Source organism: Nocardia seriolae NBRC 15557 (assembly GCF_007990715.1).
Lineage (GTDB): Bacteria > Actinomycetota > Actinomycetes > Mycobacteriales > Mycobacteriaceae > Nocardia > Nocardia seriolae.
Genome location: NZ_BJWY01000046.1, coordinates 1 through 47222, shown reverse-complemented (window position 1 = coordinate 47222; position 47222 = coordinate 1). Strand labels below are relative to the sequence as shown.

Here is a 47222-nt window from a genome sequence, read left to right as displayed (position 1 = left end):
GGACACTAGGTGTGCGTTTCGACGACAGCTATCGCGAAGTGATGGCCGCGGTCAATGGTTGGCCGAAATTCGCGGGATTCTTAGAGATCTTCGCGGTTGACGATCTAGGCACCGAGGACGGGCCCTGGGCACATGCCAACTACCTTGCCAACATCTTCATCGACAACACCCCTGAGCCCGACGAATTCCTCCCGCCACCGATAGGTACAACCCGTGTGCTGCTGGCTGCGGCCCGTGACATGCCGCTGCACCTGGTCGCGATGATCTCCCAAACCCAGACACAGGCGGCCAGTCTCTGCATCGAATTCGACAGCGGCGGCAATTACGAGTTCCCTGACTTCCAGGCGTGGCTCGACTACGCCGAGAAAGCCACACGCGACTTCATCGCCGAAACCCTCGACCTGCGCTAACACATCGAACCCGCCACACCTCACTCCAAGGACCAACCGCCCGCGTATCCATCGCCGACAAACTCGGGGCGTCGCAAGCTCGCTCATCGCCAATAGCGCGCACTTGAGTCCACTGAAGCCAGTCGTAGCTTGCCGGGCACGGATCACGTCGGGTACCGGCGGTAAATCCGCCGGGTTGTGGCGTATCGGCGGAAGTCCGCAGCTCACGGCAGGTTCGCCGTGTTGTAGATGCCGTACGTGCCATCTCGGGGACACCTGGAAAACCGCTGGCAGATCGTCGTTTTCGCCGCCGCCACCGCATCACCGCCACGCATCGGTGCACCCGATCGGCGATGACGCTAACCGGCCCAGAAGCCGATGAGATCCTTCTTCTCGGTGACGGATCGGCGGAACCAGGTGGCGAGGGGGGCGGCGTAGCCGCTGTGGTCGTCGGGGCCTGCGGCGTTGGCTTCCCATTCGGGTAGCAGTTCGGCGCAGCTTTCCTTGCCGATATGGCCCCAGCCGGTCGAGTCGGTGAAGGGGAACAGGTCGCCGTCCATATCGCTGGCCAGGCTGAGGATCTCCTCGGGAAGTCCCTTGTAGCCGAACCAAAAACTGGCGTCGCCGATGTAGGGGCCGAGATCCTCGCAGATCAGTTCCAGCGCCGAGATGTAGGCATCGGCGTGGTCCTCTTCGAAAGGCCCACCGGCGAAGATCGCCCGGAGTGCTTGCGGATGCTGCGCGTCCTCACAGCGGTAGCACTCCTCGCAGTCGGCGCCTTCGCAGTCCGCGGCATCGCACGGTTCGCAACAGCCGTCGCCGGGATCGTGCTTCGGTAGTTCGGCCAGCAGCCGCCCGAGAAACTCCTCGTCCTTGGACCCGATAACCGCCTCGACCGCCGCGAGATCGACCAGATAGACGTGCAAAATATGTGACACGCCCGAATCCTATTCAGCCCCACCGACAGCCCGGCCTGGTTGAATTCTCCACGTGGGGTGCGGCTTTGGGGAATGAGACGGGGCCGTCTTCAGGTGCGGTGTCCAGGCCGACCTCCTACCCGCTCCTATCTGTCGGCGCGAACGCGTGGCGATGACTGAATCGAGGGCGCACCAGAATGCATTGGTGCAGGCGCTTTCTCGACGATTGCCTGCCCCGTCGTATCCACCAGCGCGGCCGGTCAGAGTGAGCGGGGGCCCGGTTCGCGGTCGGCGCCCAGGCCCAGGCCTTCGGGGGCGTGGAGGCGGACGAAGATTCGGGCGATTTCGGGGGTGGGCTGGGACCGGGTCAGGCGGCTGAGGGCGATCATGGTGAGGAAGGACAAGGGGACGCTTACGGCTGCGGGGTAGCTCAGGATGGCTGCGGGCCAACCATCGGCCAGGTGGTCGGGTATGCCGCCCGCGACTGAGACCGCTGTTGCCGCACCGGAAGTCAGGCCGCCGGTGATCAGGCCTGCTGCTGCGCCGGTGGCGGTGAGGCCGCGCCACCAGATGCCGAGGGTGAGCAGGGGGCAGAGGGTCGAGGCCGCTACCGAGAAGGCCAGGCCCACGGTGCGGGAGAGGTCCAGGGAGACTACGACCAGGGAGAGGGCCAGTGGGACGGCACCGGCGATGAGCGCTGCCACGCGGAAGTCGCGGATTCGGCCGCGTAGTAGGTCGGTGCTGACAACGCCTGCGATGCTGACCAGTAGGCCGGATGAGGTGGAGAGGAAGGCGGCCAGGGCGCTGGCGGCGACCAGTGCGCCCAGTAGTTGGCCCGCCAATCCGCCGAGCACCGATTCGGGCAGGAGCAGTACGGCGGCATCCGAGGCGTCCGAGCCCAGCACCTGGGGTGTGAACACCCTGGCGAATGCGCCCAGCAGGGTGGGGAACAGGTAGAAGAAGCCGACCATGCCGATTACGGTCGCGGCTGTTGCCCGGGCGGCGCGGCCGTCGGGATTCGTATAGAAGCGGACCAGCACGTGCGGTAAACCCATGGTGCCCAAGAAAGTTGCGACGATCAGGGAGTAGACCGCGTAGAGGGGGTGGGGTCCGCCGAGTCCGCCGCCGGGGCGCAGCCAGGGGCCGAGATCGGTGGTCGTGGGGCGGTTGCCGAGGAAGTGGGCGGCCAGCACCAGGGCGGGCAGCGCGACGGCGGTCAGCTTCAACCAGTACTGGAAGGCCTGGACGAAGGTGATCGAGCGCATTCCTCCTCCGGCGACGGTGGCGATGACGATGGCGGCGACCGCGACGGCTCCGACCCAGCCGGGCACGCCCAGCAGGATTCGCACCGTCAGACCCGCGCCCTGGAACTGCGGGATCAGATACACCGCGCATACGAGCACCACGACCAGTGCCGCCAAACGTCGCAAACGCAAAGAGCCCAGCCGGAATTCGGTGAAGTCCGGGACCGTGTACGCACCGGACCGCCGCAGTGGCGCGGCGACGAACAACAACAGCCCCAGATAGCCCGCTGTGAAACCCACCGGGTACCACAGCGCGTCCGCCCCATACTTGGCGATCAGCCCGGCGACACCGAGAAACGAGGCGGCGGAGAGGTATTCACCCGAAATGGCCGCCGCGTTCCATCCGGGCGCCACGCTTCGAGAGGCGACCAGGAAGTCGGAGGTCGTCCGCGCCAGCCGCACCCCGTACACGGCGATCGCCACCGTCGCCACGGCCGCGGCCAGCAGGGCGATCAGCGTGAGCGGCGACGCGTGCGAATCCATCTCAATCCCCGGTCAATTCGTCGAAGTCGCGTTCATTGCGCTCGGCCAGCCGGGTGTAGATCCTGCCCACGCCGTACAACAGCGGCTATGCCGCCACCCCCAACAACAGCCACGGCAGCCGGATTCCGAACACCGCCGCCGTCCCGAGCGGGCCCAGGAAAACCAGCGGCAGCGCGCCCAATACGACCACGGTCACCAAACCCAGCCGCACCGCCAGCCCGAATTGCGCCCGGATCAAGCCGCCGATGAGCACCGCGCCCACCTCGGTCTGCTCGGCCACCTCCACCCGCGCCCGCACCACCCGCGCCCCGCGCCGCTCGGCCAGTACTACCCGCTCCCGCACCGGCTTTCGCTGCTCAGCGCTCATCGGCCGCCCCGGGTGCGGTGTGCCGCGGGGATGAGGCGTTGCTTGAGTTCGCGGACCTGGCGGCGGGCTACCGGCAGTTCGACGGCAGGGGAGGAGCCCGCGACGCGCAGGCACACCACCGTGCCGGTGCCCGCGGTGCGCAGGCCGGTGACTTCGCGGAGGGCGACCAGGTAGGAGCGGTGGACGCGGACGAATCCCGCTTCGCGCCAGCGGTTCTCCAATTCCGCGAGGGGGATTCTGACCAGGTGGGAGCCGGTTTCGGTGTGCAGGCGCGCGTAGTCTCCGTCCGCCTCGACCCAATTCACGCGCTCGCGTGGGACCAGGGTGGTGACGCCGCCGAGTTCGACCGGGATCACGGCGTGGGGGTCGGCCGGTTCGTGCTGCGAGATCGGCCGCTCGTTCGTGCGGGCAGTTGTCGGCTGCTCCGCGGCGATCCGCCGGACCGATTCGGCCAGCCGGGCTTCGCGGATCGGTTTCAGCAGATAGTCGACGGCCCCCAGGTCGAAGGCGGCCACCGCCCTGTCGTCGTGCGCCGTCACGAACACCACGGCGGGCGGCGTCGCGAATTCCGAGAGGATTCCGGCCAATTCCATGCCGTCCAGTCCCGGCATATTGATGTCGAGGAAGACCGCGTCGACCGGATGGGCCCGCAGGACCCGCAGGGCCGAGGTCGCGTCCCCGGCCTGGTGGATCTCGCCAACCTCCGGTCGCGTGCGCAGCAGATACACCAACTCGTCCAGAGCAGGCTTCTCATCGTCGACGGCCAGCACGCGCAACGCGCCGCCAGGGGTGGTCCGAGTCACAACCGCCTCATCGTACGGGGCGGTATGTCCGGTTGCGGAGGGGTGGGCGGGCAGAGGTCAGGGATGAATACCGGCGCGGAATTTCGGAATGCGCATGATGACCTTGGTGCCCGCGCGCGGCGCGGTTTCGACGACGAGGCCGTAGTCGTCGCCGAAGGCGGCGCGCAGGCGGTCGTCGACATTGGCCAGGCCGACATGGGCGGACTCGCCGGAAGGCGCGTCGGCCGAATCCTTTTCGACGGCGTCCAGCGCACCGGAGCGCAGCAGGTCGGGATCCATGCCGACGCCATCGTCCTCGATGGTGATGACGCAGTCCGTGCCCTCGTCGGCCGCGATCAGGGTCAGGGTGCCGCCGGCGGGCTGCGGGGCCAAGCCGTGCCGGACCGCGTTCTCCACCAAGGGTTGCAGCGCCAGGAACGGCAGGACCACGCCCAGCCCCTCCGGGGCAACCTGGAGCCGGACCCGCAGCGAGTCGCCGAAGCGGGCCCGCTCCAGCACCAGATAGCGGTCGATATTGCGCAGTTCGTCGGCCAGCACGGTGAATTCGCCCGTGGTACGGAAGGAATAGCGGGTGAAGTCGGCGAAATCGAGGATGAGCTCCCGCGCACGGGCCGGATCGGTGCGCACGAACGACGCGATCGTATTGAGGGCGTTGTAGATGAAATGCGGGCTGATCTGCGCGCGCAGCGTCCGCACCTCGGCCCGGTCGAGGCGGGCCCGGGAGGCGTCGAGTTCGGCCAATTCGATGTGCCCGCAGGCGTATCGGGCCACCTCGGCGACCGCGCCCAGCATGCCGGGATCGGGCTGCCCGGTCACGACCGCGCCGAGAGCGCCTGCCATGCCGCCGTATTCGGTGGACAGCGGCTGCGCGATGACGGTGTGCGCGCCCGCGCCCGGACCGGAGACCAGCAGCGGGCGGGCGGTGGCCACGGCCCGGCGGGCGGCGTCGGTGAAGATCGCGGCCAGTTCCCGATGCGGTCCGTCCCACGCCAGCAGCGTGCCACCGGCATCGGCGATGCCCAGCGCCGCGGCCCCGGTCAGGGCGCGCAGATGCGGGGCGGCCTCGGCGGCGGAGTCGGCGGTCAGCCCCCGGCGCAGCGGGCGGGCCGCCTCGGCGGCGGTGTGCAGGACGGTGTGGACGGCGCGCTCGGCGGGCGTGGTCACCGTGCGCCGGGTGCGAGGCCAGGCCAGCAGCGCACCGGCGATCAGCACGCCCGAGACCAGGATCGCGGCGGCCGTCGCGCTCATGCCGCCCCGTCCGCGCGAACGCGTCGCAACCTGTCCACGGCCTGATTATCACCGAGCCCATGCCACAGTGATTTTCGCCATCGCCGGCCGGGGATTTTCGCCATCGCCGACCCGGCCGAACTCGCGACACGCAAGGGCGGCGCGCCGGAAGATCGAGTCGCCCCCGCGTGCCTTCGGAACTAGTCGGTGGCGGCGCTTAGTATGTCGGGGTGTCAGCCTCGTCGGGATCATTCGTCCATCTCCACAACCACACCGAGTACTCGATGCTCGACGGCGCGGCGAAGATCACGCCCTTGTTCAAAGAGGCGACCAGGCTGGGGATGACCGCCGTCGGCATGTCCGACCACGGCAATATGTACGGCGCGTCGGAGTTCTACAACTCCGCCAAGAAGCAGGGCATCAAGCCGATCATCGGCATCGAGGCCTACATCGCGCCGGAGTCCCGGTTCAACACCAAGCGCGTGCTGTGGGGCGACCCGTCGCAGAAGAGCGATGACGTCTCCGGTTCGGGTTCCTACACCCACATGACCATGGTCGCGGAGAACGCGACCGGTCTGCGCAACCTGTTCAAGCTGTCGTCGCTGGCGTCGATCGAGGGTCAGCTCGGCAAGTGGGCGCGCATGGACGCCGACATCATCGCCGAGCACGCCGAGGGCATCATCGCCACCACCGGCTGCCCCTCGGGCGAGGTGCAGACCCGGCTGCGCCTGGGCCACGAGCGCGAGGCCCTCGAGGCCGCGGCCAAGTGGCAGGAGATCTTCGGGCCCGAGAACTTCTTCCTGGAGCTCATGGACCACGGCCTGTCCATCGAGACCCGGGTGCGCCAGGGCCTCCTCGAAGTCGGCAAGAAGCTGGGCATCCCGCCGCTGGCCACCAACGACTGCCACTACGTGCACGAGCACGACTCGGGCAATCACGAAGCGCTGCTGTGCATTCAGACCGGCAAGACGCTCTCCGACCCCACCCGCTTCAAGTTCGACGGCTCCGGCTACTACCTCAAGTCCGCCGAGGAGATGCGCGCCATCTGGGACGCGGAAGTGCCCGGCGCGTGCGACAACACGGTCCTCATCGGCGAGCGCGTCCAGTCCTACGACGACGTCTGGACCCACCGCGACCGGATGCCGATCTTCCCGGTCCCCGAGGGCGAGACGCAGGGCAGCTGGCTGCGCAAGGAGGTCCTGCGCGGCCTGGATCGGCGTTTCCCCAAGGGGGTTCCGCCCGAGTACATCACGCGCGCCGACTATGAGATCGGCGTCATCAACGAGATGGGCTTCCCGGCCTACTTCCTGATCGTCGCCGACCTCATCACCTACGCCCGCTCGGTCGGCATCAATGTCGGCCCGGGCCGTGGTTCGGCGGCCGGTTCGCTGGTCGCCTACGCCATGGGCATCACGAACATCGACCCGATTCCGCACGGTCTGCTGTTCGAGCGCTTCCTCAACCCCGAGCGCGTGTCCATGCCCGATATCGACATCGACTTCGACGATCGCCGCCGCGGTGAAATGGTCCGCTACGCCACCGAGAAGTGGGGCACCGACCGCGTCGCCCAGGTGATCACCTTCGGTACGATTAAAACCAAAGCGGCGCTGAAGGACTCGGCCCGCGTGCAGTTCGGCCAGCCCGGATTCGCCATCGCCGACCAGATCTCCAAGGCGCTGCCGCCGCCGATCATGGCCAAGGACATTCCGCTCTCGGGCATCATGGACCCGGAGCACGAGCGGTACAAGGAAGCCGCCGAGGTCCGCGAGCTCATCAACACCAACCCGGACGTCAACAAGATCTACGAGACCGCGCGCGGCCTGGAAGGTCTGATCCGCAACGCCGGTGTGCACGCCTGTGCCGTGATCATGTCGTCCGAGCCGTTGACGGACGCGATCCCGGTCTGGAAGCGCGCGCAGGACGGCGCGATCATCACCGGCTGGGACTACCCGTCGTGCGAGGCCATCGGCCTGTTGAAGATGGACTTCCTGGGTCTGCGCAACCTGACGGTCATCGGCGACTGCCTGGTGAACATGAAGGCCAACCGCGGCATCGACCTGGACCTCGACACCCTGCCGCTGGAAGACGCCGCCACCTACGAATTGCTCGCCCGCGGTGACACTCTCGGCGTGTTCCAGCTCGACGGTGGCGCCATGCGCGACCTGCTGCGCCGCATGCAGCCCACCGGCTTCGAGGACATCGTCGCCGTGCTCGCGCTCTACCGCCCGGGTCCCATGGGCATGAACGCGCACAACGACTACGCCGACCGCAAGAACGGGCGGCAAGAGGTCAAGCCGATTCACCCCGAATTGGAAGAGCCGCTCAAGGAAATCCTGCGTGATACCTACGGCCTGATCGTGTATCAGGAGCAGATCATGCAGATCGCGCAGAAGGTGGCCGGGTACTCCCTCGGTCGAGCAGACATTCTGCGCCGCGCCATGGGTAAGAAGAAGGCCTCGGTCCTGGAAGCCGAATTCGAGGGCTTCGAAGAGGGCATGCTGGCCAATGGCTTCACCAAGCCCGCCATCAAGGCGCTGTGGGACACGATCCTCCCGTTCGCCGGTTACGCGTTCAACAAATCGCACGCCGCCGGCTACGGCCTGGTGTCGTTCTGGACCGCGTATCTGAAGGCCAATTATCCCGCCGAGTACATGGCCGGTCTGCTCACCTCCGTCGGTGACGACAAGGACAAGGCCGCCGTCTATCTCGCCGACTGCCGCCGCCTGGGCATCCAGGTGCTGCCGCCCGACGTCAACGAGTCCGAGATCGAATTCGCCTCCGTGGGCAATGACATTCGCTTCGGCATGGGCGCGGTGCGCAATGTCGGCGCGAACGTGGTCGCCTCGATCATCGCCGCGCGCAAGGAGAAATCGAAGTTCACCGACTTCTCCGACTACCTCAACAAGATCGACGCCGTCGCCTGCACCAAGAAGGTCACCGAATCCCTCATCAAGGCCGGTGCTTTCGACTCGCTCGACCACCCGCGCAAGGGCCTGCTGCTGGTGCACTCCGACGCCATCGACGCGGTCATGTCCACCAAGAAGGCCGAGGCCATCGGCCAGTTCGACCTCTTCGGCGGGCTCGACGAGGCCGACGAGTCCATCGCCAGCGTCTTCAATGTGAAGGTCCCCGACGAGGAATGGGAGACCAAGCACAAGCTCGCCCTGGAGCGGGAGATGCTGGGCCTGTACGTGTCCGGGCATCCGCTCAACGGCGTCGAGCACGTCCTCGCAGCCCAATCCGACACCCAGATCCCGGCCATCCTCGAAGGCGATATCAAGGACGGCGCGCAGGTCACCATCGGCGGCATCTTCGCCAATGTCACCCGGCGCGTGAACAAGAACGGCCTGCCCTGGGCCTCGGCGCAATTGGAAGACCTCACCGGTGGCATCGAGGTGCTGTTCTTCCCGCAGTCCTACTCGGTCTACGGCATGGACGTCGCCGAGGACGCCATCGTGCTGGTCAAGGCCCGCGTCAGCGCCCGCGACGACCGCGTCTCGCTGATCGCCAACGACCTGGTGGTGCCGGACCTTTCGTCGGTCGGTGTGGACAAGCCCCTGGCCGTGGTCATCCCCACCCGGCTGTGCACCCCCGACAAGATCGGCGAACTCAAGCGCGTCCTCAACCGCCACCCCGGCACCGCCGACGTCCACATCAAGCACGTCGGTGCCCGCGAACGCACCACCCTGCTCAAGGTCGCCGACAACCTACGGGTATCGCCGTCCTCGGCCTTGATGGGCGACCTCAAGGCCCTGCTCGGCCCGGGCTGCCTGGCGAGCTGATCGAACGGTGAGCCGCGCCGTCCGATATACCGGGATTCCCTACCGGCATCGGTAGGGTCCCGAATATGGTGGCTGCCGCACGTCTTCGCCGACTGGCCGCGCTGATCGCCACCGGCTCGCTGGCTGTTTCGGGCTGCGGCCAGAGTCAGCCCCACCATGTGACCGCCACGTCACTGCCGCAGCCGCCCCCGGCCGCCCCCGCAGTGGTCTCCGCGAGCGCGGACGGACTCCTGTTGCGCGGACGGCCCTGGTGGCCTTCGGGATTCAACGGCCCGCAGCTGGCCACCGACTACGCCGTCAACTTCGGGTGCGGCGCGGAAGTGGACCTGGACGCCTTCTTCAGCAAGGTGCCGGAGAACTCCCTGACCCGGTTCGCCATGTTCCAAGCCCTCGCGGTCAACAAGAACACCGGCAAGCTCGACTTCACCGCGGCGGACGCGGTGTTCGCCGCGGCCGAGAAGCACGGCCGCATCGTGCTGCCGGTACTGGGCACCCAGACCGGGGACTGCGGGAGCGAGACCTTCACGCAGCGCCAGTGGTACGTCGACGGCTGGAAGCAGTTCGATCCGGTGCCCGGACGGATGGTCATGAGATTCCAGGATTGGCTGCGCACCGCCATCGGCCGGTGGCGTGGCAAGCCGGTGCTGGCCGGTTGGGAACTGATGGGTGAGCCGGAGACCAGCGTATGCCGCGACGGGCAGTGCAGTCTGCGGTCACGGACCTGCCCCAAGGACGCGGCGCGAGTGTTGCGCGCCTTCATGGACGAGGCCGGGAAGATCGTGCGCGAACTCGACCCCCAGCGCTTGATCTTCGCGGGGTATGTCGGCGGGAGCCAATGCGGCACGGCGGGTGAGGATTTCCGCACCGTCAGCGAATCACCGAACGTGGATGTCGTCGAGTACCACGACTACAGCGAGGCCGACAGCCCGCTGATCGGCGGACCCTCGGGACTGGGGCATCGCCTGGTGCAGGCTCGGGCCATGCGAAAGCCCTTGCTGGTGGGCGAGATCGGGGAGAACGCCGGTTCGTGCGAGTCCCTCGATGAACGGCGCGACCGCATGGCCCAGCGGATCTCCGGCCAGCGCGACGGCGGCACCGCCGGGGCGGTGATCTGGGCGTACGTCCCCGATCCCCGATCGGACGAATGCACCTACGATGTCGGCCCCGACGATCCGCTCTGGGGCCTGGTCGCCGAGCGCTCCACCCTGGGCTGAGCGGCGCGCTCAGCTCCCGATGATCCGGTACAGCCGCCAGTTCGGCTGCCCGGCAACGTCATTGGGGACCTCCAGCACCAAAGTGGCGATCTGCGCGCCGTTCTCGTACATGGTCGGGTAGCGGCGGTTCACCGCGTCGGAGGTGCCGCGGCCGGAATTCGGGACGGCCAGAATGTATTTCACGCCGCGATCCAGGGGACGGTTGAGGGTGCGCACGAAATCGCGGTCGGAGGGGATGACGAAGCGCTCGGGGTGCTCCGACGCGATCTGCACCGCGAACCCGTACACGGTATCCATGATGATGGAGCCCGGGGCCAGCTGCTGCGCGTCCAGGTAGTTGGCCAGCCGGCGCTCGGTGGAGAAGGTCGCCGCGATCCGCACCTCGTCGTTGTACTTGGGCGTCACATTGTCCGGGTTCGGGAAGAGCACCGCGCCGAGCGCGTATTCCTGCACCGCCATCAGCTGGCTGTTCATGCCCCACGCCGTCACCGGCAGTGAGGCGATCAGCAGCAGCGCCGCCAGCGCCGCGCTGAGGACCGGGGCCGCCCGGCCCGGCCCGGCCGGGGGTTCGACCCGGGCGTCGGCGTGCGCGCCGAGCCTGCGACTGGGTGCGGCCCCGCGCGCGGGCATCAGCAGCAGCGCGAGAATCGCCGTGAGCGGGATGGCGGCCGCATAGAAGCGCAGGAACGCGAAGGTGGAACCGCTTGCGTAACTGAGTGTCTGGAAGGCCAGCACGGCCCCGCACAGCAGCATGGGAACCAGCGGCGCCAGCTCGCGGCGGCGGATGGCCAGCGCCCCCGCGATCGGCAGCAACAGCGGGAGTGTCGGCGCGAGAATCAGGGTCGCGCCGATCGAGTAGGACATGGCCGCGAACGGGTGATGCGGCGCCTCCGCGCCCGACTGCGCCAGAATCGCGGAATTGCCGTACTGCGAGGTGAACTGCTGGAACGCCTGCCCGGTGATGAGCCAGCTGGTGGCCGCCCAGACCACGAACGACAGCGCGACCGGCGCACCCACCAGCACCAGATCCATGGCCGCACCGCTGAATCGGTGCTCGGACCCGCGCCCCCGTAGATAGCTCAGCGCGCACACGAACACTCCCGCGGCCGCCGCCGGAGCCAGCGCGTCGTACCGGGTCAGATAGCCCAGTCCCAGCGCGATGCCGCAGGCCACCAGATCGTGCACGCCGTCGGTGCGCACCCAGCGCATGAGTCGCCGCACCGCCCAGCACAGGCAGAACAGGAACAGCGCCTCGCTCATCCCGTTGCCGCCGTAGACCACCACCATCGGATGCAGCGCGCACGCGGCGGTGACCAGCCAGCACAGCCATTGCGGCGCACCGCGATCGGTGGCGATGCCCCAGATCATCACCACCGCGCCCGCCATGAACAGCGCGGTCATCAGCACCCCCGACAGCCCCCAGCGGGTGATGCCCGGGAACCAGGGCGCGAACGCCACGAACGGCAGCTGCGCCAGCGAGGTCAGCGGCGTGAACACGAAACCGATGGCCGACAGATGCGGATCCCGGCTGAACAGCGCCGATTCCGTCGCCGACACCCGGCTCAGCGCATCGCCCGCCAGATAGCCGCGGCCCGCGGTCAGGAAGGTGCCGGTGGCCAGGTACAGCAGCGCGGAGACCAGGAACAGATAGCGCGGGATCCGCGTGCCGGGTGCTCGCCCACCCGCCGCGGTGTGCTCCGCCGCGCCGCCGGACAGGTCCACCGGGACATCGGTCGCGATGCTCATTCGGCCGCCTTCGTCGAGGTGCCCAGACCGTGGAAGGTCTTCTCCCAGTAGGACGGATTGCGCAGCAGCTGCCAGCAGCCCTTGGTGGCGGCCACGGCCATCAGCACCCAGTACAGCGGCGAGGTCAGGCAGGCCACCAGCAGATCGGGGCGGCCGTTCTCGCGGCAGGCGACCAGGTTCATGTACACCGTCGCCGCATTGCCCAGCACCAGAGCGATGAGCGCGGGGAAGTAGACCGCGGCCGGGAACATCTCCTCGATCACCCCGGGCTGCCCGAACACCCAGGCCAGCGTGATGAACCAGAACACCAGATTGAGGCAGGCGATGATCGGGGTCCCGGCCAGGATCAGCGTGAACCGCAGGAAGCTCACCGGCCCGATCTTGCGCCACAGCCGCACGGGCCGCCGCGTGTGCACCAGCCAGCTCTGCAGATAGCCCTTGTACCAGCGGGATCGCTGCCGGACCCAGTTGATGGCGTCCGGGTTCGCCTCCTCGAGGGTGACGGAATCGATGACGGCCGTGGAGTATCCGCGCGCCGCGATGCGCACCCCGAGGTCGGCGTCCTCGGTGACGTTGTACGGGTCCCACGCGCCGATCGCCACCAGCACACTGCGCCGGAAATGATTCGAGGTGCCGCCCAGGGGAATCGGCGCGCTCGAGCGCATGAGGCCCGGCAGCAGGAAGCTGAACCACAGGCCGTAGTCCATGGTGAACCAGGCGGTGAGCAGATTCTGCCGGACATTGTGGAAGGCCAGCTTGGCCTGGATGCACACCACCGAGCGCGGCAAGGTGCGGAAGGCCGCCACCACCCGGCGCAATTGCAGCGGATCCGGGATGTCCTCGGCATCGTAGATGGTGACGATATCGCCGGTGGCCGCGTGCAATCCGTAGTTGCATGCCTTGGGCTTGGTGCGCGGATTGGCGGCGGGCACCAGCACGATGGCGATGTGTTCGCTTCCCGCGGAGCCGATTCCGGCGCGGTGGGCGGCCTCGATGGTGGGCGCGTCGTCCTCCTCGAGCAGCAGCAGCGCCTGCATCCTGTCGCGCGGATAGTCCAGGCCGTTGAGGGCGGCGATCAGATCACCGACCACCTCGGGCTCGCCGTAGGCGGGGACCAGGATGGTGTAGGGCGGCAGTTCGGATTCCGGCAGCGCGCGGGCGGTGGCGTCGTCGACGGTGAGGATGGCGTCGCGGGACATCCCGCGCGCGAAGACGACCACCCGGTCCAGCATGACCGCGGTGTAGCCGAGGGTGCACGCCGCCACCACCACGATCAGCGTCGGCAGCGGGAAGAACACCGCGCACACCACCACGACCGCCAGCGCCGCCAGCGCCGAATTGCGCTGCCACGGCAGGAAAGCCACCGACGCCGAGGCCATCGGATCGTCCTCGCGCAACCCGTGCACCGCCGCGTGCAGGGCGTGCGCGCGTTCGTCCGGCGTGGCCAGACCGGGGAGTTCGCCCGTCATTCGCCCGCTCCCATCGCGACCAGCGCGCGGGCCACCGCGGTCAGCATGTCCTGGTCCTTGTGCTCGGAGTCCTGATCGCCGAGCACGGACTCCGGATCCACGTTCACCGCGTTGCCGCGCAGGATCTCGTGCATCAGGTTCACGAAATTGCCGCGCACCGAAGGCTCCGGCTGCGGGAACGACGCATCGGGCAGGTGGTTGTCCGCGGAGATCAGGCTGATCCGTTCGACCCCGTCGCGTCCCTGCCAGGTCCATGTCAGCCAGGTCCAGCTGAGCAGATTGCGGTCGTCGAGCACCGAATTGAGCCGGGCGGTGACCCCGTGGCCCAGATCGATCCGCACCGGCGGACTGACCCGTGGCTGGTCGAGCCGATACAGGGTGAACTCCGGGTAGCGGTCGATGGTGTGCGCGCTGTCGGAGCGGACGATATCGACCATGATGCGGCGGCGGCGGGATTCCTTGTCCCACTGCGGATTACCGCGCTGCGCTCGCCACTGCTGCCGCACCCAGGTGGTCTTGGGACCGAAATACCTGGGCGCCCACGGGTACTGCCGTTCGGCGAGCAACTGCCAGCCCGGCGCGACGGCGGGCGCGTCCGCCACCACCAGATCCACGAAACGCTGGGGAGAGGTCTGGTAGTCGGTCGGATTGGGAATCGGCGCGATGAGCGCCGTCGCCACGATGATCGTCCACTCGGCCGCGCGGGACGGCTTGGCGGTGAACGGCAGCATCGGCCGGTCCAGCGCCCGCACGGTGGACCAGTCGCGGTGGTAGAAGTACATGATCGTGGTGGCCGTGTAGAGCCCGCCGATGGACGGGATCAACTGGAACGCGATGATCGGCCAGTCCGGGAACCGGAACTCCAGCGCCGCGAGCACGATGCCGCCCGCCGCCAGCGCGCCCGCGGCGCCGGCCAGCGCCCGCCGGCGGGTGCGGCCCGCCGCGATCGCCGCCGCGACGGCCGCCGGAACCAGCATGGCCGCGCCGTCCGCGACCGTGGTGCCGCCCAGCGTGATGACCACCTCGCGGTACAGCGTGGGCACGGCGGTGACCAGGGCCAGCACCCAGACCGGCCAGAACCGCATGGCTGGTCGCAGACCGAACGCCAGGATGCTCACGCTCAGCGCGAACAGCACCACCGCGGGCACGTCGAGGTGCAGCACCTCGTGCTCGTACGGATAGCGCAGCACCAGCAGCCCCACCAGCGCGGCCGTCACCGCCAAGCCGAGCAGACCGACGATGATGTCGGTCTGCCGGTCGTAGATGGGCAGTTCCGGACGCCGCCGCAGCGCGATGCCGATCGCGGCCAGCGTGCACAGCACCGGAATGGCGAAAATGTAGCCGATGTCCGAGCCCTGCTGGACGTCCTCGATCAACTCCAGCCACGTGTTCCAGAACGCGACCGCCGTGCTCCCGATCACGAAGGCGAACCGCACCAGCGTGCGCGGTTGCACCCGTTGCCGGGATTGCGGTGCGGGGGCCATATCGGTGACGGTCATGGCCTGCCTCAGCGATCGCGCCTGCGCTGCAACAGGATCGCGCCCGCGCCCAGCAGACCCGCCAGCAGCGCCACCCCGCCGCCGAGCGCGAGTCGGCGGCCGAGGGTGATGGGTGAGTCGCCGGAATCCGCGGCGGCGATCCGTTCGGCGACACCGGCCGCCGGGTCGAAGAACTCCGGATCCCGGTCACCCGCCTGCAACAGCACGGGCCCGGTCAGCCGGAAGGACCGATCCGGGTCGGCGAGCAGCCAATCCAGCAGGTGATCGAGGTGTTCCGGGGCCTGCGTGGAAGTGCCGACCACGACCTTGCGCTTGCCGGTCCAGATGGCTTGCAGCGAGCCGAATTGCAGCGGCGGCCGCAGGTCGATCTTGGTTTCCAGTTCGGCGTCGTCGCCGTAGACGACCAGGGTCTCGCCGTTGCGCGCCAGCGGCAGCGTAGGGATCTCCGGTCCCGGGCCGTCGGCCGCCACCAGGACCGCGGGCAGCTCGCTGTTCACCGCCGTGTCGAAGGACACCAGCCGCGGCCGCAGCGGCACCGCGGTCAGCCGCTGCACGGCCACCAGGATCTGCGCGGCCCGGACGGTGTCGGCGAATCCCGGTGCGCCCAAGCCCACCTGCACGTCCGGCAGCAGGGCCTGCGGCAGTGCGCCCAGCCCGCCGGGCACCGGCGGCTGCGCGAGCTCGCCGCGCACCTCGCCGGCGGGATCGATGGTGAGGGTGACCGGCTGTTCCAGGCCGCAGCCGTGGGTCAGGCCCGCCTGCTGCAAGGTCACGGTCACCGTGGTGAATCGGGTCAGCAGCTCGTTGGGGATCGTGACCCACCCGTCGAAGCGGCCGGACGGCTCCACCGGCCAGGCCGCGAGCTGCCGGTCTCCGACGGTGACGGCCAGCTGGCCGTTCAGGGTGTCGGGCAGGGGAGTGTGATTGCCGCGCAGATGGATGCGCACGTCCTTGGCCGGGCGGCCCAGCCGCGTCATGTCGATGGTGAAGTCCACCCGGACGTAGCCGATGGCGGTCGCGCTCAGCTGGGTCTGGCCCAGCGCCCCGAGGGTGGTGGACTCCGGCGCGAGCTGTGGTGCGACCGGCACGGTCAACGCCGCGACCGACCCGGCCATGGCCGCGCGCGCGAGATCGCCGGTGATCAACTGGATCTGGGTGCGCAGCGAGTCCTTGTCGCCCGAAATCGTCAGGATCGGTTCCGCGCCGCCGGTGACGCGCAGCCCGGCCTCGCCCTCCCGGATCACGATCTGGCGCTCCAGGAACGCGGGCGGATGGTCCGGTGCGGCCGCCGCGGCATCCAGGCGCCGGATGTCCAAGGCGACCGGCTGATTCGCGTAGCGTGCGGCGGCGGTCGTGCTCAGCGTCAGCGCCGCGGCGCTCTCGATATCGGAGGGATTCGCGGGCAGGTACATGGTGAGCCGGTTCAGTACCGGCGGCAGGAAGTCCGCGACGGTGGTCGGCTGCTGCTCCTCGCCGGAATACACGACCGCCACATCGGAGAGCGTGAACGGCTGGCCCATCCAGTCGTCGGGGCAGATGCCCGGCTCCGGCAGCAGCGAAGAGGTGAGCGACACGCTGACCGCCCGGCCCTCGACCGGCGCGCCCGCCAGCGAGATCCGAACGGGCGCACGCGGATCCAGCGGCACGTTGATCCGGTCCAGCAGGCGCTGCTTGGATCGGGTCTCCAGGGTGCCGTGCGCCAGCGTGGGCGGCAACTGCACGGTTCCGGTGATCGCGACGGGCGGTAGTCCGGGCAGCAGCGGCAGGGTCAGGGCCGTCTCGTGCTCACGTCCGGGAAACGCGAGCGTCTTGCCCAGGCCCAGATTCTGCAGGGGAATCGGGTGATCGCCCGGTTCGGCACCGGCGGAGGGCATACCGAGGGACCCGATCGCGGCGGGCGCCGACAGCGCCGTCATGGCGAGCAGGACCGCTGCCGCACAGCGGCCGAGCCGCGTGCGGGAGGTGAGCGATAGCGAGATCATCAAACAGCTCCCTGGGGACGGGGTGTCAGGGGACGGCGACGATTGCGGGAAGGTCCGATGCCGGATCAGAGCCAGATGGGATCGCCGAAAACCGCTCCGCTGTCGTCGGTTTCGGCGGATTTGGCGTAGATGTAGGTGTACTGACGGATCGAGACCGGTCCGGCGCACTGGTTCACGGCGATGTGGAAGTCGCGGATGATGATCTGCACGGTCTTGCCCGGGATGAGGTCCTTGTCGGCCACAGCGAGGTCCTTGACCTCGCCCGGTGCGAGGTTGATGCTCATCGGCACCTGGATATTGGGTCCGATGATGGTCAGTGACGGGGTGGGAAGTTGCGCGCTGGGCACATAGACCTGGGGGATGATGCCGACATTGCCGTTGGGGATGGTGACCGAGCAGCCGACGTGGTATCCGGTTTTGAGCTGGCCACCGGCGATGCCGTCGACCCGGGCGTAGGCCATGTTCCTGACCATGGCCTCACGGGTGGTGCCGACCTGGTTCAACGGTGCGATGCGGTTGATGAATTCGTCGCGGTTGCCGACGGTGAAGCTGCCGAAGGTGGATTGGTAGGTCCGCTCGTGCGGGGCCAGCGTGACGATGTCGGCCTGGGCGGGCCGCGCGCAGCAGAGGGCGGCACCGACGGAGAGCAGGAGAACGCCCGGAGTGGACAGCCGCATGCGGATCAAGCTAATAGAGGAACCGCATAATTCGCCCGAAAGACACGGACTGATTGGTCCCTTTTGGTGGAAAAGTGACTCTGGCCGGTCGAAACGGGACCTCAGCCCCGGGCCGCGCCGAGCAGCCAGCGCAGGGCGGTGACGGTGGCCGCCCCCAGCACCGCGACCTGGACCGAACCGGTGATCAGGGCGAGCATCAGGCAGACCACGACACCGGCGAACAAGGCTTCGAGCTTGTAGACCGGCCACGCCGTCCCAGCGATATCCACGGTGGCGCGCGCGGGGACCCGCTCGGTATCCGTAGGGTGAACCACTGCCATACGGTCAGGGTAGACGGCGACCCAAAGTTCGGACAACCGAACTTGCTGTCGGGAACAACACATGGACGACGGTGGTTGAGCACGTCATGCCACTAATCGGAGAGTACGAACCCAGTACCTCGGGCTGGGCCCGCGAACAGGCGGATCAGATTCAGGAATCCGGCGGCACCGCGGGGCTGACCCTGCGCGGCAAACCGGTCATCCTGCTGACCACTCTCGGCGCCAAGACCGGCAAGCTCCGCCGGACCCCGCTCATGCGGGTCGAGCACGAGGGCGAGTACGCCGTCGTGGCCTCGCTGGGCGGCGCACCCAAACATCCGGTCTGGTACCACAACATCGTCGCCAACCCCCACGTCGAGCTGCGCGACGGCGAGGTCCTGCGGGACTACGACGCCCGCGAGGTCTTCGGCGAGGAGAAGGAACTGTGGTGGAAGCGCTCGGTCGAGGCCTGGCCCGACTACGCCGAGTATCAGAAGAAGACCACCCGTCAGATCCCGGTGTTCGTCCTCACCCCGCGCCCCTGACCGTCGCCCGCCGCGACACCGGGAAGCGCGGCGGTCGATAGAAAATGCCCCGGTCACCTTGTGGCCGGGGCATTTTCGCGGCCGTGAACCCACCGGCGAAACGGACGATCCGTGCGTAAATCGGCGGTGCCTCCGACCCGGCGGGTGCGCCCAGCTAGCATGTTCGGGTGTCTGATCCGCTTGTTGTAGCAGAGAAAGTGTCCGGTCCGCTGCCTGAGTTGAGCGCGGACGAGATCGATGCGGCTGCCAAGCGAATTTCCGACATTATCGAGCCGACGCCGCTGCAACTGATTCCGCGGCTGTCGGCGCTCACCGGGGCCGAGGTCTACCTCAAGCGCGAGGACCTCACCGCCGTGCGCAGCTACAAGCTGCGCGGCGCCTACAACCTCATGGTGCAGCTGACCGAGGCCGAGAAGGCCGCGGGCGTGGTCACCGCCAGCGCCGGAAACCACGCGCAGGGCGTGGCTTTCGCGTGCAAGGCGATGGGCGTGCGCGGGCGGATCTACGTGCCGACCACCACCCCCAAGCAGAAGCGCGACCGAATCCGCGTGCACGGCGGCGAATTCGTGGAACTCATCGCCGTCGGCGACACCTACGACGCGGCCGCCGCGGCCGCCGCCGACGATGTGGCCCGCACCGGGGCCACCATGGTCCCGCCCTTCGACGATCCGCGCACCGCGGCCGGGCAGGGCACCATCGCCGCCGAATTCCTCGAACAGCTGGGCCGTCAGCCCGATCTGGTGATCGTCCCGGTCGGCGGTGGCGGCTGCCTCGCGGGCATCGCCACCTACCTGCGCGAGCGCGCGCCGCGGACCGCGATCCTGGCCGCCGAGCCCACGGGCGCGGCTTCCATGACCGCCGCGCTGGTGGCCGGTGGCCCGGTGACCCTGCCCGACATCGACCCCTTCGTGGACGGCGCGGCGGTGCGCCGGGTCGGCGCGGTCGGGTACCAGGCGGTGGTGCGCTTCGGCGGCGCGGTCCGCTCGCACGCCTCGCTGCCCCTGCTGACCAGCACCGAAACCCGCACGGGCGCGGGCTCTTTCCGCATGATGCACGTGGACGAGGGCGCGATCTGCACGGCCATGCTGGAGCTGTACCAGAACGAGGGCATCGTCGCCGAGCCCGCGGGCGCGCTGGCCACCGCGGCCCTGCACGAGGTCGAGATCGAGCCGGGTTCGACCGTGGTGGTGCTGCTCTCGGGCGGCAACAACGACGTCTCCCGCTACGGCGAGGTCATCGAGCGCTCGCTGGTGCACCAGGGGCTGAAACACTACTTCCTGGTGGACTTTCCGCAGGAGCCCGGCGCGCTGCGCCGCTTCCTGGACGAGGTCCTGGGCCCCGACGACGACATCACCGTGTTCGAGTACGTCAAGCGCAACAACCGGGAGACCGGGGCCGCGCTGGTCGGCATCGAACTCGGCACGCCGGAGGGACTCGAGGCGCTGCTCAAGCGGATGGACGAGTCGCCCATCCAGTGCGAGCGCCTGGACCCGAACTCGCCCGCCTACCGGTATCTGACCTGATCCGGTTGTCCCCGTAGGGGATTCAGGCGTGCAGCTGTGATTCAGGCGTGCAGCAGGTAGCCCGCGGCCGAGCTGTGGATGATCTGCGGCTCGCCCAGCTTGCGGTCCAGCCGGGTGATCACCTCGTCGACCACGGTGGTCGAAGCGCCGGGATCGCTGCAGAACGCGGCGATCTCGGCCGGGGTGACCAGGGTGCCGGCGCGCGCGGCCAGCATTTCCAGGGCGCAGAATTCGCGGGTGGTCATGGTCAGCAGCACACCGCTGCGCCGGACCCGGCGGCGTAATCGGTCCACCACCAGATCGCCGACGGTGAGCACCGGTGTCGGCGCCGGTTTGCGCAGCGTGCACAGCGTCCGCACTCGGGCGGCGAGTTCGGCCAGCGAGAAGGGCTTGGCCAGGTAGTCGTCCGCGCCCCCGGCGTAGCTCTCGTTGCGGTCGGCGGGGCTCTCGCGGGCGGTGATGAGCAGTGCGGGTGTGCGATCACCCGATCGGCGTTGGCGCCGAACCAGATCCAGGCCGTCGCCGTCGGGTAGCCCGCGGTCCACGATGAGGCAGTCGTAGAGCCGCTCCCCGCACTGCGCGCCCGCCTCGGCGAGATTGCGGGTCAGATCGACGATGAATCCGGCGCGGCGCAGCCCGTCCGCGACCCGCTCGCCCAGCTGCTCGTCGTCCTCGCACACCAGGACCCATGCGCTGCGGGGGCTCACTCCATCGTCGGACATGGGACCACGGTGCCACAGGGATCGTGAACGAATCATGAGCGATCGCGCAGCGACCGCGCGCCGTTAACAGCGCGCGGGCCGGTACTTGCGGGGGCGCGCGCCGGGTTAACGGGCGCGTGGCGGGGCGAGGATAAATCGGGTAGTTCACTACGCGTGAAACCGAACGGTCAGGACGGGAGGCTGACGTTCATGAAAAGGCTTGTGGTGTGCTGTGACGGCACCTGGAAGGCCGAGTCCAGTACGACGGTGTCGAACATCGTCAAGATCGCGGAGACGGTGCAGCTGACCGGTGCGGACAGGGAGGGGAAGTCCGTCGGTCAGCGCATCTGCTACGTGTCGGGCCCCGGCTCGCGCGGATTCCTGTCGGATCGGATCATGGGCGGGGCCTTCGGGCTCGGGCTCGAGGCCAATCTGTCGGCGGCCTACTGGCAGCTGGCGCTGAACTGGGAACCGGGCGACGAGATTTTCATCTTCGGGTTCAGCCGGGGTGCGTACACCGCGCGCAGCCTGGCGGGGTTGATCAACCGGCTCGGAATCCTGAAGTACGACGCCATCATTCACGGCAAGTACCCCCGGGCGCTCGAGATCTACCGGACCCGCAGGGCGCACCCGGACGACCCGGATCCCTTGGAGTGGGCCGAATTCCGGGCCGAGTACTGCCACCGCGAAACCCCGACCATCAACTTCCTGGACGTGTTCGACACGGTCGGGGCGATGGGCGTGCCGGGGCTGACCGCCCGGCGGCACCGCTTCCACGACCTGCGCCTGTCGCGCATCGTGCACTGCGCGCGGCAGGCGCTGGCCATCGACGAGCGGCGGCGCGAATTCGCGCCCTGCCTGTGGGAGATCCCCGCCGATCAGCGCGAGCTCTACGACCGCCCCGACCGGGTCAAGCAGGTCTGGTTCGAGGGCGTGCACAGCGATATCGGCGGCGGCTACTCCGACTGCGGGCTGTCCGACATCACCCTGCGCTGGATGATCGCCGAGGCCGAGGCCGAGGGTCTGGCCTTCGACCGCGACCGCCGCGACACCCTGCTGAGCGGCTGCCCGTTCGACGTCGCCCACCGGCACGATTCGCTGAGCCCCGCCTTCCAGGTGCTGAATTACCTACGCCTGGCGACGAGTTGGGGCAGTCGGCGCTTCTACTGGGATTCCTGGCGCAAGCTGCTGCAGGACGAGGATCAGGACAGCTTCCTGGCCTCGACCGTCCCGGACCGGAAGGGCTACCGCCCGGCCAATATCGAGCGCTGGAGCGCGGCGGGGCGCGGTCCGGTGCCGCCGGATCTGATCGAGCCCGTCGACCTGGTTCCGCTGCCGCGCAAGGTCGCTCACGCGAGTTGACGGCCATGCTGATTTCCTCCTACCGGACCGTCGCCGCGGCGTTATCCTCGCATCGGCGGACTCCGGGAGGAGGTGCGCGGACGGTGGGCGCTACCGAGCTGGTCGCGGGGGCGGTTTTCGCGGGGTATGTGATCGAACGCCGGTTGGGCGCGGGCGGCATGGGGACCGTGTACCTGGCCAGGCATCCCGAACTGGAGATGCCGGTGGCGCTCAAGGTGCTCGAGCCGGTGGTGGCAGATGCCGCCGGGGCCGCGCAGTTCCGGCGCGAGGCCCAGCTGGTGGCGAATCTCCAGCATCCGAATATTGTCGATATCAAGGGTTTCGGCGACGATCACGGCGTGCTGTGGATGGCCATGCGATACGTGCCCGGCGGGGATCTGGCCGACCTGATCGACGAGAACCCGTGCGGCATCGATCCGGCGCGGGCGGTGCGCATGGTGGCCGCGGTGGCCGATGCCCTCGACTACGCGCACGCGAATCAGGTGGTACACCGGGATGTCAAGCCCGCCAATATCTTCCGCACCACCGGGACCGGGGGTGCGGATTGGGTGCTGATCGGCGATTTCGGCATCGCGCGCAGTCTCGCGGCGGGGGAGACGCAGACGGCCAGCGGGCGGTGGGCCTTCTCGCAGCCGTACGCGCCGCCCGAGCAGCGGGTCGGCCGCCCGGCGGGGCCGCGCGCGGACGTGCATGCGCTCGCGGTCACGCTGTACCAGTTGGTAACCGGCGAGCTACCCAGCGAATTGCCGATACCCGAACGGGATTCCCGGCTCCCGGGCACGCTCGGCGCGGTGCTGGCCAAGGCCACCGCGTGGAATCCGGCCGACCGGCAAGCCAGTTGCGGCGAGCTGGCCGCGGCCGCCGCGCTCGCCCTGCACCGGACCGCGCGGCGCGGCATACCGGCCGTGCTGGCCCGGCGCGCGGCCGAGCGGCGGCACCGGGCGGCCACCGAAGCGTGGCGGCAGCTCGGGCTGGGGGAGCGACTGCCGACGGCACCGGAGGACAAGGGGACCCCCGCGGACGGCTCGGTCCGGCCGCGCGGGACCCGACGGCGCACCGTGACCATCGCCGCGGTGACGGCCGCCGTGGTGGTCGGCGCGGCGGTCATAGTCGGTGTCCTGCACTGGAATTCCGCGCCCGCCCGGGTCGCCGCCGGATCCGCCCCGTCGGCACCGATCAGCGCCCGCTGCGTCTACACCGCCACGGTGCCGGTGGCTCCGGGTCTGCACGCCGTCGTACCCGTGACCGGCGACGGTGGTCGCCGCTGCCTGCTGTCGGGCAAGGACGCCGCCCAGGGGCCCCTCGAGGGCGTCAAGACCCTCCAGTCGGCCCTGCGCACCTGCTACAGCGTCGAAATCGCCGATGTGGACGGCATTTTCGGTGCGGATACCAAACGTGCCGTCCTGACCGTCCAGGAGCGCCACGCCATCACCCGCGACGGTGTCTTCGGCCCGCAGACCTCCGCGGCCATGAACTGGCCGGTCTACAACGACGACAACGTCATTCAACCGCCCTGCCGCACCGTCTCGCGGTGAGGCCCGAGCCGGGCCGTCAGCGCACGAGCAAGGCCACCGGCAGCCGGGCGAACAGCTTCTCGAGCCGGGCGCGGCCGGAGAAGGTGTGGCCGGTGAGCCGGTCGGTCCAATGTCCCTGCGGCAGATCCAGGACCGTGTCGCCCCAGCCGCCCGCCTCGTCGAGGCGGATGCTGTGGCGGGTGACGGCCACGATCACCTCGGGGGTCTCGCCGGAGCGGCCGCGGGCGTAGGAGACGAGGTGCCCGGCGCGGTCGCCGGAGGCGAACAGGGGCGTGTAGGTGCCGCCGACGAAGCAGTCGGGGCGTTCGCGGCGCAGCCACAGCGCGTAGGCCGCGATCCACATCTTGACCGCGCCGGAGGGGTCCAGATCCGGTGTGCCGGTGAGCGATTGCAGCAGCAGGGTGCGGTGGGTGAAATCGACCGGGCGGCGGTTGTCCGGATCGGAGAGCGAGTCCTCCCACAGTTCGCAGCCCTGGTAGATGTCGGGGATGCCGGGGCCGCACAGCTGTAGCAGCTTCTGCGCGAGCGCGTCGGTCCAGGCGTGCCCGGCCAGATCATTGACGAATTCGCCGAGTTCGGCCCCGACCGGACCATCCAGGACGGTGTCGATCCAGCGGTGCACCGTCGTCTCGAACTCGATATCGGGTTCCTCCCAGGAGGATTGGGTGCCCGCCTCGCGAACGGCCTTCTCCGCGAACTGGTGCAGCCGCTCGCGCAGCCCGGGCACCGAGGCCGCCGGGCGGCCGTCGGCGGGCCAGACGCCGAACATGGTCTGCAGCAGGAACAGGGTGGTCGCCCCGTCGGGCCCGGGCGCGATCTCCTCCCAGGTGCCCACCGAGCGCGCCCAGATGTCGGGCACCTGCGAGAGCATGCCGATGCGGGCGCGCACATCCTCGCCGCGCTTGGTGTCGTGGGTGGACAGCGCCGTCAGGGTGGCGGGCCAGCGGGCGGCGCGCTCGGCATTGGCCAGGTGGAATTCGATGACCGAGCAGCCGAAGCGGGCCGGGTCCGCGCCCATCTCCTGCAGCGACACCAGCCGGGCGGCGCGGTAGAACATGGTGTCCTCCACGGCCTTCGCGGTCATCGCCCCGCCCACCTGGTGGAAGCGGGTGGCCGCCTCGCCGCCGGTGGCCAGCGCGGTCACCAGCACCTGCAGCGGCGCGGTGAGCTCGGCATTGCGGCGCGCCACCTCGGCCACCACCGCGCCGACCATCCCGGCCAGCGGTGCGTAGTCGGTGCGGTAGACCGGCATGAACGAGAGCACCTCGATGGTGGCGTTGGTCAGCGCCATGGTGTCGAAGGCGTCGGCGCGGGCGTCGCGCTTGATGGCGGCGACCAGGCGGCGCACCTCGGGCACCAGCATGGTCTCCGCGACCGCGCGGCGAATCCGGTGCTCCTGCTCGGTGAACCAGGCGCGGTCGCTGCCGTGACCGGTGAACTGACGCGACAATTCGGTCAGCTGCTTCTCGCCGTCCGGGTCGATGAGCACGCCGCCGATATCGGCGAGGGCGTCGTAGCCGGTGGTGCCGTCGATGGGCAGGGTGGCGTCGAGGGGCTCGCGATTGGACAGCACCTTCTCCACCAGCAGCAGCCGCTGCGGGCCGATGAGCTGACGCAACCGGCGCAGGTACTCGCCCGGATCGGCCAGGCCGTCCGGATGATCCACGCGCACACCGTCGATCAGGTCGTGCTCGCACCAGGCGGCCAGCTCGCGATGGGTGGCCTCGAAGACGTCCGGATTCTCCTGCCGGATGGCGGCCAGCCCGCCGACGGTGAAGTAGCGCCGGTACCCGCACAGACCCGACTTCCAGTTGACCAGCCGGTAATGCTGTTTGTCGTGGATGCGCAGCGCGTTCTCGCCGTCGGTGCCGGGCGCGATGGGGAAGCGCATATCGTGCAGCGCCAGCATGGGTTCGGGTCCGGAGCGGTCCACGGTGAGCGCGGCCGGATCGTTCTCCCCGGCCAGCACCGGCAGCGCGATGCGCCCGCCCGCGCCGTTGCCCGGCGTCCAGTCGATATCGAACCAGGAGGCGTACTGCGACTCCTTGCCCAGCCGCAGCACATCCCACCACCACTGGTTCTGCCGCGGATCGGCCACGCCCACATGGTTGGGCACCAGGTCCACGATCAAACCCATGCCGCGGCTGCGCACCTCGTCGGCGAGGGTCTTGAGCCCGGTCGGCCCGCCGAGGGCCGCGGAGACCGTGGCCGGGTCGGTGACGTCGTAGCCGTGCGTGGAGCCGCGGGCCGCGGTCATGACGGGCGACAGGTACAGGTGCGAAATGCCCAGCTGCTGCAGGTATTCGGCGATCGAGCGCGCGTCCGCGAAGGTGAGCGCGTCGGGCCGCAGCTGCAGGCGGTAGGTGCTGCGCACGGGCGTCTGCCGGGCGATGGGGCCGGTGTGGTGTTCGGGCGAGCTGGTCATGGCGGTATCGATCATGCCGTACGGCGCAGCACGAGCAGGCAGCGTGCGGCGACTTGCACGGTCGAGGCGGCGGGGCGGGGCGGATCGGCGGCCGGGTCGCCGGTGGGCGTGGAGCAGTCCAGGGCGATCGACCAGCTGTTGCCGTGCGCGGCGTCGGGCAGGGTGAAGTCGAGGGGTTGGTCATGTGCGTTGAAGCACAGCAGGAACGAGTCGTCGGTGACACGTTCGCCGCGCGGGCCCGGTTCGTGGATGCCGTCGCCATTGAGAAAGACCGCCAGTGAGCGGGCGAAGGTGGTCTTCCAGTCGGCGTCGGTCATTTCCGCGCCGCCGGGGGTGAACCACGCGATCTCGCCGGGACCGCGCCGATCCGGGGCCGGGTCGAAGAAACGGCGGCGGCGGAAGATCGGGTGCGCGGCCCGCAACGCGACTGTGCGCCTGGTGAATTCGAGCAGCTCGGCATTGGTGTGCATAAGTGTCCAATCCATCCACGACAGCGGTGAATCCTGACAGTAGGCATTGTTGTTGCCGCGCTGGGTGCGGCCGAATTCGTCGCCGTGCAACAGCATCGGCGTGCCCTGGGAGAGCAGCAGGGTGGCGAGCAGATTGCGGGATTGGCGGGCGCGCAAGGTCAGAATCTCGGGATCCTCGGTCGGGCCCTCGGCACCGCAATTCCACGAGCGGTTGTAGTTCTCGCCGTCCTGATCGCCCTCGCCGTTGGCCTCGTTGTGTTTCTCGTTGTAGGACACCAGATCCGCGAGGGTGAAGCCGTCGTGCGCGGTGACGAAGTTGATGCTCGCGCTGGGGCGGCGGCCGGTGGCTTCGTACAGATCCGACGAGCCGGTGAGCCGGGATGCGAACTCGCCCAGGGTCGCCGGCTGCCCGCGCCAGTAATCGCGTACGGTGTCACGATATTTGCCGTTCCATTCGGTCCAGGCCACCGGGAAATTGCCGACCTGGTAGCCGCCCTCGCCGACATCCCAGGGTTCGGCGATGAGCTTGACCTGGCTCACCACCGGGTCCTGCTGCACCATGTCGAAGAAGGTGGAAAGCCGGTCCACATCGTGCAATTCGCGGGCCAGGGTGGCGGCCAGGTCGAAGCGGAAGCCGTCCACGTGCATGTCGAGGACCCAGTAGCGCAGCGAGTCCATGATGAGTTGCAGGGCGTGCGGGTGGGCCATATTGAAGCTGTTGCCGGTGCCGGTGTAATCCATGTAATGCTGCGGATCACCCTCCACCAGGCGGTAATACGCGGCATTGTCGATGCCCCGGAAACTGAGCGTCGGGCCGAATTCGTTGCCCTCGGCGGTGTGGTTGTAGACCACGTCGAGAATGACCTCGATCCCGGCGGTGTGGAAGGCACGGACCATGGCCTTGAATTCGGTCACCGCGGCGGCGGGGGAGGGGCCCGCGGCATAGCCGCGATGCGGGGCGAAATAGCCGAAGCTGTTGTAGCCCCAATAGTTTCGCAGGCCGCGATCGAGCAGGATGCGGTCGTCGAGGAACTGGTGCACCGGCATCAGCTCGACTGCGGTCACGCCCAGCTGCCGCAGGTGCGCGAGGATCGCCGGATGCGCCATGCCCGGGAAGGTGCCGCGCAATTCCGGCGGCACCTCCGGGTGGGTGAAGGTCATGCCCTTCACGTGCGCCTCGTAGATGACCGTCTCGTGATAGGCCCGCCGCGGCGGGCGGTCGTCGGCCCAGTCGAAGTACGGGTTGATGACCACCCCGGTCATGGTGTGGCCGAGCGAATTCTGGCCGTAGTTGTAGGGCGCGGCGTCGGTGCCGAAATCGCCCTCGAACGCCTTGCCGTACGGGTCGAGCAGCAGCTTGCTGGGGTCGCAGCGCAGGCCCCGGGCCGGGTTGAAGCGGCCGTGGACGCGGAAGCCGTAGCGCTGTCCCGGCGTGACGCCCGGCAGGTAGGCGTGCCACACGTAGCCGTCCACCTCGTCGAGCGGGATCCGGGTCTCGCGGTGGTCGGGGTCGATCAGGCACAGCTCCACCCGCCGGGCCACCTCGGAGAAGACCGAGAAGTTGGTCCCGGCGCCGTCGTAGGTCGCGCCCAGCGGGTAGGCGGTCCCCGGCCAGACGCCGAGCGGGGTCGGGCCGGGAGTCGCGGGAGCCATGCAGGCACCCTATCGGCGGCCGCTAGCGCGCCGGTTCGGCCCCCGGTCGCAGTGGCCGCCGCCAGGTCTGGCCGACCAGATCCACGCCGAAGCTGTGGTGCGGATTCGATTCGGTGAGTGTGAAACCCGCGCGCTCGTAGATGTGGCGGGCCGAGGTGAGCACGTCGTTGGTCCACAGCACCAGCTCGGAGTAGCCCGCCTCGGTGGCGAAGCGCAGGCATTCGTCGACCAGCGCGCTGCCCACGCCGAGGCCGCGCGCGGTGGGTTCGACCAGCAGCAGGCGCAGGCGGGCCACGGTGTCGTGCTCGCGCATGCAATAGACGCAGCCGACCGGTTCGCCCCGGTACTCGGCGATCCAGGCCCGTTCCCGCTGCGGGTCACGGGAATTGAGCTAGTCGGCCACGATCTTGGCGGCCAGCGCCTCGTACTCACCGTTCCAGCCGAACTCCTCGGCGTAGAGCTCGGCATTGCGGGCGATCACCCAGCCGTGCTCGCCGGGCCGCGGCTCGCGCAGCACGACGGCGGCGGGATCGGGTTCGGCCTCGGTGTCGAGGATCTGCTCGATGGTCCGCATGGCCCCGACCAGCCGGGTGCGCACGCCGGGCGCGTGCGGGACCAGCAGCCCGCCGATCTGTTCCTGGGTGCGCCGATCCAGGACGTCGAAGGCGGCGCGCCCGGTCTCGGTCAGCTCCACCACCTGGCGTCGACCGTCGGAGTCCGATCTGCGGCGGGCCACCAGTCCCCGCTCCTCGAATTTGGTCAGGATCCGGCTCAGGTATCCGGCGTCCAGGTCGAGGGCCAGCCGGATGTCGACCACCTCCGAGGGCCCGAAATCGGCCAGCTCGAACAGGATTCGGCCCTCGGTGAGTGAGTATTCGGTGCCGAGCATCGCGCCCTGGAGAACTCCGATGATGCGGGTGTAGCGCCGGTTGAAGGCGCGGATCGCGGCGATGTGGCGGGCCTCGACGGGGTCTTCGCGGGTGCTGACGGGGCCCTCGCGGGTACTGGTTGCCATCTCGGCTCCAATTCTTTGACCGGGTCAAAGAATACGCCGCACCGGCGGGTCGGGACAGGGTCCGTGGTAACTTGAACGGCGTTCAAGCCAGCTCCTCGTAAGGACCTCCTGTGGCATTGACCCCCGACGCGATCACCGCCCTCGACGCGGCGCACGTGTGGCATCCCTACGGCGGCTTCCCGGCCGGGACGGAACCGCTCGTCGTCGCCTCGGCGTCTGGCACCCGGCTCACCCTGGCCGATGGGCGTGACCTCGTGGACGGCATGAGCTCGTGGTGGGCGGCGGTCCACGGCTACCGGCACCCGGTCCTCGACGCGGCGCTGCAGGCGCAGGCGGGCAAGATGATTCACGTGATGTTCGGGGGCCTCACCCACGAACCGGCGGTCCGGCTCTCGCAGCTGCTGGTCGAGCTCACCCCCGAGGGTCTGGACAAGGTCTTCCTCTGCGACTCCGGCTCGGTGTCGGTCGAGGTCGCCGCGAAGATGTGCCTGCAATACCAGCGCGCCCTCGGCCGCCCCGAAAAGCACCGCCTGATGACCTGGCGCGGCGGCTACCACGGCGACACCTTCACCCCCATGAGCGTCTGCGATCCCGAGGGCGGCATGCACTCGCTGTGGACCGACGTGCTCACCCCGCAGGTCTTCGCCGGCGCCCCGCCGGAAAACTATGAGCCGCACTACGTCGCGGAACTCGAACAGGTGATCGCCGCCCACGCCCACGAACTCGCCGCGGTCATCGTGGAACCCGTGGTCCAGGGCGCGGGCGGCATGCGCTTCCACGACCCGCGCTACCTGTCCGACCTCCGCCGCCTCTGCGACGCCCACGACGTCCTGCTCGTCTTCGACGAGATCGCCACCGGATTCGGCCGCACCGGAACCCTTTTCGCCGCCGAACAGGCCGACGTGCGCCCCGATGTCATGTGCGTGGGCAAGGCCCTCACCGGCGGCTACCTGACCCTCGCCGCGGCCCTGTGCACCTCGCGGATCGCCGAAACCATCAGCCGCTCCCACGGCGGCCTCATGCACGGCCCCACCTTCATGGGCAACCCCCTCGCCTGCGCCGTCGCGGTCGCCTCCATCGAACTGTTGCTCTCCCGTGACTGGCAAGCCGAGGTCCACCGCATCGAGACCGAACTCCACTCCGGCCTCGCCCCCGCCCGCGATCTGCCCGGCGTCACCGACGTCCGCATCCGCGGAGCCATCGGCGTCATCGAACTCGACCACCCCGTGGACATGCGCAAAACCACCTACGCGGCAGTGGAATCCGGCGTCTGGCTCCGCCCTTTCCGCAATCTGATCTACGCGATGCCGCCGTACATCAGCACCACCGACGACATCGCCCGCATCACCACCGCCATGCGAGCCGCCGCCGCTGTCTGAGCGCCTACTCCCGGTCCCGGTCTCGGACGATCGCGGCGGTGACGAGCCGAGCCGGATCCCGGACCACGATTTCGCCGTTGTCCGGGGACTCCAGCCACCGGACGACGACGGTATCGCCGTCGCCGTCGATGCCGACGAATGCGTTGTGGTCCTTCACGGCCGCGGCCCGCATCAGTTCGCGGTTGCCGATCATCGCCCCGGTGCGGGGGTCCAAAGCGGTCGCGATGACCGATTGGTCGGCACCGTCGACGCAACCGGCGGCTCGGTAGAAGGCGGTCGTGGTGACCCTGATCTTCAGGTAATTCGCGGTCGCACACCCTTGCGGGAGCAGGTTCGCGGACCACAATCTTGCCCCGGTGCGCGCATCGTAGCCCCGGAACTCGCTGCGCCCGTAGGTGATCAAGGGGGCCGGAGCGAACCAGGGCTCGCCCGCGACGAATGTCGGCGCGTCCCGCTGTGCGTTCGCGTCGCGGGTGAAATCCGAATCCTGCCAGAGGATCTCGCCGGTGTTCGCGTCGAAGGCCATCCAGCCCAATGTGGCCCATTCGGCGAGCACGACCGCACCGTTGTCGGCCGAGCGCAGTGTCCCGGCGTGGTAGACGATGCCGTCCCGCCCGCGGTATTCGGTGTTCCTGCGCAGGTAGTGCCAGCGCGGGGTGCCGGTCTCGCCGTCGTAGGCGGTGATTCCCTGCCGCGACGCCACGACGTATCCGGTGCCCGCGGCAACCAGGCCTTCATTGCGGATGCCCTCGTCATACCAGTTCGCGGGCATGCGAATCCGATACTGCTGCGTGCCCAGACGGGTCGGTCGCGCGGGCACCGTCGCCCGGGCCGCGGTGGTGTGGTCGACATTGCGGTTGTCGTCACCGGCCCGCACCGCGGCGACCGCGGTGGCAGCGGGAATTACCACGCCGATCACCGCCGAAATGATCAGTGCCCGCTTCGACAGGCGGCGGAGCTGTTCCGGCAGCACGAAAACGCAGATGGCCGATACGGTTCCGATGACCAGGAGGGCACTGGCGGCGAACGCCGTGGGCAGTTGCCCGAAGAGGGGATTCTGCAACCGCAGCCGGTGCCACGCCTCGACCGCGTGAAAGCTGTGCGCCAAGCCGCGGTGCCCGTCCCAGTCGCGGTACAGCCGGACCACGGCGATCGCCACCGCGATCAGCACCGCCCCGCCCAGTAGGCAGGCCACGGTGGCGAAAGCGCGCGGCATGACGGAAATATCGAGGCCCGAAAGGTTCTGGCTGAAAGCACTCGGATAACCGAGGTGTTGCTCTTCAACGGCCGCGTCGATGCGAAGAACCGACTGTAGACGGCGAGAATCGTGCCGCCGGCTATCATGCCGAATCCGATCACGCCCGCTATCGCGCGGATCCGGGTCCATCGCCCCTGTGACCCGGTGTCCTGCGATGTCAACGCCGAGAACCCCCTGAGTCGCTGTGCCTCACCTGGTTTTCAGCAGCTTATCTGCGGATTTGCTGCTGGCGCCGGCGGCACGCAGCTCAGCGACTAGCACGTTTTTCGCGTGCTTTGTCCGGATTTTCGCTGTCCGACAGGACTTCCCAGACTCTGAAGACGCAGTGGTAGTCGTCGGACCAGCCGCGGGCGATCAGCATGAAGGTGTCGCCGTCGCGGAGGATGGTGCGGCGGCTGATCAACTTCGGATGATCGGGGATGAATTTCGAGACGAGGGCCGGGACCTTCGCGAGGGCTTGTTCGCGGGTTCCCACCACCTCCGTGAGGATCTTCGGACTCCAGGTTTTGCTGTCGCCGAAGCCGGTCGTCTGCTCGACCACTATTGCCCATCGTGGCATCGCGCAGCCTCCTTACGACCCAAGCATAACCTCGCGCACCGACACCCATGGTCTCCTGAACGGCGTTCAAGTATGCTTCCGAGCTGTGACTGCCGATCCCTTGAGCTGGCTCGACGCACGCGCGGCCGAGCGCGTGGACGCCGGGCTGCGCCGGGCGCTGCGCCCGCGCACCTCCGATGACATGACCGTCGACCTGGCCTCCAACGACTACCTCGGGCTGGTGCGCCACCCCGAGGTGATCGAGGGGGCCGTCGCCTCGGTCCGGTACTGGGGCGCCGGTGCGACCGGTTCGCGCCTGGTCACCGGGACCACCGCCGAGCACGAGCAGCTCGAGACCGAACTCGCCGAATTCGTCGGCGCCGAGGCCGGATTGGTGTTCGCCTCCGGCTACGCCGCGAACCTGGGCGCGGTCACCGCGCTGGCGGGTCGTGGGGCGCTGGTGGTTTCGGACGCGGGCTCGCACGCGTCGCTGGTCGATGCCTGCCGGTTGTCCCGGGCCCGGGTGGAGATCGCCCCGCACCGCGATCCCGCGGCGGTGGACCGCCTGCTGAGCGGTCGCAGCGAGGAACGCGCGCTGGTGCTGACCGATTCGGTGTTCAGCGCCGACGGCGATCTCGCGCCCCTGACCGAACTGCACCGGGTCACCCGTGCGAACGGCGCGGTCCTCATCGTGGACGAGGCGCACGGCCTGGGCGTGCGCGGCGAGGGCGGCCGCGGCCTGGTCCACGAGTGCGGCCTGGCCGGTGAACCCGACCTGATCATCACCGCCACCCTCTCCAAAGCCTTTGCCGCCCAGGGGGGTGTCGTCCTGGCCAGCGAGCGGGTCCGCGCCCACCTCATCGACGCCGCCCGCACCTTCATCTTCGACACCGGCTTGGCTCCCGGTGCCGTCGGTGCGGCCCGCGCGGCCCTGGCGCTGCTCCGCAGTGACCCCGGCATGGCCCAGCGCGTCCTCGACCGCGCCGCCGACCTGGCCCGGATCGCCGGTGTCCCGCAACCCGATTCGGCCGTGGTCTCGGTGATCCTGGGCGAGGCCCAGGTCGCCTACGACGCCGCCCAGGCCTGCATCGCCCGCGGCCTGTCCGTCGGCTGCTTCCGCCCGCCCTCGGTCCCCGAGGGCACCTCCCGCCTGCGCCTCACCGCCCGAGCCGACCTCACCGAGGCCGAACTCGCCACCATCGCAACCATTCTCGGTGAGGTCCTCGCCGAAGCCCGTGCCCGGGAGGTCGTCTCGGCATGACCCGCCTGCTGTTCGTCACCGGCACCTCCACCGACGTCGGCAAGACCGTCGCCACCGCGGCCCTGGCCGCCATCGCCCGCGCCGCCGGTCTCGAGGTCGCGGTCTGCAAACCCGCCCAAACCGGTGTCGCCCCCGGCGAACCCGGCGACCTGGCCGAAATCACCCGCCTGAGCGGCGTCACCCGCACCCTCGAACTGGCCCGCTACCCCGACCCCCTGGCCCCCGACACCGCCGCCCGCCGCTGCGGACAGCCGCTGCTGACCTTGGCCGAAACGGTGGCCGGAATCGAATCCTGCTCGGACACCGACCTGGTCCTGGTCGAGGGCGCGGGCGGCCTGCTGGTCCGAATCGGCGAATTCACCCTCCTGGACCTGGCCCAGAAGCTCGGTGCCTCCGTCGTGCTGGTCACCGCGGCCGGTCTGGGCACCCTCAACCACACCGAACTCACCACCCGAGCACTGGTGGCCGCGGGTGTCGAATGCGCGGGCCTGGTCATCGGATCCTGGCCCGCCGACCCGGATCTCGCCGCCGACTGCAACCGCACCGACCTCCCCGCCGTCACCGGTATCGACCTGGTCGGTGCCATCCCCGGCGGCGCGGGGGCCCGGCCCGGTCCCGACTTCACCGTCGCGGCCCCTACCTGGTTCGACCCGGCCTGGACCGCCACCTACCTCACGAATTCCTAACGGGTCGTCCGGCAACCTCGGGGGCATGGAAGAGTCGGGGGTTGCGCATGTGCTGCGGCGCACCACATTCGGGCCGTTTCCCGGGCGGGTGGAGGCGCTCGCCGAAAAGGGGATGAGTGGTGCGCTCGACTGGGCGCTGGGCGCGCAGGCGGTGGATGTCGGCACGCCGGTTTTCGGTGAGGAGGCCGATGCTGCGGCGGACGGGCCGGTGGGGCATTGGCTGAAGGCCATGGGGGATCCGGCGGCGGGGGTGCACGAGAAGCTGGTGTGGTTCTGGCACGGGCATTTCACCTCCAGCCACGACAAGGTCGATACCTGGGAATTGATGTGGAAGCAGCATTTGCTGTTGCGGAAGCATGCGCTGGGGAATTTCCGGGAGCTGGCGCAGGCGGTGACGGTGGACGGGGCCATGTTGCAGTGGCTCGATGGGGCCGGGTCGGTGGCGCAGGCGCCCAATGAGAATCATGGGCGGGAGCTCATGGAGTTGTTCACGATCGGGCGGGGGAACTACACGCAGGCGGATGTGAAAGCCGCGGCGGTGGCGTTGTCGGGGTGGGATGTGGATGACGAAGGGGTGGTGCGGTTCGATCCGGAGGCGGGGAACCGGCGGGCGGTGCAATTGCTGGGGCGGTCGGTGACCACGGTCGGGGATGCGGTGGATGTGCTGTGTGATCGGCCGGAATGCGCTCGGTTCATTGCCGCGAAGCTGCATCGGTTCCTGGTCGGGCAGGTCGCCTCCGAGGAGCGGGTGACCGAATTGGCGGCGGTGTTCACCAAAGCGCGGTTGGAGATTCGGCCGCTGGTGGCGGCGATCCTGCGGGATCCCTCGTTCGCGCGGGCGGTGTACGCGCGGCCCAGGTTTCCGGTCGAATGGGTGACCGCGGCGCTGGCGGTGTGCGGAATCGACAATGTCACAAAGGCTTTCGAGACCATGGCGGCGCTCGGGCAGTCGCCGTTCTATCCGCCGAATGTGGCGGGGTGGCCGCCGGGGAATCGGTGGATCGCACCGGGTACCGCGGTGGCGCGGGCGGCGGTGGCGATCGAGGCGCCGGTGCTGGCCGAGATCGCGGGGGCGAGCGATCCGGTCGCCGCGGTCTTCGCGCGGGCCGCGATCTACGATCCCACGCCCGGAACCCGGACTGCCGCACGCGATCTGGCGTTCGAACTGCGCCGTGAACCCCGGCAGCTGGCGAGCGCCCTGCTCGCGCTGGCCATCACCGCGCCGGAATTCACGCTGGCATGACTCGGAAAGGATCTCCCATGGACTCGTTGAATCGGCGCACCGTCCTGCGGGCCGGGCTCGGTGTCGGTGTGGTTGCCGCGGCCAGCGGGATCGCCGCGTACGAGGTGCTCGGCACGTCCTCGGGCCCGCGGCTGTGGAACCCGCCCGCGCCGGTGCGGGCCGCGGCCCCGGACAAGCGCAAGCTGCTGGTCATCGAAATGGCCGGGGGCAGTGACGGATTGTCGATGGCCGTGCCCTACGCGGACTCCCGCTACCGGGACCTGCGCCGCCGCACCGCCATCGCCGCCGACCTGGTGCACGCCATCGACGACCGGCTCGGCCTGCACCCGAACCTGCCGAAGCTGGCGCGGGCCGGTGTCTCGGTGGTCCCGGGCGTCGGCACCACCGTGCCCGACCTCTCGCAGTTCGAGATGCTCCACCGCTGGCAGACCGGCGACCCCGAGGGCACGCTCTCGTCCCGAGACCGGTTTCCTGGGACGCCTGTGTGATCACCTCGGCGATCCGTCCGCACCCGCGGTGGGTGTCGCGCTGGGCACCGGTTCCTCGCAGGCGCTGGCCTGCGAACGCGTCACCACGCTGTCCGTGGATTCCGGAAACGACGGCCTGTTCCCGGTTTTCGAGGACGAGAACCTCCGCGGCGCGTGGCTGGCCGCCCAGCGCGCGATGGCGCACCCGGACCGCGCGGACACCCCGCCGTTCACCACCGCGCGCGCGGGAACCGCTGCTGCACTGCGATTCTCGGATGTCGCCGCGACGCTTCCGCCCGCCGCCGACGGCTATCCGGACAGCGACCTGGGCGTGCAATTGCGTTTGGCCGCACGGCTGCTCGCCGACGAGAACCACGGCCTGCGCATCGTGCACGTCCCCATGGGCGCGGACTTCGACACCCACACCAAGCACCCCGCCCGCTACGCCGACCTGATGCGGGATCTCGACGACTCCCTGTCCGCCTTCCGTGCCGACCTCGCCGCCCGCGGCCTGACCGACCGCGTCCTGATCGCCGCCTACAGCGAATTCGGCCGCCGCGTCCCCGACAACGACTCCGACGGCCTCGACCACGGCGCGGCCGGCACGGCCCTGCTGCTCGGCCCGACCAATCCCGGCGTCTTCGGCGAGCCGCCCTCGCTGCGCAACCTCGACGCCGACGACAATCTGCGGGCCACCGTCGCCATGACCGAGTTCTACGCGACCATCGCCGAGAGCTGGTTCGGCGTGCCCGCCACCGACGTGCTGGCGGGTGCGCCGCGTCCACTGCCCGGGGTCGTGGCCGCATGACCGGTGCGGATGTTGTAATGACGCAGGTGCGGATACTCGTGTGCGAGGACGACAAGGAGCTGGGCGACGAGGTCGCGGCGGGACTGCGGGCCGCCGGATTCGCGGTCGACCTGGCCCGCGACTATGCCGACGCCGATCTGAAGATCGCCGTCAATGCCTACGACTGCCTGGTCGTCGACCGCGGCCTGCCCGACGGCGACGGACTGGATCTGGTGCGCGCCCACCGCGAATCCGGACAGCGCACCCCGGTCCTCATGCTGACCGCCCGCGACGCCCTGGCCGACCGGCTCGACGGTTTCGCCCAGGGCGCCGACGACTACGTGGTCAAGCCCTTCGCCATGGACGAACTCGCCGCCCGGGTGCGGGCGCTGTGCCGCCGCCAGGAACTGCCCGCGGCCACCCGCACCGTGCTCGGCACCCTGGTGGTGGACCGCCCGCGCCGCCGCGTGCACCGCGCGGGCACGCTGCTCACCTTGACCCCCAAGGAATTCGGCGTGCTGGAACTGCTGGCCACCCGCGCCGGCACCGTGGTCTCGCGCAGCGAACTCATCGAATGCTGCTGGGACGAGATGGCCGAACCAGCCTCCAATGTCGTCGATGTGGTCGTCGCCCAGCTGCGCCGCAAGCTCGGCGACCCACCGCTCATCGAAACCGTGCGCGGCGTCGGCTTCACCATCGCGCTGTGAGCCGCCTCCGGCTGCGGCGCACCCGGTGGCTGCTGACCGCACTCTTCACCACCCTGACCGCGCTGTGCCTGATCGTGCTCGCCTCCATCGCCGCGTCGATCGATGAGCGTTCCCGGGACAAGTCCCTCGACGCCGGTGTCGACCGGGTGCTGACCGGCGTGGTGCGCGAGGTGTACTGGGGAGACACCGGCATCGATCTCGAAACCGTGCGTGGCGACGACGATCTGGTGGGCGGACCCACCGCCGTCGCTGTGCTGGTACGGGATTCGAGCGGCGGCTGGCAGGAACTGTTCGCACACAAGCGGAACGGACTGCCCGGAGATCTCACCAGGACGGCGCGCGCGGTCGCCGACTCCGAGGACGGCTCCTGGCAGACCCTCGACGATCGCGCGGGCCATCCGGTGCGGATGGCGGCCGCCCCGGCCTGGGACAACGACGGTGCGGTGGGCGCGGTCGTCTTCGTGGGCGGCGATCCCGCGCCCGGCGCACGCGATCATCGCAGCCTGGTCATGGCCCTGTGGGGTGGCGGGCTGGCCCTGGTGGCGCTGGCCGCGCTGGCCGGGCACCTGCTCTCCGGTGCGAGCATGCGCCCGGCGCTGCGCATGCTCGACCAGCAGGAGCGCTTCCTGTCCGACGCCTCGCACGAATTGCGGACGCCGCTGGCCACCCTGCGGCTCTATCTGGATGCCGCGCTGCGCGATCCGGCCGATGCCCGGCGCGCGGTGACCGACGCCCGCTCGCTGACCGACCGCATGGGGCGCATGGTGTCCGGGCTGCTGGCCCGCACCCGCGCCGAAACCGGTGTGGGCGAGTTGGATCGGCAGCGGCTGCACCTCGATCAGCTGGTGGAGGGCGTGGTGGCCGAGTGCGGCGGCGAGGTCGCGCTGGTGGCCGAACCGACCGCGGTGCGGGCGGATCCGGATCTGCTGGCGCTGGCCGTGCGCAATCTCATCGACAATGCGCTGGTGCACGGCGGCACGCCGGTGCAGGTGCGGGTGGCGGCGGGGCAGGTCACCGTGCGCGATCACGGACCCGGCGTGGATCCCGAACTCACCGACCCCTTCCGGCGTGGCGCGGTCGGGACGCGCGGGCATCACGGCATCGGGCTGTCGCTGGTGCGGTGGGTGGCGGAGGTGCATTCCGGTTCCGTGACACTGACTTCCGCGGACGGGGGCGGCACCCTGGCCACGCTCACGCTGCCGGAAGCGCCGCCGGACTCGCCGAACGACGCGTGAAGCTGTCGTGATCTTCGTCACATGCGGCGTAGGGTGGCGCGGTGCCCTCAACCAATGTCGAGAAGTTCGTCGGTGCCCCGCGGTCGAATGTCTTCCGGGCGCTGCTGGATGCGCGTTCGGTCCGGACCTGGATGGTTCCCGACGGAATGAGCAGTCGCGTCCACGAATTCGATCCCCGCGTCGGCGGTCGCTTCCGCATCTCGCTGACCTACGACGTGCCCGGACAGGCCGGTAAGACGACCGCGCACACCGACACCTTCCACGGGGTGTTCGCCCGCGTCGTTCCGGACCGTGAGGTGGTGCAGACCGTCGAGTTCGAGACCGAGGATCCGGATCTGTGTGGCGAGATGACCGTCACCTACACCCTCGCCGACGCCCCCGGCGGCACCACGGTCACCGCCCGCCACGAGAATCTGCCGCCGGGACTTTCCCCGCGCGACAACGAGATCGGCTTCCGCATGTCGCTGGCCAAACTCGCCGAGCTGACCGAGCACGCCGGTAAACACTGACCGCCGGCATACCCGGGTGACCGGCGCAGTATCAGGAGATGTCCAGCAGCACAAGCCTGGATGAAACTTCGGAAATTCGTACCCTTGATTGGTATGGCGCTGCCGGGTTTTCCGAATCCGACCGGTGTCGCCGAGTACGACGACCGGCGGCGGCGTGAACGCCTGCGCGCCACCCGGCTCGGCGCCGGGTGGGTGCGCTGGCGTTCACGCCGCCGCCGGCTGACGCTGTTGCGGCTGAGCCTGATTCCGCTGGTCACCCTGGGTGCCTTCGCCGAATACCTGGCCGTGGACGTGCTGCCCGCGCAGGGCAGACTGGCGCGCACCGAGCCCGCGGTGCTGCCCATCGCGGGGCCCTCGGATCCCCGGGCGAGCGACACCGCGGTCTTCGACCTGGTTGGGCTCGGCGTGCTCGACGCCAGCGATACCGCGCGCTCGCTGCCCGCGCTGACCGAGCTGGGGTCGGTGTGGGCGGTGCGCTACGACCAGACCGGTATCGACACCAAGGTCATCGCGAATCTGATCGTGAAGGTCACCGCGGCGGCCAAGGCGCCGAATGTGGTGCTGACCGGGCACAGCATGGGCGGGGTGATCGCGCTCGAGGTCGCCAGGCACCTGCACGCGAGCAGTACCGAGAAGGTGCGGGCGGTGATCCTGGATTGCACGCCGGTGGATCTGAACGCGGTCCGGCCCGAGAGCCGTGATCAGGGCGAGGAGATGCTGCGCTGGATGGGGTGGGTGCCCGGCGCGCGGGAGAGCCGACTGCTGCGGCTCATCGTCGAAATGTACGCGCACCACGAGCATTTCGTGGGCGGGCGGTACGGGCTCCGCGGCGCGGAGTTCCGCACGGCCGTCAAAGACATACTGCGCGACAAGATCCTGAACGGCGATGCCGCCAGCAACGGCCTGATCGAGGCCCAGTTCAAGGCGATCGTGGCGGGCGGCGCGGTGGACGATCTGCGCGTGCTCGCCAAACCCGTTGCGGGCAAACCGCGTCCGGCCATCGTGTTCATCCGGCCGCACGACCCCTACGACGATCCGATCGTGGACGTCGACTATTCGCACCGGGTGCTGATCGACCGGGTCGGCGGGGTGGACGGGACGCTGCTGGTGGTGACCACGCGAACCACCGGGCACGCCAACCCGATCGAGCGGCCGCGCGAGTACAACGGCGTCATCGAGAACCAGGTCGTGCCGTTCGTTCGGCAGATCCGGCAGGACGAGGCCGCGGTGGAGTCGCTGGGCCGCTGACGCGCCGGGGCCGGTCAGCGCACCGCGTCGTCGAACGCGGGACGAATCCCCGAGGGCGGCACCAGGTTCCAGCGCTCCAGTTGCGCGCGCACCTGCTCGGCGGCATCGATGTTCAGCGGACCGCTGGTCCACAGCGCGTACGGCAGGTTCAGGAACCGGCCCTCGGTCACCGCGCGCAGGTTCGCGATGCCGGGCTTGCCGCGCAACAGGTCCACCTTCTGCTGAAAGCTCTGCGGCGGATAGTCCACGAACACGATGGCATCCGGATCCGCGGCCGCCACCCGCTCCCACGACACCTGCGTCCAGGTGTCAGCCACGTCCTCGAGCGCGTTGCGCGCTCCCGCGGCCTCCAGAATCGCCTGCGGCGCACCGAACTTCCCGCTGGACATGACGGTGTCGGAGGCACTGTCGAACACGAAGATCGTGGGCTGCTTCCCGCCCTGCGGCGCGGCTTGCAACGCCGCCAGCCGTCGATCCAGATCACCGGTGACCCGCGTCGCCTGCTCCTCGCGGCCGGTGATCGCCCCCAGCGCGGTGAGATCCGTGCGCAATGCCGTCCACGGATCCACCACCCCGCGCTCACCATCGGCCCTGCGGCAACTCTCGGTCAGCACATAGGGCGCGACCCCACTCGCCCGCAGTGAATCGGGAGTGAGGTTCGCAGCCTCCGAGTACCCGTAATTCCACCCCGCCACCATCACATCCGGCCGCTGCGCCAGCACCGTCTCCCGCGAAGGATAATCCGGCGCAACAGAATTCAGCTTGTCGACCACATCCCCGTAGTGCTTGCGCAGCGTCTCCGCATCCCGCTTCAAGCTGGACACCGCAACCGTCTGCTCCTGCGCCCCCAATGCCAGCACCATCGAGATCAGATTCCCGTCATTGACGAACATCCGCTGCGCAGGCGCCGGAAACCTCTGCTCCACACCACAATTCCGCACCACCAAATTCCCCGAGGCCGCCTGCGGAACCCCGCACGCCGCCACCACCCCCACCAAACCGACCACCACAGCCATCCCCCCGACCGACCGCCACCTGCCCGATACCGCCGAGTGGCAAGCCCGCTCGTGTGAGGGAATCCTCTTGGCCATGACTATGCCTTTCGTCCGGTGATGATCAGGTGGGTGCCGGGTGAGTCCGGGGCCGGGACGCGGTGCGCTCGGACGCCGAACACTCGGTCGAGGACGTCGGCGCGCAGCGCCGTCTCCGGTGGTTCGAGCGGATGCGCCCGGCCGCCGTCGACCACCAGCACGCGGTCGCAGTACCGGTCCGCCAGCGCCAGATCGTGCAGGCTCATGACGACGGTCTGCGCCAGTTCCCGTGCCAGCGTCAGTAATTCGAGTTGATGCGTGATATCCAGATGGTTGGTGGGCTCGTCCAGCAGCAATACCGGTGTCCGCTGTGCGAGCGCCCGGGCCAGCAGCGCCCGCTGTCGTTCCCCGCCGGAGAGCCGCCGCACCGCTCGCCCCTCGAACCCGGCCAGATCCACCAGCCGCAGCGCCTCATCCACCGCCGCGCGCTCATCGTCCCCGCCTGCGCCCCACGGCGGCAGATACGGCGTGCGTCCCAACGCCACCAACTCACCGACGAGCAGATCCGCGGGCGGCTGCTCGTCCTGCCCGACCAGGCTCACCAGCCGGGCCCGCTCCCGAAGCGAAACCCGATGCAGCGCACGCCCATCCACCAGGACCTCACCCGCCCTGGGCGCGACCAGCCCCGCCATCGTGCGCAACAACGTGGTCTTACCCGCCCCGTTCGGCCCGACGATTCCGATCGTCTCGCCTGCCCAAACCTCGAAGTCGACGCCCTCGACCACCGTGCGTCGCCCGGCTGCGCACGCCAGCCCCCGGACGCACACTGCGCCCGCTCGCTCCGGCTTGCGATGCGGTTCGAGCTTCGGGTTCTGGCTCTCGTGGATCACGCGGCACCGAAGCGGTAGGTGCGGCGGCCCATGAGGAACAGGAAGGCGGGGGCTCCGATCAGGCCGGTGAGGACGCCTACCGGGATTTCGGTGGGGCGGACCAGGATTCGGGTGGCGGCGTCGGCGACGACCAGGAAGGTCGCGCCGCACAGGGCGCTGGCCGGAAGGAGCGTGCGGTGGCGGGGGCCGATCAGGAGGCGGGCGGCGTGGGGGACCACCAGACCGACGAAGCCGATGCCGCCGGAGACCGCGACCAGGATGCCGACCAGTACCGCCAGCAGGATGAACAGGGCAATTCGTAGCTCGCGCACCGGGACTCCGAGGGAGGCGGCGGTGTCCGGGCCCAGGTTCAGGGCGTCGAGCCAGTTCGCCGCCGTCAACAAGGCGGCGAGGGCGGCGGCTACTACGCAGGAGGGCAGGAGGATTCGGGTCCAATCCGCGCCCGCGAGGCTGCCGAGGAGCCAGAACAGGACCGATTGGGCGGCCGACGGTTCGCTGCTGCGGAAGATCAGGTAGCTGCTGAAGGCGGCGAACGCCGAGCCGAGGACCGTGCCGGTCAGGACCAAACGCAGTGGGGTGAGCCCACCTTGGGCCATCGCGATCAGAAAGACCGCCGCCGCGGCCAGCAACGCGCCCGCCAGCGCGCCCGCCGACAGCGCCCACATCCCGGCCCCGGCGAACAGGCCCGAGGTGATGACCGCCGCGGCTCCGACGCCCGCGCCCGAGGAGACGCCCAGCAGGTAGGGGTCGGCGAGCGGGTTGCGGACCAAGGTCTGCATGGCCGCCCCGGCGATGGCCAGGCCCGCGCCGACGATGGCCGCGAGAATCGTTCGCGGGACTCGCAATTGCCACACGATGGTGTCAAGTCCGAGGTTCGCGGCGGTGCCGCCGGTGATCCGTTGACGCAGTACCTCGACGACATCGCGCAGCGGAATGTTCTCCGCGCCGAAGCCGGTCGCGACGACCATGGCCGCCAGCAGCAACAGACCCATGACGGGCAGGGCCAGCGATGTGCGCGCACGGCTCATCGCGGTAGCTCCTCGGGCAAATCGCGGCCTCTCCAGAGTTCTGCGCGGCGGGGGAGGTCTGACTCGCACGGCCCGAAGGCCCTGCTCACAGTGGCGCGACCGTTCCGGAGTTACACCGGATTCCCGCACCCACCGACAATGACAGCGCCGAACTCTACCTCAGCGGATGCGGGTGCCCAGTAGGTGGCGGATGCCGCTGACGAACAGTTGCAGGCCGAAGTCGAAGCGGGAGGTGGCGTCGGTGGTGTCGTAGAGCGGCGAATGTTCCTCCGCCAGTGCGCCCATGGAGTCCATCTGGATGCGGGACTGCTCGTCGACGGTCTGGCCGAGCACGTAGTAGAGCAGTGTGTAGGCGGCCAGGTCGGCTTCCTCGCGGGTCATGCCCGCGCGAATCGCGGCGCTGGCCAGGCGTTCCCGGCCCTTGCTGGTGGTGAGCCTGGAAGCGTAGGTGGCGGAGACCAATTCGGCTCCGTCGCGGTAGGCGAGCAGGCATTCGCGCAGCCGGTGCGCCAATTCGGTGATCTGCTCGGCCCATTCGTCGGCGGTGACGGGCTCGTCCATGGGGGCGAGAATCCGGTCCGCGACCGCGCCGAGCAGGGCCTGCTTGTTGGGGAAGTGCCAGTACAGCGCGCCCGGCTGGACGTGCAGCGAGGTGGCCAGGCGGCGCATGGTCAGATCCGCCAGTCCGTACTGGTCGAGAATGGCGATGGCCCCGTCGACCACGTCCGTGCGATGGAGTTGCACTGAAAAACCCGACCCTCTCGTGTTCCGGCTCACGTTCCGGACTGCTAGCCTACCCTGAACACCGTTCAAGTTGCTCGGCCACACTCGGCCGGACGAAGGGATTCCCGCGGACATGACCCAGGCAGCCGTCACCACCGACATCCTTGCCGTCGCTCGCGAGCAGGTGCTCGAGCGCGGCGTCGGCCTGACCCAGGACCAGACCCTCGAGGTCCTGCGCCTCGGCGACGACCGGCTCGAGGAACTCCTCGGCCTGGCCCACGACGTGCGCATGAAGTGGTGCGGGCCCGAGGTCGAGGTCGAGGGCATCATCTCGCTCAAGACCGGCGGCTGCCCGGAGGACTGCCATTTCTGTTCGCAGTCCGGCCTTTTCCAGTCCCCGGTGCGCGCGGCGTGGCTGGATATCCCCTCGCTGGTCGAGGCCGCCAAGCAGACCGCCAAGACCGGCGCGACCGAATTCTGCATCGTGGCCGCGGTGCGCGGACCGGACGAGCGGCTCATGGCGCAGGTCGCCGCGGGCGTTGAGGCCATTCGCAACGAGGTCGACATCCAGGTCGCCTGCTCGCTCGGCATGCTGAACCAGGAACAGGTGGATCAGCTGGCCGCCATGGGCGTGCACCGCTACAACCACAACCTCGAGACCGCGCGCTCGCACTTCCCGAACGTGGTCACCACCCACACCTACGACGAGCGCTGGGACACCCTGCGCATGGTGCGCGAGGCGGGCATGGAGGTGTGCTCCGGCGGCATCCTCGGCATGGGTGAGTCCCTGGAGCAGCGCGCCGAATTCGCCGCGCAGCTGGCCGAACTCGAGCCCGACGAGGTGCCGCTGAACTTCCTCAACCCGCGCCCGGGGACCCCGTTCGGCGACCTCGAGGTGCTGCCCGCGGCCGACGCGCTGCGTGCAGTCGCCGCCTTCCGCCTGGCCCTGCCGCGCACCATCCTGCGCTTCGCGGGCGGCCGTGAGATCACCCTCGGCGACCTGGGCGCCAAGCAGGGCATCCTGGGCGGCATCAACGCCGTCATCGTCGGCAACTACCTGACCACCCTGGGCCGTCCGGCCGAGGCGGATATCGATCTGCTCGGCGAGTTGAAGATGCCGATCAAGGCGCTCAACGAAACCCTCTGAGGCAGGCCGGTTATCGTTGGTCTCATCGAACCCCAGACACGAAGGATCTTTCGAGGTGGTCGTGGACATCGAGGAGCGCTACAACCCGTTCACGGGTAAGCGAGTGGTGCCGGGTCTGGACGATCCGGTGCCGGCGGCCGCCGCATTGGGGTTGGAGCCGCCGCGCTTCTGCGAACAGTGCGGGCGTCGCATGATCGTGCAGGTCAGTCCCGACGGGTGGTGGGCCAAGTGCTCGCGGCACGGGGTGCTCGATTCCACCAGCATGGAACACCGCTAGTGGCAGCCACACTCACCGCCGAGCCGGGCGGACTACGCGTCGCGGTAGTGATGCGGGAAGTGCGCGCGGCGGCGGTGGTGGTCGCCGCGCTCGCCGCGGTGAGCGCGCTGGCCGGGGTGGTCTGGGCGGTGCTGGCGCCGGCCGAGCAGCTGCTGGTGGTCGAACCCGACCGGGGTACCGCGCTGACCGGGGAGAGTATGCACCGGTTCGACGCCCTCGCCATCTTCGTGCTGATCGGCATTGTCGTCGGCGTGGTGACCACGGCCGCGGTGTGGCGCTGGCGGCGGGTGCGGGGGCCGATCCTGTTGTCGGGCATCCTGCTCGGCTCGCTGGCCGGAGCGTTCCTGACCAAGATCGTCGGTGAGGCGGTCGCCGCGCAACTGCACACCCGGCCCAAGCATCCGGCGGTCCACACCATCGTGGAATTCGCTCCCGCAGTGGAGGGTTGGGCCGCGCTCATCGCCCAACCGCTCGCGGCCGCCGTGGTCGTGCTGCTGCTGACCGCCCTGAGCACCTCCGACGATCTGGGCACCGGCGAGTATCTGCCGTTCGGCGGCCCGCGGCCCGAGCCGGTCATCGTCGCCCCACCCCAGTACGGTTCGGCCATCAGTTACGGCCCGTACCCGGGCTCCAACGGCGGAACCCACTACACCCCGCGCGATCCCGTGGTCCCCTTCGAAGCCCCCGCCCCGGAATCCGACACCACTCGCTGACCCGGTCGGCAATATTCGCTGGCCGCCCGGCGTTGTTACCCTTAACGTGTTCGCGTTCACCGAACCGAATCAGCCTGGGGGACCCCGTGAACACCGAACCCGCTGACCGCGGCGCGCCCGCAGCGGCGGAACGCCCGGACCTGACGGCCTGGCGCCAGCGCCACGAGATCCGCAGATCCAATGCCGCCCAACCCCTCCCGAAAGCCCGCCGCTACAAGCGCACCACCAAACACCGGAACCGATCCCAGGACCGGTGACCGCCGCGGCTCAACGATGGGATTCCGTACCCGACAATTCAACAAACCGGATCGGATTCGGCCGTAGTTGCCGCGAGAATAGCCTCCACCATGGCGAAGTCGATATTTTCAGGTTTCCGGAATCGCAGACAGCCTTACCCATGTCATACCCCGCAAGCCGTTCGGCGAACGCCTCCCGAATATCGCCCCGCATAAGATAAAACGAGACGTACTGCTTCTGACTGGCAAACGCGATCTCAGCGCCATTGTCTCGCTCATAGGTAGGCATTCCGTAATTCATGACCTCTCGAAACCCGCTCAACTGATCGCGACACAGCTCCCGCAGCGCAGTGAGCGCAGGCCTGCGCTCATCGGGAAGTTCTTCCAGGGCTGAGAGACAAAGACAAAGACAAAGACGGAAAGAAAAAAGCAGCCTGGATGAGGGAGAGGGGGTGGCTGGGTTGCGAGCGCA

General features: G+C 69.2%; 41 protein-coding genes and 3 pseudogenes. 21 read left to right on the top strand and 23 right to left on the bottom strand.

The annotated features are described in order from the left end of the window. A pseudogene (locus NS2_RS16315) lies at positions 1-410 on the top strand (hypothetical protein); the annotation flags it as partial. A 338-nt stretch (positions 411-748) separates the two neighbouring features. Here the strand turns inward: NS2_RS16315 and NS2_RS16310 are convergent. From NS2_RS16310 to NS2_RS16290, 5 genes and pseudogenes are all read right to left on the bottom strand, one after another. After that, positions 749-1327 carry a DUF7691 family protein gene (locus NS2_RS16310; RefSeq protein WP_147207202.1) on the bottom strand — a complete coding sequence of 193 codons (579 nt, stop codon included), beginning with the start codon at positions 1325-1327 and terminating at the stop codon, positions 749-751. Positions 1328-1566: 239 nt separating this feature from the next. After that, a complete protein-coding gene (locus NS2_RS16305) occupies positions 1567-3093 on the bottom strand; it encodes a sodium/solute symporter (RefSeq protein ID WP_033088458.1) in 1527 nt (508 codons plus the stop codon). Between the two features lies 1 nt (position 3094). Beyond that, a pseudogene (locus NS2_RS16300) lies at positions 3095-3460 on the bottom strand (hypothetical protein). After that, complete coding sequence (locus NS2_RS16295) at positions 3457-4263, bottom strand: LytR/AlgR family response regulator transcription factor (protein ID WP_033088459.1); 807 nt, start codon at positions 4261-4263, stop codon at positions 3457-3459. The pseudogene NS2_RS16300 and the gene NS2_RS16295 overlap by 4 nt, the downstream one beginning before the upstream one ends. A gap of 57 nt (positions 4264-4320) precedes the next feature. Further along, positions 4321-5511 carry a sensor histidine kinase gene (locus NS2_RS16290; protein WP_033088460.1) on the bottom strand — a complete coding sequence of 397 codons (1191 nt, stop codon included), beginning with the start codon at positions 5509-5511 and terminating at the stop codon, positions 4321-4323. A gap of 209 nt (positions 5512-5720) precedes the next feature. On the opposite strand from NS2_RS16290, the gene dnaE reads away from it, so the two are divergent. After that, the gene (dnaE, locus tag NS2_RS16285) at positions 5721-9272 is read left to right on the top strand and encodes a DNA polymerase III subunit alpha (RefSeq protein WP_033088461.1); all 3552 of its coding nucleotides are present in this window, start codon (positions 5721-5723) and stop codon (positions 9270-9272) included. A gap of 65 nt (positions 9273-9337) precedes the next feature. Then, the gene (locus NS2_RS16280) at positions 9338-10486 is read left to right on the top strand and encodes a beta-mannosidase (protein ID WP_033088462.1); all 1149 of its coding nucleotides are present in this window, start codon (positions 9338-9340) and stop codon (positions 10484-10486) included. A gap of 9 nt (positions 10487-10495) precedes the next feature. Here the strand turns inward: NS2_RS16280 and NS2_RS16275 are convergent, their stop codons facing one another. The 6 genes from NS2_RS16275 to NS2_RS16250 all read right to left on the bottom strand — a co-directional run bounded on the left by NS2_RS16275 (position 10496) and on the right by NS2_RS16250 (position 18179). Continuing rightward, on the bottom strand, positions 10496-12232 hold the full coding sequence (locus NS2_RS16275) for an ArnT family glycosyltransferase (RefSeq protein ID WP_186817598.1): 1737 nt from the start codon (positions 12230-12232) through the stop codon (positions 10496-10498). Next, entirely contained in the window at positions 12229-13701 is a 1473-nt protein-coding gene (locus NS2_RS16270; RefSeq protein ID WP_033088463.1) for a glycosyltransferase, read from the bottom strand. The genes NS2_RS16275 and NS2_RS16270 overlap by 4 nt, the downstream gene beginning before the upstream one ends. Beyond that, positions 13698-15200 (bottom strand): exosortase/archaeosortase family protein, encoded by a 1503-nt coding sequence (locus tag NS2_RS16265; RefSeq protein ID WP_052086563.1) that lies wholly within the window; start codon positions 15198-15200, stop codon positions 13698-13700. The genes NS2_RS16270 and NS2_RS16265 overlap by 4 nt, the downstream gene beginning before the upstream one ends. A gap of 8 nt (positions 15201-15208) precedes the next feature. After that, positions 15209-17182 (bottom strand): hypothetical protein, encoded by a 1974-nt coding sequence (locus tag NS2_RS16260; protein WP_071811984.1) that lies wholly within the window; start codon positions 17180-17182, stop codon positions 15209-15211. Between the two features lie 65 nt (positions 17183-17247). Next, the gene (locus NS2_RS16255; protein WP_081985996.1) at positions 17248-17859 is read right to left on the bottom strand and encodes an MspA family porin; all 612 of its coding nucleotides are present in this window, start codon (positions 17857-17859) and stop codon (positions 17248-17250) included. A 101-nt stretch (positions 17860-17960) separates the two neighbouring features. Further along, positions 17961-18179: a hypothetical protein gene (locus NS2_RS16250; RefSeq protein ID WP_033088464.1), complete on the bottom strand. Its 219-nt coding sequence runs from the start codon at positions 18177-18179 to the stop codon at positions 17961-17963. Between the two features lie 86 nt (positions 18180-18265). Between NS2_RS16250 and NS2_RS16245 the strand changes: the two genes are divergently transcribed. Then, positions 18266-18703, top strand: a complete 438-nt coding sequence (locus tag NS2_RS16245; RefSeq protein ID WP_033088465.1) for a nitroreductase family deazaflavin-dependent oxidoreductase — start codon at positions 18266-18268, stop codon at positions 18701-18703. A 167-nt stretch (positions 18704-18870) separates the two neighbouring features. Continuing rightward, a complete protein-coding gene (gene ilvA, locus NS2_RS16240; protein ID WP_045437862.1) occupies positions 18871-20226 on the top strand; it encodes a threonine ammonia-lyase IlvA in 1356 nt (451 codons plus the stop codon). Between the two features lie 41 nt (positions 20227-20267). On the opposite strand, the gene NS2_RS16235 is transcribed toward ilvA, so the two are convergent. After that, positions 20268-20948, bottom strand: coding sequence for a response regulator transcription factor (locus NS2_RS16235; RefSeq protein ID WP_052086566.1), 681 nt, complete (start codon positions 20946-20948; stop codon positions 20268-20270). A gap of 189 nt (positions 20949-21137) precedes the next feature. On the opposite strand from NS2_RS16235, the gene NS2_RS16230 reads away from it, so the two are divergent. Continuing rightward, positions 21138-22289 carry a T6SS phospholipase effector Tle1-like catalytic domain-containing protein gene (locus NS2_RS16230; RefSeq protein WP_147207201.1) on the top strand — a complete coding sequence of 384 codons (1152 nt, stop codon included), beginning with the start codon at positions 21138-21140 and terminating at the stop codon, positions 22287-22289. A gap of 83 nt (positions 22290-22372) precedes the next feature. Next, positions 22373-23824 carry a serine/threonine-protein kinase gene (locus NS2_RS16225; RefSeq protein ID WP_052086567.1) on the top strand — a complete coding sequence of 484 codons (1452 nt, stop codon included), beginning with the start codon at positions 22373-22375 and terminating at the stop codon, positions 23822-23824. A 16-nt stretch (positions 23825-23840) separates the two neighbouring features. On the opposite strand, the gene treY is transcribed toward NS2_RS16225, so the two are convergent. The 4 genes and pseudogenes from treY to NS2_RS37520 all read right to left on the bottom strand — a co-directional run bounded on the left by treY (position 23841) and on the right by NS2_RS37520 (position 29387). Further along, the gene (gene treY, locus NS2_RS16220) at positions 23841-26249 is read right to left on the bottom strand and encodes a malto-oligosyltrehalose synthase (RefSeq protein WP_052086571.1); all 2409 of its coding nucleotides are present in this window, start codon (positions 26247-26249) and stop codon (positions 23841-23843) included. 11 nt (positions 26250-26260) lie between these two features. Next, the gene (gene glgX / locus NS2_RS16215) at positions 26261-28372 is read right to left on the bottom strand and encodes a glycogen debranching protein GlgX (RefSeq protein WP_033088467.1); all 2112 of its coding nucleotides are present in this window, start codon (positions 28370-28372) and stop codon (positions 26261-26263) included. 22 nt (positions 28373-28394) lie between these two features. Further along, positions 28395-28733, bottom strand: a pseudogene (locus NS2_RS37525) (GNAT family N-acetyltransferase); the annotation flags it as partial. A gap of 30 nt (positions 28734-28763) precedes the next feature. Further along, complete coding sequence (locus tag NS2_RS37520) at positions 28764-29387, bottom strand: MarR family winged helix-turn-helix transcriptional regulator (protein ID WP_228102726.1); 624 nt, start codon at positions 29385-29387, stop codon at positions 28764-28766. A 110-nt stretch (positions 29388-29497) separates the two neighbouring features. On the opposite strand from NS2_RS37520, the gene NS2_RS16205 reads away from it, so the two are divergent. After that, positions 29498-30766: an adenosylmethionine--8-amino-7-oxononanoate transaminase gene (locus NS2_RS16205; protein WP_033088468.1), complete on the top strand. Its 1269-nt coding sequence runs from the start codon at positions 29498-29500 to the stop codon at positions 30764-30766. Between the two features lie 4 nt (positions 30767-30770). Here the strand turns inward: NS2_RS16205 and NS2_RS16200 are convergent, their stop codons facing one another. Both NS2_RS16200 and NS2_RS16195 read right to left on the bottom strand, forming a co-directional pair. Continuing rightward, complete coding sequence (locus NS2_RS16200; RefSeq protein WP_033088469.1) at positions 30771-31982, bottom strand: outer membrane protein assembly factor BamB family protein; 1212 nt, start codon at positions 31980-31982, stop codon at positions 30771-30773. A 289-nt stretch (positions 31983-32271) separates the two neighbouring features. Then, entirely contained in the window at positions 32272-32565 is a 294-nt protein-coding gene (locus NS2_RS16195; protein ID WP_052086568.1) for a hypothetical protein, read from the bottom strand. 103 nt (positions 32566-32668) lie between these two features. Here NS2_RS16195 and NS2_RS16190 point away from each other — a divergent pair, with 103 nt between their 5' ends. From NS2_RS16190 to NS2_RS16155, 9 genes are all read left to right on the top strand, one after another. Beyond that, on the top strand, positions 32669-33823 hold the full coding sequence (locus tag NS2_RS16190) for an 8-amino-7-oxononanoate synthase (RefSeq protein WP_033088470.1): 1155 nt from the start codon (positions 32669-32671) through the stop codon (positions 33821-33823). Then, positions 33820-34509: a dethiobiotin synthase gene (bioD, locus tag NS2_RS16185; RefSeq protein ID WP_033088471.1), complete on the top strand. Its 690-nt coding sequence runs from the start codon at positions 33820-33822 to the stop codon at positions 34507-34509. The genes NS2_RS16190 and bioD overlap by 4 nt, the downstream gene beginning before the upstream one ends. 25 nt (positions 34510-34534) lie before the next feature. Further along, the gene (locus tag NS2_RS16180) at positions 34535-35752 is read left to right on the top strand and encodes a DUF1800 domain-containing protein (protein ID WP_071343957.1); all 1218 of its coding nucleotides are present in this window, start codon (positions 34535-34537) and stop codon (positions 35750-35752) included. A 17-nt stretch (positions 35753-35769) separates the two neighbouring features. Next, positions 35770-36240, top strand: a complete 471-nt coding sequence (locus tag NS2_RS37515; RefSeq protein WP_033088472.1) for a DUF1501 domain-containing protein — start codon at positions 35770-35772, stop codon at positions 36238-36240. Beyond that, positions 36224-37027, top strand: coding sequence for a DUF1501 domain-containing protein (locus tag NS2_RS16175; RefSeq protein ID WP_228102907.1), 804 nt, complete (start codon positions 36224-36226; stop codon positions 37025-37027). The genes NS2_RS37515 and NS2_RS16175 overlap by 17 nt, the downstream gene beginning before the upstream one ends. A gap of 17 nt (positions 37028-37044) precedes the next feature. Further along, positions 37045-37713: a response regulator transcription factor gene (locus tag NS2_RS16170; RefSeq protein ID WP_155239358.1), complete on the top strand. Its 669-nt coding sequence runs from the start codon at positions 37045-37047 to the stop codon at positions 37711-37713. Next, a complete protein-coding gene (locus NS2_RS16165; RefSeq protein WP_033088473.1) occupies positions 37710-38948 on the top strand; it encodes a sensor histidine kinase in 1239 nt (412 codons plus the stop codon). The genes NS2_RS16170 and NS2_RS16165 overlap by 4 nt, the downstream gene beginning before the upstream one ends. A gap of 41 nt (positions 38949-38989) precedes the next feature. Beyond that, the gene (locus NS2_RS16160) at positions 38990-39457 is read left to right on the top strand and encodes an SRPBCC family protein (RefSeq protein WP_033088474.1); all 468 of its coding nucleotides are present in this window, start codon (positions 38990-38992) and stop codon (positions 39455-39457) included. A gap of 93 nt (positions 39458-39550) precedes the next feature. Then, positions 39551-40705, top strand: coding sequence for a lipase family alpha/beta hydrolase (locus tag NS2_RS16155; RefSeq protein ID WP_033088475.1), 1155 nt, complete (start codon positions 39551-39553; stop codon positions 40703-40705). 14 nt (positions 40706-40719) lie between these two features. On the opposite strand, the gene NS2_RS16150 is transcribed toward NS2_RS16155, so the two are convergent. The 4 genes from NS2_RS16150 to NS2_RS16135 all read right to left on the bottom strand — a co-directional run bounded on the left by NS2_RS16150 (position 40720) and on the right by NS2_RS16135 (position 44398). Continuing rightward, complete coding sequence (locus NS2_RS16150; protein WP_033088476.1) at positions 40720-41721, bottom strand: ABC transporter substrate-binding protein; 1002 nt, start codon at positions 41719-41721, stop codon at positions 40720-40722. A 77-nt stretch (positions 41722-41798) separates the two neighbouring features. Further along, positions 41799-42626 carry an ABC transporter ATP-binding protein gene (locus NS2_RS16145; protein WP_228102727.1) on the bottom strand — a complete coding sequence of 276 codons (828 nt, stop codon included), beginning with the start codon at positions 42624-42626 and terminating at the stop codon, positions 41799-41801. Beyond that, positions 42623-43654, bottom strand: coding sequence for a FecCD family ABC transporter permease (locus tag NS2_RS16140; RefSeq protein ID WP_033088477.1), 1032 nt, complete (start codon positions 43652-43654; stop codon positions 42623-42625). The genes NS2_RS16145 and NS2_RS16140 overlap by 4 nt, the downstream gene beginning before the upstream one ends. Before the next feature lie 159 nt (positions 43655-43813). Further along, entirely contained in the window at positions 43814-44398 is a 585-nt protein-coding gene (locus NS2_RS16135) for a TetR/AcrR family transcriptional regulator C-terminal domain-containing protein (protein WP_033088478.1), read from the bottom strand. Between the two features lie 112 nt (positions 44399-44510). On the opposite strand from NS2_RS16135, the gene bioB reads away from it, so the two are divergent. From bioB to NS2_RS16115, 4 genes are all read left to right on the top strand, one after another. Beyond that, complete coding sequence (gene bioB / locus NS2_RS16130) at positions 44511-45524, top strand: biotin synthase BioB (protein WP_033088479.1); 1014 nt, start codon at positions 44511-44513, stop codon at positions 45522-45524. A 61-nt stretch (positions 45525-45585) separates the two neighbouring features. Beyond that, positions 45586-45801, top strand: coding sequence for a biotin synthase auxiliary protein BsaP (bsaP, locus tag NS2_RS16125; protein ID WP_033088492.1), 216 nt, complete (start codon positions 45586-45588; stop codon positions 45799-45801). Next, on the top strand, positions 45801-46514 hold the full coding sequence (locus NS2_RS16120) for a DUF2567 domain-containing protein (RefSeq protein ID WP_052087129.1): 714 nt from the start codon (positions 45801-45803) through the stop codon (positions 46512-46514). Before bsaP ends, NS2_RS16120 begins: the two co-directional genes overlap by 1 nt. 86 nt (positions 46515-46600) lie before the next feature. Further along, positions 46601-46771 carry a hypothetical protein gene (locus NS2_RS16115; protein ID WP_261772285.1) on the top strand — a complete coding sequence of 57 codons (171 nt, stop codon included), beginning with the start codon at positions 46601-46603 and terminating at the stop codon, positions 46769-46771. A 10-nt stretch (positions 46772-46781) separates the two neighbouring features. Here the strand turns inward: NS2_RS16115 and NS2_RS16110 are convergent. After that, the coding region (locus NS2_RS16110) for a DUF1801 domain-containing protein (RefSeq protein WP_222594873.1) at positions 46782-47222 on the bottom strand (441 nt) is incomplete at its 5' end.

Coding starts and splice junctions, on each gene's coding strand:
- NS2_RS37520 (WP_228102726.1), bottom strand. CDS start 29,387: ATGGCAACCAGTACCCGCGAGGGCCCCGTCAGCACCCGCGAAGACCCC.
- NS2_RS16255 (WP_081985996.1), bottom strand. CDS start 17,859: ATGCGGCTGTCCACTCCGGGCGTTCTCCTGCTCTCCGTCGGTGCCGCC.
- NS2_RS16260 (WP_071811984.1), bottom strand. CDS start 17,182: ATGATCTCGCTATCGCTCACCTCCCGCACGCGGCTCGGCCGCTGTGCG.
- NS2_RS16150 (WP_033088476.1), bottom strand. CDS start 41,721: ATGGCTGTGGTGGTCGGTTTGGTGGGGGTGGTGGCGGCGTGCGGGGTT.
- NS2_RS16290 (WP_033088460.1), bottom strand. CDS start 5,511: ATGAGCGCGACGGCCGCCGCGATCCTGGTCTCGGGCGTGCTGATCGCC.
- NS2_RS16200 (WP_033088469.1), bottom strand. CDS start 31,982: ATGCCGCGCGCTTTCGCCACCGTGGCCTGCCTACTGGGCGGGGCGGTG.
- bioD (WP_033088471.1), top strand. CDS start 33,820: ATGACCCGCCTGCTGTTCGTCACCGGCACCTCCACCGACGTCGGCAAG.
- treY (WP_052086571.1), bottom strand. CDS start 26,249: ATGACCAGCTCGCCCGAACACCACACCGGCCCCATCGCCCGGCAGACG.
- NS2_RS16170 (WP_155239358.1), top strand. CDS start 37,045: ATGACGCAGGTGCGGATACTCGTGTGCGAGGACGACAAGGAGCTGGGC.
- NS2_RS16140 (WP_033088477.1), bottom strand. CDS start 43,654: ATGAGCCGTGCGCGCACATCGCTGGCCCTGCCCGTCATGGGTCTGTTG.
- NS2_RS16305 (WP_033088458.1), bottom strand. CDS start 3,093: ATGGATTCGCACGCGTCGCCGCTCACGCTGATCGCCCTGCTGGCCGCG.
- NS2_RS37515 (WP_033088472.1), top strand. CDS start 35,770: ATGGACTCGTTGAATCGGCGCACCGTCCTGCGGGCCGGGCTCGGTGTC.
- NS2_RS16265 (WP_052086563.1), bottom strand. CDS start 15,200: ATGACCGTCACCGATATGGCCCCCGCACCGCAATCCCGGCAACGGGTG.
- NS2_RS16245 (WP_033088465.1), top strand. CDS start 18,266: ATGCCACTAATCGGAGAGTACGAACCCAGTACCTCGGGCTGGGCCCGC.
- NS2_RS16180 (WP_071343957.1), top strand. CDS start 34,535: ATGGAAGAGTCGGGGGTTGCGCATGTGCTGCGGCGCACCACATTCGGG.
- NS2_RS16275 (WP_186817598.1), bottom strand. CDS start 12,232: ATGAGCATCGCGACCGATGTCCCGGTGGACCTGTCCGGCGGCGCGGCG.
- NS2_RS16155 (WP_033088475.1), top strand. CDS start 39,551: ATGGCGCTGCCGGGTTTTCCGAATCCGACCGGTGTCGCCGAGTACGAC.
- NS2_RS16230 (WP_147207201.1), top strand. CDS start 21,138: ATGAAAAGGCTTGTGGTGTGCTGTGACGGCACCTGGAAGGCCGAGTCC.
- NS2_RS16270 (WP_033088463.1), bottom strand. CDS start 13,701: ATGACGGGCGAACTCCCCGGTCTGGCCACGCCGGACGAACGCGCGCAC.
- NS2_RS16280 (WP_033088462.1), top strand. CDS start 9,338: ATGGTGGCTGCCGCACGTCTTCGCCGACTGGCCGCGCTGATCGCCACC.
- NS2_RS16235 (WP_052086566.1), bottom strand. CDS start 20,948: ATGTCCGACGATGGAGTGAGCCCCCGCAGCGCATGGGTCCTGGTGTGC.
- bioB (WP_033088479.1), top strand. CDS start 44,511: ATGACCCAGGCAGCCGTCACCACCGACATCCTTGCCGTCGCTCGCGAG.
- glgX (WP_033088467.1), bottom strand. CDS start 28,372: ATGGCTCCCGCGACTCCCGGCCCGACCCCGCTCGGCGTCTGGCCGGGG.
- NS2_RS16250 (WP_033088464.1), bottom strand. CDS start 18,179: ATGGCAGTGGTTCACCCTACGGATACCGAGCGGGTCCCCGCGCGCGCC.